At 64.6% G+C, this 55,927-nt stretch carries 52 protein-coding genes and 1 tRNA gene (1 of these 53 cut by a window edge); 26 read left to right on the top strand and 27 right to left on the bottom strand.

Annotated elements, in window-relative coordinates; genetic code table 11:
* Together AC1Q5P_RS16175 and AC1Q5P_RS16170 are read left to right on the top strand one after the other, a co-directional pair.
* Positions 1-762: the 3' portion of an LOG family protein gene (locus AC1Q5P_RS16175; RefSeq protein WP_492519487.1), read on the top strand. It extends 117 nt beyond the left edge of the window; only the last 762 of its 879 coding nucleotides appear in the window; the start codon falls outside the window, past its left edge; it ends in the stop codon at positions 760-762.
* A gap of 3 nt (positions 763-765) precedes the next feature.
* Positions 766-1,281: a GNAT family N-acetyltransferase gene (locus AC1Q5P_RS16170; protein ID WP_193827510.1), complete on the top strand. Its 516-nt coding sequence runs from the start codon at positions 766-768 to the stop codon at positions 1,279-1,281.
* On the opposite strand, the gene thiD is transcribed toward AC1Q5P_RS16170, so the two are convergent.
* The 3 genes from thiD to glmM are packed head-to-tail and all read right to left on the bottom strand — an operon-like array spanning position 1,266 to position 3,570.
* The gene (gene thiD / locus AC1Q5P_RS16165) at positions 1,266-2,012 is read right to left on the bottom strand and encodes a bifunctional hydroxymethylpyrimidine kinase/phosphomethylpyrimidine kinase (protein ID WP_193827511.1); all 747 of its coding nucleotides are present in this window, start codon (positions 2,010-2,012) and stop codon (positions 1,266-1,268) included. The two genes, AC1Q5P_RS16170 and thiD, sit on opposite strands and share 16 nt — an antisense overlap.
* On the bottom strand, positions 2,009-2,233 hold the full coding sequence (locus tag AC1Q5P_RS16160; protein ID WP_039337056.1) for a DUF1272 domain-containing protein: 225 nt from the start codon (positions 2,231-2,233) through the stop codon (positions 2,009-2,011). The genes thiD and AC1Q5P_RS16160 overlap by 4 nt, the downstream gene beginning before the upstream one ends.
* Positions 2,233-3,570 carry a phosphoglucosamine mutase gene (gene glmM, locus AC1Q5P_RS16155; protein WP_039337058.1) on the bottom strand — a complete coding sequence of 446 codons (1,338 nt, stop codon included), beginning with the start codon at positions 3,568-3,570 and terminating at the stop codon, positions 2,233-2,235. Before glmM ends, AC1Q5P_RS16160 begins: the two co-directional genes overlap by 1 nt.
* A gap of 86 nt (positions 3,571-3,656) precedes the next feature.
* Here glmM and AC1Q5P_RS16150 point away from each other — a divergent pair, with 86 nt between their 5' ends.
* Positions 3,657-4,943 carry a dicarboxylate/amino acid:cation symporter gene (locus AC1Q5P_RS16150; RefSeq protein ID WP_492519486.1) on the top strand — a complete coding sequence of 429 codons (1,287 nt, stop codon included), beginning with the start codon at positions 3,657-3,659 and terminating at the stop codon, positions 4,941-4,943.
* Between the two features lie 115 nt (positions 4,944-5,058).
* A complete protein-coding gene (locus AC1Q5P_RS16145) occupies positions 5,059-5,673 on the top strand; it encodes a superoxide dismutase (protein WP_062344330.1) in 615 nt (204 codons plus the stop codon).
* Here AC1Q5P_RS16145 and AC1Q5P_RS16140 read toward each other — a convergent pair.
* The 4 genes from AC1Q5P_RS16140 to AC1Q5P_RS16125 form a co-directional block, all read right to left on the bottom strand.
* Positions 5,661-6,812 (bottom strand): AI-2E family transporter, encoded by a 1,152-nt coding sequence (locus AC1Q5P_RS16140; RefSeq protein WP_492519485.1) that lies wholly within the window; start codon positions 6,810-6,812, stop codon positions 5,661-5,663. The genes AC1Q5P_RS16145 and AC1Q5P_RS16140 overlap by 13 nt on opposite strands.
* Positions 6,813-6,954: 142 nt before the next feature.
* The gene (locus AC1Q5P_RS16135; RefSeq protein WP_492519484.1) at positions 6,955-7,590 is read right to left on the bottom strand and encodes a sigma-70 family RNA polymerase sigma factor; all 636 of its coding nucleotides are present in this window, start codon (positions 7,588-7,590) and stop codon (positions 6,955-6,957) included.
* Positions 7,583-7,852 carry a NepR family anti-sigma factor gene (locus tag AC1Q5P_RS16130; RefSeq protein ID WP_156135854.1) on the bottom strand — a complete coding sequence of 90 codons (270 nt, stop codon included), beginning with the start codon at positions 7,850-7,852 and terminating at the stop codon, positions 7,583-7,585. The genes AC1Q5P_RS16135 and AC1Q5P_RS16130 overlap by 8 nt, the downstream gene beginning before the upstream one ends.
* A gap of 13 nt (positions 7,853-7,865) precedes the next feature.
* The gene (locus AC1Q5P_RS16125) at positions 7,866-8,156 is read right to left on the bottom strand and encodes a hypothetical protein (RefSeq protein ID WP_197423700.1); all 291 of its coding nucleotides are present in this window, start codon (positions 8,154-8,156) and stop codon (positions 7,866-7,868) included.
* On the opposite strand from AC1Q5P_RS16125, the gene AC1Q5P_RS16120 reads away from it, so the two are divergent.
* The gene (locus AC1Q5P_RS16120; protein WP_492519483.1) at positions 8,140-9,720 is read left to right on the top strand and encodes a CHASE domain-containing protein; all 1,581 of its coding nucleotides are present in this window, start codon (positions 8,140-8,142) and stop codon (positions 9,718-9,720) included. The two genes, AC1Q5P_RS16125 and AC1Q5P_RS16120, sit on opposite strands and share 17 nt — an antisense overlap.
* 38 nt (positions 9,721-9,758) lie before the next feature.
* On the opposite strand, the gene AC1Q5P_RS16115 is transcribed toward AC1Q5P_RS16120, so the two are convergent.
* Positions 9,759-10,553 carry a response regulator gene (locus AC1Q5P_RS16115; protein WP_039337064.1) on the bottom strand — a complete coding sequence of 265 codons (795 nt, stop codon included), beginning with the start codon at positions 10,551-10,553 and terminating at the stop codon, positions 9,759-9,761.
* An 86-nt stretch (positions 10,554-10,639) separates the two neighbouring features.
* Entirely contained in the window at positions 10,640-11,041 is a 402-nt protein-coding gene (locus AC1Q5P_RS16110; protein ID WP_193827516.1) for a response regulator, read from the bottom strand.
* 168 nt (positions 11,042-11,209) lie between these two features.
* Between AC1Q5P_RS16110 and AC1Q5P_RS16105 the strand changes: the two genes are divergently transcribed.
* A complete protein-coding gene (locus tag AC1Q5P_RS16105; RefSeq protein ID WP_492478113.1) occupies positions 11,210-11,947 on the top strand; it encodes a Crp/Fnr family transcriptional regulator in 738 nt (245 codons plus the stop codon).
* Between the two features lie 237 nt (positions 11,948-12,184).
* Here the strand turns inward: AC1Q5P_RS16105 and AC1Q5P_RS16100 are convergent, their stop codons facing one another.
* Positions 12,185-12,640 (bottom strand): response regulator, encoded by a 456-nt coding sequence (locus AC1Q5P_RS16100; RefSeq protein ID WP_062344339.1) that lies wholly within the window; start codon positions 12,638-12,640, stop codon positions 12,185-12,187.
* Between the two features lie 108 nt (positions 12,641-12,748).
* Positions 12,749-13,909, bottom strand: a complete 1,161-nt coding sequence (locus AC1Q5P_RS16095; protein ID WP_492519482.1) for an N-acetyltransferase — start codon at positions 13,907-13,909, stop codon at positions 12,749-12,751.
* A 166-nt stretch (positions 13,910-14,075) separates the two neighbouring features.
* Between AC1Q5P_RS16095 and AC1Q5P_RS16090 the strand changes: the two genes are divergently transcribed.
* Positions 14,076-15,179 carry a fatty acid desaturase family protein gene (locus AC1Q5P_RS16090; protein WP_492477274.1) on the top strand — a complete coding sequence of 368 codons (1,104 nt, stop codon included), beginning with the start codon at positions 14,076-14,078 and terminating at the stop codon, positions 15,177-15,179.
* A 19-nt stretch (positions 15,180-15,198) separates the two neighbouring features.
* Here the strand turns inward: AC1Q5P_RS16090 and AC1Q5P_RS16085 are convergent, their stop codons facing one another.
* Genes AC1Q5P_RS16085 through lptF form a run of 3 tightly spaced genes read right to left on the bottom strand, consistent with a single transcriptional unit; the run spans position 15,199 to position 18,091 of the window.
* Positions 15,199-15,708 (bottom strand): rhodanese family protein, encoded by a 510-nt coding sequence (locus tag AC1Q5P_RS16085; RefSeq protein ID WP_039337275.1) that lies wholly within the window; start codon positions 15,706-15,708, stop codon positions 15,199-15,201.
* Between the two features lie 51 nt (positions 15,709-15,759).
* Positions 15,760-16,860, bottom strand: coding sequence for an LPS export ABC transporter permease LptG (lptG, locus tag AC1Q5P_RS16080; RefSeq protein ID WP_039337276.1), 1,101 nt, complete (start codon positions 16,858-16,860; stop codon positions 15,760-15,762).
* A complete protein-coding gene (lptF, locus tag AC1Q5P_RS16075) occupies positions 16,850-18,091 on the bottom strand; it encodes an LPS export ABC transporter permease LptF (RefSeq protein WP_492519493.1) in 1,242 nt (413 codons plus the stop codon). Before lptF ends, lptG begins: the two co-directional genes overlap by 11 nt.
* 228 nt (positions 18,092-18,319) lie before the next feature.
* Here lptF and AC1Q5P_RS16070 point away from each other — a divergent pair, with 228 nt between their 5' ends.
* Complete coding sequence (locus AC1Q5P_RS16070; protein ID WP_039337068.1) at positions 18,320-18,763, top strand: hypothetical protein; 444 nt, start codon at positions 18,320-18,322, stop codon at positions 18,761-18,763.
* 43 nt (positions 18,764-18,806) lie between these two features.
* Here the strand turns inward: AC1Q5P_RS16070 and clpS are convergent, their stop codons facing one another.
* The 3 genes from clpS to AC1Q5P_RS16055 form a co-directional block, all read right to left on the bottom strand.
* Positions 18,807-19,187: an ATP-dependent Clp protease adapter ClpS gene (gene clpS / locus AC1Q5P_RS16065; RefSeq protein ID WP_230487749.1), complete on the bottom strand. Its 381-nt coding sequence runs from the start codon at positions 19,185-19,187 to the stop codon at positions 18,807-18,809.
* Positions 19,188-19,375: 188 nt separating this feature from the next.
* Positions 19,376-20,239, bottom strand: coding sequence for a phasin family protein (locus AC1Q5P_RS16060; RefSeq protein ID WP_039337069.1), 864 nt, complete (start codon positions 20,237-20,239; stop codon positions 19,376-19,378).
* A gap of 148 nt (positions 20,240-20,387) precedes the next feature.
* Positions 20,388-22,268, bottom strand: coding sequence for a PHA/PHB synthase family protein (locus AC1Q5P_RS16055; RefSeq protein WP_492519481.1), 1,881 nt, complete (start codon positions 22,266-22,268; stop codon positions 20,388-20,390).
* Positions 22,269-22,462: 194 nt separating this feature from the next.
* Between AC1Q5P_RS16055 and AC1Q5P_RS16050 the strand changes: the two genes are divergently transcribed.
* From AC1Q5P_RS16050 to AC1Q5P_RS16035, 4 genes are all read left to right on the top strand, one after another.
* Positions 22,463-23,662 (top strand): LL-diaminopimelate aminotransferase, encoded by a 1,200-nt coding sequence (locus AC1Q5P_RS16050; RefSeq protein WP_062344363.1) that lies wholly within the window; start codon positions 22,463-22,465, stop codon positions 23,660-23,662.
* 139 nt (positions 23,663-23,801) lie between these two features.
* Complete coding sequence (locus tag AC1Q5P_RS16045) at positions 23,802-24,620, top strand: crotonase/enoyl-CoA hydratase family protein (protein WP_062344351.1); 819 nt, start codon at positions 23,802-23,804, stop codon at positions 24,618-24,620.
* A 21-nt stretch (positions 24,621-24,641) separates the two neighbouring features.
* Positions 24,642-26,030, top strand: coding sequence for an RNB domain-containing ribonuclease (locus AC1Q5P_RS16040; protein WP_492519480.1), 1,389 nt, complete (start codon positions 24,642-24,644; stop codon positions 26,028-26,030).
* A 75-nt stretch (positions 26,031-26,105) separates the two neighbouring features.
* Positions 26,106-26,179: transfer RNA gene (locus AC1Q5P_RS16035), tRNA-Cys, on the top strand.
* A gap of 23 nt (positions 26,180-26,202) precedes the next feature.
* On the opposite strand, the gene AC1Q5P_RS16030 is transcribed toward AC1Q5P_RS16035, so the two are convergent.
* The 6 genes from AC1Q5P_RS16030 to AC1Q5P_RS16005 all read right to left on the bottom strand — a co-directional run bounded on the left by AC1Q5P_RS16030 (position 26,203) and on the right by AC1Q5P_RS16005 (position 36,010).
* Positions 26,203-26,790, bottom strand: a complete 588-nt coding sequence (locus AC1Q5P_RS16030; RefSeq protein WP_492519479.1) for a hypothetical protein — start codon at positions 26,788-26,790, stop codon at positions 26,203-26,205.
* Positions 26,787-28,133 (bottom strand): sensor histidine kinase, encoded by a 1,347-nt coding sequence (locus tag AC1Q5P_RS16025; RefSeq protein ID WP_193827525.1) that lies wholly within the window; start codon positions 28,131-28,133, stop codon positions 26,787-26,789. Before AC1Q5P_RS16025 ends, AC1Q5P_RS16030 begins: the two co-directional genes overlap by 4 nt.
* Entirely contained in the window at positions 28,130-28,816 is a 687-nt protein-coding gene (locus tag AC1Q5P_RS16020) for a response regulator transcription factor (protein ID WP_062344365.1), read from the bottom strand. The genes AC1Q5P_RS16025 and AC1Q5P_RS16020 overlap by 4 nt, the downstream gene beginning before the upstream one ends.
* A 99-nt stretch (positions 28,817-28,915) precedes the next feature.
* A complete protein-coding gene (locus AC1Q5P_RS16015; RefSeq protein WP_492519478.1) occupies positions 28,916-29,761 on the bottom strand; it encodes an SH3 domain-containing protein in 846 nt (281 codons plus the stop codon).
* Between the two features lie 175 nt (positions 29,762-29,936).
* On the bottom strand, positions 29,937-34,703 hold the full coding sequence (locus tag AC1Q5P_RS16010; RefSeq protein WP_492519477.1) for a hypothetical protein: 4,767 nt from the start codon (positions 34,701-34,703) through the stop codon (positions 29,937-29,939).
* 17 nt (positions 34,704-34,720) lie between these two features.
* Complete coding sequence (locus tag AC1Q5P_RS16005; RefSeq protein WP_492519476.1) at positions 34,721-36,010, bottom strand: tetratricopeptide repeat protein; 1,290 nt, start codon at positions 36,008-36,010, stop codon at positions 34,721-34,723.
* A gap of 156 nt (positions 36,011-36,166) precedes the next feature.
* On the opposite strand from AC1Q5P_RS16005, the gene AC1Q5P_RS16000 reads away from it, so the two are divergent.
* Together AC1Q5P_RS16000 and AC1Q5P_RS15995 are read left to right on the top strand one after the other, a co-directional pair.
* Entirely contained in the window at positions 36,167-37,078 is a 912-nt protein-coding gene (locus AC1Q5P_RS16000) for a LysR family transcriptional regulator (protein ID WP_492519475.1), read from the top strand.
* Between the two features lie 86 nt (positions 37,079-37,164).
* The gene (locus AC1Q5P_RS15995; protein WP_492519474.1) at positions 37,165-38,490 is read left to right on the top strand and encodes a family 1 glycosylhydrolase; all 1,326 of its coding nucleotides are present in this window, start codon (positions 37,165-37,167) and stop codon (positions 38,488-38,490) included.
* A gap of 71 nt (positions 38,491-38,561) precedes the next feature.
* Here the strand turns inward: AC1Q5P_RS15995 and AC1Q5P_RS15990 are convergent, their stop codons facing one another.
* Positions 38,562-41,738, bottom strand: coding sequence for a beta strand repeat-containing protein (locus AC1Q5P_RS15990; RefSeq protein ID WP_492519473.1), 3,177 nt, complete (start codon positions 41,736-41,738; stop codon positions 38,562-38,564).
* A 306-nt stretch (positions 41,739-42,044) separates the two neighbouring features.
* On the opposite strand from AC1Q5P_RS15990, the gene AC1Q5P_RS15985 reads away from it, so the two are divergent.
* Genes AC1Q5P_RS15985 through AC1Q5P_RS15975 form a run of 3 tightly spaced genes read left to right on the top strand, consistent with a single transcriptional unit; the run spans position 42,045 to position 43,984 of the window.
* Entirely contained in the window at positions 42,045-42,692 is a 648-nt protein-coding gene (locus tag AC1Q5P_RS15985) for an RNA polymerase sigma factor (protein WP_082013464.1), read from the top strand.
* Complete coding sequence (locus AC1Q5P_RS15980) at positions 42,692-43,459, top strand: hypothetical protein (protein WP_492519472.1); 768 nt, start codon at positions 42,692-42,694, stop codon at positions 43,457-43,459. Before AC1Q5P_RS15985 ends, AC1Q5P_RS15980 begins: the two co-directional genes overlap by 1 nt.
* 33 nt (positions 43,460-43,492) lie before the next feature.
* On the top strand, positions 43,493-43,984 hold the full coding sequence (locus AC1Q5P_RS15975; protein ID WP_039337149.1) for an asparaginase domain-containing protein: 492 nt from the start codon (positions 43,493-43,495) through the stop codon (positions 43,982-43,984).
* 22 nt (positions 43,985-44,006) lie between these two features.
* Here AC1Q5P_RS15975 and AC1Q5P_RS15970 read toward each other — a convergent pair whose 3' ends face one another.
* Positions 44,007-45,710: a class I adenylate-forming enzyme family protein gene (locus AC1Q5P_RS15970; RefSeq protein ID WP_492519471.1), complete on the bottom strand. Its 1,704-nt coding sequence runs from the start codon at positions 45,708-45,710 to the stop codon at positions 44,007-44,009.
* Positions 45,711-45,889: 179 nt separating this feature from the next.
* Between AC1Q5P_RS15970 and lgt the strand changes: the two genes are divergently transcribed.
* From lgt to AC1Q5P_RS15945, 5 genes are all read left to right on the top strand, one after another.
* Positions 45,890-46,777 carry a prolipoprotein diacylglyceryl transferase gene (gene lgt / locus AC1Q5P_RS15965; protein WP_427468026.1) on the top strand — a complete coding sequence of 296 codons (888 nt, stop codon included), beginning with the start codon at positions 45,890-45,892 and terminating at the stop codon, positions 46,775-46,777.
* Complete coding sequence (locus AC1Q5P_RS15960; RefSeq protein ID WP_492519470.1) at positions 46,774-47,820, top strand: class I SAM-dependent methyltransferase; 1,047 nt, start codon at positions 46,774-46,776, stop codon at positions 47,818-47,820. The genes lgt and AC1Q5P_RS15960 overlap by 4 nt, the downstream gene beginning before the upstream one ends.
* Before the next feature lie 287 nt (positions 47,821-48,107).
* Complete coding sequence (gene petA, locus AC1Q5P_RS15955; RefSeq protein ID WP_039337156.1) at positions 48,108-48,671, top strand: ubiquinol-cytochrome c reductase iron-sulfur subunit; 564 nt, start codon at positions 48,108-48,110, stop codon at positions 48,669-48,671.
* An 11-nt stretch (positions 48,672-48,682) separates the two neighbouring features.
* Positions 48,683-49,975: a cytochrome b gene (locus tag AC1Q5P_RS15950; protein ID WP_193827535.1), complete on the top strand. Its 1,293-nt coding sequence runs from the start codon at positions 48,683-48,685 to the stop codon at positions 49,973-49,975.
* 32 nt (positions 49,976-50,007) lie between these two features.
* On the top strand, positions 50,008-50,829 hold the full coding sequence (locus tag AC1Q5P_RS15945) for a cytochrome c1 (protein ID WP_492519469.1): 822 nt from the start codon (positions 50,008-50,010) through the stop codon (positions 50,827-50,829).
* 63 nt (positions 50,830-50,892) lie between these two features.
* Here the strand turns inward: AC1Q5P_RS15945 and AC1Q5P_RS15940 are convergent, their stop codons facing one another.
* A complete protein-coding gene (locus tag AC1Q5P_RS15940) occupies positions 50,893-51,774 on the bottom strand; it encodes a LysR family transcriptional regulator (protein WP_492519468.1) in 882 nt (293 codons plus the stop codon).
* Between the two features lie 94 nt (positions 51,775-51,868).
* Here AC1Q5P_RS15940 and AC1Q5P_RS15935 point away from each other — a divergent pair, with 94 nt between their 5' ends.
* Genes AC1Q5P_RS15935 through AC1Q5P_RS15920 form a run of 4 tightly spaced genes read left to right on the top strand, consistent with a single transcriptional unit; the run spans position 51,869 to position 54,823 of the window.
* Positions 51,869-52,579, top strand: coding sequence for a CoA transferase subunit A (locus AC1Q5P_RS15935; RefSeq protein WP_039337164.1), 711 nt, complete (start codon positions 51,869-51,871; stop codon positions 52,577-52,579).
* A complete protein-coding gene (locus AC1Q5P_RS15930) occupies positions 52,576-53,439 on the top strand; it encodes a hypothetical protein (protein ID WP_039337166.1) in 864 nt (287 codons plus the stop codon). The genes AC1Q5P_RS15935 and AC1Q5P_RS15930 overlap by 4 nt, the downstream gene beginning before the upstream one ends.
* Positions 53,440-53,463: 24 nt before the next feature.
* The gene (locus AC1Q5P_RS15925) at positions 53,464-54,123 is read left to right on the top strand and encodes a CoA transferase subunit B (RefSeq protein ID WP_492519467.1); all 660 of its coding nucleotides are present in this window, start codon (positions 53,464-53,466) and stop codon (positions 54,121-54,123) included.
* Between the two features lie 16 nt (positions 54,124-54,139).
* Positions 54,140-54,823: a glutathione S-transferase family protein gene (locus tag AC1Q5P_RS15920; RefSeq protein WP_062347572.1), complete on the top strand. Its 684-nt coding sequence runs from the start codon at positions 54,140-54,142 to the stop codon at positions 54,821-54,823.
* A 168-nt stretch (positions 54,824-54,991) separates the two neighbouring features.
* On the opposite strand, the gene AC1Q5P_RS15915 is transcribed toward AC1Q5P_RS15920, so the two are convergent.
* Positions 54,992-55,867, bottom strand: a complete 876-nt coding sequence (locus tag AC1Q5P_RS15915) for an energy transducer TonB (RefSeq protein ID WP_492519466.1) — start codon at positions 55,865-55,867, stop codon at positions 54,992-54,994.
* Positions 55,868-55,927: the final 60 nt, after the last annotated feature.

The raw sequence follows: 55,927 nt of genomic DNA, 5'->3' as shown, positions 1-55,927 counted from the left end.
TACCGGCTGGCCTTCCGTGACACCGACTTCCTCCTGCGCGAGGAATTGCGACCGGTGCGGTTCCAGCTGGAACTGCTCAAGACCGAGATGCTGCTCGACGAAGCGGACATCGGATCGACGCTGGTTGTCTATGGGTCTGCGCGCATTCCTTCGCCCGACATGGCCGAAGCGGCGCTGGCGACGGCGACCACGCCCGAGCGCAAGGCGGTGATCGAGAGCCTTGTTGCCAAGGCCAAGTACTACGAAGAAGCGCGTAAGCTGGCCTTCACCGCCAGCAAGTGCGGGCTGGTGGAAGACGGCAAGCGCCAGTTCGTGATCTGCTCGGGCGGCGGGCCATCGATCATGGAAGCGGCCAATCGCGGGGCGCACGATGCTGGCGCCGAATCGATCGGGCTGAACATCGTCCTGCCGCACGAGCAGGCACCGAACAGCTATGTCACGCCGCACCTCTCGTTCCAGTTCCACTACTTCGCGCTGCGGAAGATGCACTTCCTGCTGCGGGCGCGGGCGGTGGCGGTGTTCCCGGGAGGCTTCGGCACTTTCGATGAGTTCTTCGAACTGCTGACCCTGATCCAGACCGGCAAGATGAAGCCGATTCCGATCCTGCTGTTCGGCGGTGATTACTGGAACCGCGTGGTGAACTTCCGTGCGCTTGCCGAGGAAGGCGTGATCAACTTCGAGGACCTGGAGCTGTTCATTCCGGTGGAGACAGCCGAGGAAGCCTGGGACCACATCGTCAAGTTCTACGATCTGGACTGCTGACCGATGATCCGGACCGCGCGGCTGCTGTTGCGACCCGTGCGCCCGCAGGAGGACCTTGCGGCGATGCACGCGATCATGCGGCAGCCGCGTGCCATGGCCTACTGGTCCACACCGCCGCACGACAGCGAGGCCGTGACAGCGGAATGGCTTGGCAACATGGCGGACATCCCTGACCTGGAGGGTGAGGATTTCATCGTCGAGCATCAGGGCCGCGTCATCGGCAAGGCGGGATTCTACCGCTTCCCCGACCTCGGCTACATGTTCGACCCGGACGTCTGGGGGCAGGGCTTCGCACGTGAGGCGGTGGGCATGGTGATCGCGCGCGGGTTTACCGTCCATCACCTGCCGCGCATCCTTGCCGACGTCGATCCGCGCAACAAGGCTTCCATCCGGCTGCTTGAACGGCTCGGTTTTGCCGAGACACACCGCGCGGCGCGGACGTGGCTGGTCGGCGAGGAGTGGTGCGACAGCGTCTACTTCGCGCTAACGCGCGAGGATTGGGATCAGCGCACCGCCTGATGGCCGAGCGGGCCGTGGCCAGCGCCGAAGCCGGGCGCGGCCAGCAGGGCAGCGCGGACGAATTCTCTGGCGTCTTCCACCGCCTCTTCGAGCGACGCGCCGCTGACGAGCAGCGTGGCGATGGCGCTCGACATCGTGCAGCCGGTGCCGTGGGTGTGGCGCGTTTCGATGCGGGGTGCGGTCCAGACGCGCTCGGACTGCCCTGGAATGACCAGGCGGTCGATCACTTCGGGACCGTCGGCGTCCCCGCCCTTGGCGATATAGGCAATGCCCCGCCCCTGCATCGCGGCATCGCCACCAAGCGCTGCGAGCTCAGGTACGTTCGGCGTTGTCAGCGTGGCGAGCGCCATCAGTCGTTCGAAGGCAGCAATTGTAGCTGCGTCAGCGAGCGCTGCACCGCTGGTGGAGATCATCACCGGGTCAAACACGATGGGCACGGACAGGCATTCGAGCCGGTCTGCTACCACGGTCGCAATCTGGGGTGAGCCGAGCATGCCGATCTTCACCGCATCTACGCCCAGATCGTTGAGGCAGGCGTCGATCTGCGCGGCGACCATGGCGGGATCGACCGGGAGGACGGCATGGACGCCGGTGGTGTCCTGCGCGGTCAGGGCGCAGATCGCGGTCATCGCATAGCCGCCAAGCATGGTGATCGTCTTGATATCGGCCTGGATGCCGGCGCCGCCGCCGGAATCCGAGCCTGCGATCGACAGGACGCGGGGTGGCCTCATCCCTTGAACTTGCGCTCCGTTGATGGCGGGTGCTTGGCGTGGAGCGCCTTCGCCCGCGTCGGGCGGTCCATAAGTTCACCGCCGCAGTTGGGGCAGCGATCGTCGAGCTCTTCGGCGCATTCGGCGCACCACGTGCATTCGAACGAGCAGATGAAGGCGCCGGGGGCTTCGGCCGGAAGATCCGCGCCGCAGCGTTCGCAATCGGGGCGCATTTCCAGCATCAGGCAGCCTTCCTGACGGCATCGCAGATCTGGTCGACCACAGCCTCGACTTCGCCGGCGTCGTCACCCTCGGCCATCACGCGAATGACCGGTTCGGTGCCGGATGGACGGATGACGAGGCGGCCCTTGCCGATCAGGCGCGCCTCGGCATCAGCGATCGCCTGCTTCACCGTCTTGTCGTCCAACGGCTTGCCGCCAGCAAAGCGCACGTTCTTCAGCAATTGCGGGACCGGGTCGAACTGATGCAGCAGCTCGCTGGCCGGCTTGCCGCTTTCCACCAGCGCGGCCAGCACCTGCAGGGCCGCGACCGTGCCGTCACCAGTGGTGGCGTGATCGGTCAGGATCATGTGGCCGGACTGCTCGCCACCGACATTGAACCCGCCTTCGCGCATGCGTTCGAGCACGTAGCGGTCCCCCACTGCGGTGCGTTCGAGTGTCAGGCCCTTGCCATTGAGGCAGCGTTCGAGGCCGAGGTTGGACATGACAGTGGCCACCACGCCGCCGCCGCGCAGCTCTCCACGCGCGGCAAGCTGGGTGCCGATCAGTGCCATGATCTGGTCGCCGTCGACCGTCTGGCTTTTCTCGTCGACCACGATCAGGCGATCGGCGTCGCCGTCGAGGGCAATGCCGATATCGGCCCGCACTTCGCGAACCTTGGCCTTGATCGCATCAAGATGGGTGGAGCCGACCCCGGCATTGATGTTCTTGCCGTTGGGCTCGACGCCCATGGCGATGACTTCCGCGCCCAGTTCCCACAGCGCCGAGGGCGTGACGTGGTAGGCTGCGCCGTTTGCGCAATCGATCACGATGCGCAGGCCATCGAGCCGCACGTTGTCAGGCAAGCTGGCCTTGACCGCATGGATATAGCGGCCGCGCGCATCCTCGATACGACGGGCGCGCCCGACTTGCGTGGCGTCGGCGAGGGCAAGATCCTGGGCCAGCATGGCTTCGATGCTGAGTTCAGCATCGTCCGAAAGCTTGAAGCCGTCCGGCCCGAACAGCTTGATGCCGTTGTCCTCGAAAGGGTTGTGGCTGGCCGAGATCATCACGCCAAGGTCCGCCCGCATCGAGCGGGTGAGCATGGCGACCGCGGGCGTCGGCATCGGTCCGAGCAGGACGACATCCATGCCAACCGAAGTGAACCCGGCGACCATCGCGCTTTCCATCATGTAGCCGGACAGGCGCGTGTCCTTGCCGATCACGACGCGATGGCGGTGGTCGCCGCGCTGGAAGTAAGTGCCTGCCGCCTGCCCGACCTTCATTGCGGTCGCGGCGGTCATCACTCCGGCGTTGGTCCGGCCCCGGATGCCATCGGTGCCGAAGAACTTGCGTGCCATGAAACGGCGTTTCCCTCTTTTTCGTGCGCCCGATCCCGGGCGGCATGCGTTGCCTTGCCGTGCAACCTAGCTAGAGTTGTCTCAAGATGACCTTACCGCCTTCTGAAAATTCGTCCATCACGCAACCGCCGATCCCGACGATCCGCGCAGGCTGGATCTTTGCCGCGCTTGTCGGAGGGCTTGCGTTGGGCCTTTCCCTGGCGTTTCTTGACCCGGCGCTGCTTGATCCCGTGCTGGTCGTGGCACAACCTGTCGGTACGCTGTGGCTGAACGCCTTACGCGCTACGATCGTGCCGCTCGTGGTTTCGCTGCTGTTCACCGGCATCGCACAGACGGTGGCCGCAGCGCGTGCGGGGGCGCTGGCAAGACGGGCGTTGCTGTTCTTCTTCGCGATCTTGGCCGGCGGAAGTGCAATGGCGGGACTGCTGATCCCGGCGATCCTTTCCGTTTTCCCGATGCCGACCGCCGCTGCAGCAGCCTTGCGGGCCAGCGTCGCGCAGATTCACGACAAGGCGACCGTGCCCGGCTTTGGCGCCTTCCTGCAATCGCTGGTGCCCACCAACGTGCTGCAATCGGCTGCCACGGACCAGATCCTGCCAGTCATCCTGTTTACCGCCGTGTTCGGCCTTGCCGCCACGCGCCTTGCCGAAACGCAACGGCGGTCGCTCGCGACATTCTTCGAGGGCGTCGCCAATGCGATGCTGGTGGTGATCGGCTGGGTGCTTCTGGCCGCTCCCCTCGGCGTGTTCTGCCTCAGCCTTTCGGTTGCGGCGCAGAGCGGGACTTCGGCCATCGGCGCGCTGGCGCACTACGTTGTGGTAGTGACGTCGGCCGGCACCGTGATCTTCCTTATGGCCTATGCCGTTGCCGTGTTCGGCGCGCGTCTGCGGCTGGGCGAGTTCGCCCGCGCTGTGTTGCCGGCGCAGGCTCTGGCACTTTCGACGCAGTCCTCACTGGCAACGCTTCCCGCAATGCTGACGGTCTGCCGCAAGCTGGGCGTTCGGGACCAGACTTCAGACCTTGTGATGCCACTTGCCGTGGCGCTGTTCCGCGCGACCGGTCCGGCGATGAACTTCGCTGTCGCCATCTACGTTGCGCATTGGTTCGGCATGCCGATCACGCCTTCGATGCTGGTTGCGGGCTTCGTGGTGGCAACGCTGACGACACTGGGCGCGGTCAGCCTGCCCGGCGCAATCAGCTTCGTGACCTCGATCGGCCCCATCTCCATCGCGATGGGCATTCCGGTGGAGCCACTCGCCATCCTGGTTGCCGTGGAAGTCCTGCCCGACCTCATGCGCACGCTCGGCAACGTGACGATGGACGTCGCGGTGACGGCGGCGGTCGACCGCGCACACGGTGAACCTGCGCGATAAGTGCAACTGCTGTTTCGATAATTTCAACGACCTTGGGGCGGGACGACTTCGCAACCAACGACTACCTCGCGCGTTGGTCTGCGACGCAGATTTCCAAGCAAGGACGTTGACTATCATGGCGATTACACTTCCCCCGCTTCCCTATGCCGATACCGCACTCGAGCCGAGCATCTCGGCGGCGACGCTGCAGACGCACCACGGCAAGCATCACAAGGCCTACGTCGACAAGACCAATGCCGCGATCGAGGGCACGGACCTGGCGGACAAGAGCCTCGAGGAAGTCGTCGCCGCTGCCGAGGCAAAGGGCGACAAGGGCCTGTTCAACAATGCTGCGCAGAGCTGGAACCACGCCTTCTACTGGAATAGCCTGACACCGACCTCCTCCGAGCCGACCGGCGATCTTGCTGCAGCGATCGAAGGCAGCTTCGGCTCGCTCGACCGCCTGCGCGAGGAACTGGCGTCACAGGGCGCGGCACACTTTGCCTCGGGCTGGGTCTGGCTCGTGGCCCGCGGCGACAAGCTGGCTGTCGAACAGACGCATGACGCGGCGACCTTTGCCACCGGCGATGCCAAGCCGCTGCTGGTCATCGACCTGTGGGAGCACGCCTACTATCTCGACCACAAGAACCTGCGCCCCGAATATCTCAAGGCGGTGATCGAGAAGCATCTGAACTGGGAGTTTGCCGCCGAGAACCTCGGCCGCGATGGCACCTGGACCTATCCGGCCTGATTCACATCCGCTTGCCCGTCCTCGTCGATACCGGCGAGGCGGGCAGGTTCGAAAAGAGCCTCGCCAAACAGGAAGCCGACGAGGTTCGGCCTGCCGATATGATCGAGCAGCGCGGCGATGGTCAGCAGGATCGGGACCGAAAGCAGTGCGCCGAGCACGCCCCAGATCCACGAAAAGTAGCTGATCGACAGCAGGATCGCGACGGGATTGAGGGTGAAGCGCGCGCCGAGGATCGACGGGGTCAGCACATTCGATTCGATAGCGTGGAGCACCAGGTAGGCAAGAACCGGCACCAGACCCACCGCCACGCTGCTGGCCGTGCCGAGTCCCACCAGTGCCAGCAGTCCCATCATCACCAGTGGTCCCAGGTAGGGCAGAAAATTGAGCACGAAGGCAAGGCCGCCCCACATGACCGGCGCGGCGAGGCCAAAGCCCCATGCTCCCAGCGCCACGACGACGCCGACGCCGAAGTTCACCTGTGCCACGGTAAGCATGTAGCTCGCGACACGCTCCTGCACATCGCGCAGGACCCGTGCGAGGCGGACCGAGGCGTTGAAGGAATGGCGATCCAGCAGGATGCGTCGCTTCATGCGAATGCGCGATTCGATCATGAAGAAGGTCATCAGCAGGGTAAGCAGGGTTTCCAGGATCACGCTCGGCGTGGCAAAGGCAACCTGTTCGATCACTGACGGACTGGCGACAACCACTTCGCGTGTGGCCGAATGCCCGGTGATCCGGGCAAGCTGCCGGTTCACATCGGCGATCCATGAAAGGTTTCCGCGAAGCTCGGCAAACCGTCCGGCAACCTGCCGGGCCAGGGCCGGGACCTGATCCACCATCACGAACGCGGGCTGCAGGATCAGCAGTAGCGCCATCAACACGACTGCGATCAGCGCGCAGATCGCGATGAAGGATGCCAGCATGTTTGGCAGGCCCAGACGGGTCAGTCGGTCGGCAAGCGGCGACATGACGATCGTGAAGATCATCGCCGTCACCGGAGGGAGAAAGACCACCGACCCGATGGAGAGCACGAACGGCAAGGCAAGGAACAGCCCCAGCCCCAGCAAAAGGACAATGGCCGATTGCAGCCGTGCACGACGATCCGCCGGATCGTCGACGTCCAGCGGTCTTTCCAGCATTTCTGACGGCTGTTGATTCACGCAAACGGGCCTGACGGAGGTTTCAGTGTTCCATCCACCGTTGTCAGGCGCTGATCAATAGCCTTGGCAGGAGGCCGCGTGAATTTGCAGGGGAGTGTTGCTGCTCCGACAGAGCAGTCCGTCAGGACTGGCTGCCGGCGTGTACGGTATGATCGAGTTCGCTCATGATTGCCGAGTGGGCCACCGCATCATCAGTGCTGCGGCGCGGGATTTGCCCATTCTCGATCATTTGCGACAGTGCTGCTCGGGCGCGACCAACGCGGCTCTTGATTGTACCCACGGCACAACCGCAAATCTGGGCGGCTTCCTCGTAACTGAAGCCGCCTGCGCCCACCAGCAGCAATGCCTCGCGCCGTTCGGGCGGAAGCGTGAGCAAGGCACGGTGCATGTCCGAAAGGTGCATGGGCCCCTCCTGCGCGGCGGGGGCGACCAGAATCCGTTCAGCTACGGTTTCATCATAGTCGGCGCGGAAGCGGTTCCGGCGCATGTCGGTCAGGTAGGCATTGCGAAGGATCACGAAAGTCCATGCACGCATCGAGGTGCCGGGCTCGAACCGCTCCTGCGCGGCCCAGGCCTTGAGCAGCGTTTCCTGTACCAGGTCGTCAGCCAGATCCGGCCTGCCGCAAAGACCGCGAGCAAACGCGCGAAGGTGAGGGATGACGCCGGTCAGTTCGCGTTTGAACGTGACCGGATCGCTGGCGGGGCGAGGCGTCTTGTCGATGTCAGCGCCGGCAGCCTTTGGAGCAGCTTCAGCCATTGGACGGATCGTCCAGCTTGTTCAGCAGATCGGCAAAGGTGTCTGGCAGAGGTTCATCGAGTACGGAATCGTAAAGGCGCTTGAGCCCATCTGCCCATTCGGGCGGGCGCGGTTTTCCGCCTTTGCGGCGCTGCTGACCCGGATTCATTGGTTGTTCTTTCGACATTCGCTCTGTCAACGCCTCCCCCTCCAGGGATAAATCCAAAGTGTGACCGCAACGGCGCGGCAGATGCGCATTTCTGAATGCATCGCGCCCGTCCACTGAATTGCTTTCATCAGAAAGCGATCAAGGTAAACGGCAAAGCACGCGACGCGAGGTTTTGATGTGGAACGATATTGGCTCCTGTCGGTTCCCGACCTGATGCTTGCAGCGAAATTTTCGCTTCGCGGGCGTTTGGCTGTATCGGGGGAAGCGGGTTTTTTGGTGAAACCTGCAATGGAAGGGACAACGGGCGCGCGATGGAGAAATTGCTTGCCCAGAAAAAGCTGACGCCCAGATGGTACGAGCGCTTTCCCCGCGCCCTGCCCGTCGGTATTTTTGGCCTTACCATGGCAGTCACGGTCATCAGCGTCGCAGCCATCGAAACTGCCGAAGATCGTCGCCAAACCGCCACCACGGCGCAACTTGCCCAGTCCGTCGCGTCCGGTCTGGAGCGGCGGTCCAACGCCAATGCCGCCTATCTGCGTTCAAGTGCAGCGTTGTTCGCGACACAGCAGATGGTCGAGGCACCGCTGTTCCGTACCTTTATCCGCCAACTGCATCTTGATGGCCGATATGTCGGATCCGATGGGATCGGCTGGGCGATGAAGGTTAACAGCGCCGATATACCGACGGTTGAAGCAATCATGCAGAACGGAGGGGTGAGCGATTTTGCGATCAGGCCCAAGCCCGATGCCGAACGTCCGTTCGTAGTCCCGGTGATGTTCCTCGAGCCCGATACCGCGCGCAATCGACGTGCGATCGGATTCGACATGTTTTCCGAAGCGGCGCGCCGCGCGGCGATGAAATCGGCCGAGCGGACCGGCCAGCCCACGGCGTCGGGTGCTGTGGTGCTGCAGCAGGAAGGCAAGGAGACGCGCAAGCCGGGGTTCCTCGTCTACATGCCGGTGTATACCCTGAACACCGATCCCAACCCCCGCACGCTGCGCGGATACGTCTACTCTCCCTACAATGCGCAGCGCTTCCTGGAATCTTCTGTCGATGCCAGCCACCTCGGGGGTGCGGGCGTGCGACTCTTTGATGAAGATGCATCCGGCAGGACGCTCATGGCGGAAGTCGCCCCGAGCGGAGCCTCCGGACGGATCATCCGTCAGGCGCTCGACATCGCCGGGCATCGCTTCGTTCTGGAGATCGAGGCACCGACAACCCCGATGCTTTCGATAATGTCGGTCATGTCGCTGCTGTTCGGCCTGCTCGTTGCAACTTTGCTTCTGGTCCTCGCCCGTCTGCTGACCCAGCAGGCCGTGGAAGACCGCATCGCCCTGGCCTGGTTCGAGCAGCAGTCCTCGATCCGCAACTCGTTGACGCGCGAACTCAACCACCGCGTGAAGAACACTTTGGCCAACGTGCTTTCGATCATCTCGCTGACGCGTCGCCGTGCGACGAGCCTGCCGGAATTTGCCGACAGCCTGGAAATGCGCATTCGCGCGCTGTCGGCAACTCACGATTTGCTGACGCAGTCCGATTGGGGAACGACGCCGGTCATGGCTGTCGTAAGGGCCGAACTCGCGCCCTATGCGCAAGATGCCCAACGCCATCTCGTTATCTCAGGCCCTGACGTGGAACTCGCGCCGAACGATGCCTTGTCGCTGGGGCTGGCCATCCACGAACTGGCCACAAACGCGGCAAAGTACGGGGCGTTAAGTGTCGAGACCGGGCAAGTGTCGGTCACATGGGATATGGCCGGCGAGAGCCTGGCGCGCATCGAATGGGTCGAGCGGGGAGGCCCTGCGATCGACACCACCGTTCGCCGCAAGCGCGGTTTCGGCACAGAACTGGTAGAGAAGATCGTTGCGCACGAATTGCGCAATCCGGTCGACCTGAAGTTCGAGGCCGAAGGCGTCCGCTGCAGCCTGCTCATTCCGGTCAGACGGCGCGGCGATTTCGCCATACGACAAGGGCGCGGCTGACACCGCGCCCTTGGCTTGGTCACTCGGCCAAAAGCCTTTCAGAGCGGACGACTTGATCCGAAGAACAGCGCCTGGCTGATCGCGGTGCGCACGGTCTGCTCCTGGAAGGGCTTGGTGATGAGGTAGGTCGGCTCCGGCCGATCGCCGGTAAGCAGGCGCTCGGGATAGGCGGTAATGAAAATGACCGGCACGGACCCGATGCGCAGGATGTCGTCCACGGCGTCAAGGCCCGAGCTGCCATCGGCCAACTGGATGTCGGCAAGCACCAGGCCGGGCTGTTCGCGCTGGACGATCTCCAGCGCCTGGGTGCGTGTAGCCGCCATGCCGCAGACATCGTGGCCGAGCGAGCGGACGAGGTCCTCGAGCTGCATCGAGATGAGCGGCTCGTCCTCGATGATGAGAACCGACGTGGCAGATTCGCGGTCGATCTCGGCAACGGCATCCTGAACGAGCAGTTCGACATCAGCCGGCTCGCGACCCATGATGAAGGCTGCTTCCTCGATGCTGAAGTCTTCCAGCGTGGTCAGCAGCAAGGCCTGGCGATTGGCGGGCGTCATGGCCGCAAGCCGTTCCTGCGCAGCGGCTTCATGATCTCCGAGCAAGCCGCTCGACCGGTCCACCGTGTCGACATAGGCCGTCGACCACACCCGATTGAACGCATGATAGAGCTGCGGACGCCCTTCGCCGATCATCGCACGCAGGGAGTCGTCAGCAAGCGCCGCTTCCAGAGTTGCGCGCACGAACGAATCGCCCGCGCTCTGGCTTCCCGTCAATGCGCGCGCGTAGCGGCGCAGATAAGGGAGTTGATTGGCAACCTTGGCACCCAGAGTCATTCGCACCCCTTCCCGGATAGTAACGTGCGATCAAACGCACCATAACGTCATCCGGTTCCCGATCGGGAACAAGAGGAAAAATGCGCTTACCCCGCCCGCGATGCGGGCAGCGTCTGCAATGTGGTAACGACCCAATCGGCAAGAAGGTCCGGCGAAGTGGGTTTGCGGAACTGGATGGCAAATCCGTGGCTTTCCGGCACCGATCCGGAATCCAGCCCGGAAGTGATGGCCACTGCGCAGCCCGCTTCATACAGGCGCGATGCAAGTTCCAGCGAGTTGCCGTCGGGAAGCTGCAGATCCAGCAAGGCGACTGCCGGCAGGCCTCTCGCCACAAGGTCCGTTGCCGCTTCAATGGTGGAGGCAACAGCCACCGTAAGTCCGCGTTCCATCAAGGAATCTTCGATGGCCATGGCGACGAGAAGGCTGTCTTCGACAACGAGGACAAGATCCTGACCGTGTCTGACGGCAGCTTCGTTTTTCGGTTCCATCCGGGAACCCTAAGGCACATCACGGGAACAAACCCTGTCTTTTGACATAGCAGGTCCGGCGGACTGATGATGAAAGGCTTGGGTATGGGCAGGGACGATGCAGACTACGGCGCCGGGCGGGAAGTCGGCGCAATGGTGCAGGATCAAGGTGGAGGAGGGGGGTACTTGATGCTGAACGGAGGACAGCCGTGCCTGGCGTGCCCGCTGGCTGATTGCGAGGCTTTGCATCAGCCCCCGGCAGATGTCCGCCAGTGGATTGCCGCGTTCCGCCACGGTGAAATGCGCTTCACCCGGGGCGAGCAGGTTTTTGCACAGGGGACGCGGCCGACGTTCCTCTATACCGTGCTCTCGGGGGTCCTCATGCGGACACGCCTGCTTGAGGATGGCCGGCGCCAGATCATCAATTTCATGTTCCCGGGTGACTTTCTCGGGCTGCAGGCGGCGCTCGATGCGGAAATGAGCCACACTGTCGAGGCGCTGACCAATGCCACCTTGTGCACTTTCGTACGCGAGAAGTTCTTCGATCTGGTTGCCCAGCAGCCAAGACTGTCGTTTGACCTGACCTGGCTTGCGGCCCACGAGGAAGCGGCGCTGGAGGAACACCTCGTCTCGCTCGGCCAGCGCAACGCGCGCGAGCGGATGGCAGCTCTGGCCGTGTTTCTCGTCCAGCGCGGCATCGATACAGGAATTGCGCCGGGCGGTGTCCTTACGCTGACGGTTACGCAGGGGCAGATTGCAGATATGCTGGGGCTGTCGCTGGTGCATACCAACCGCACCTTGCAGACTCTCAGGCGCATGGGGCTGGTCGACTGGACCCTTTCGACCATCAGCGTTCCCGATATTGCCGCGGCAAAAGCCTACGCAAAGATCGATGGCAGCACATTTTCTTCGCGGCCTTATATCTAAGCGTTGATTTAAAAGGATAAAAATTTTTCGAGAGCTTGGAACCGCCTTCAGGGACGCTCGTTTAGGGTATGTCACCGCCGAGACCCCCCCTCCCGTCCAAGCGGCTGGTGATACGATCCCGAAAGGTCCCCGATGGAAACGTCGGGGACCTTTTTTTGGTTGATCGGCCCCGGCTGCGCTCCCCGCGCGGCTGGGGCTTTCGTTTCCGAGGGTTGGGAGGAATTCGCTCAACCGGACTTATTGGCCAGCAAGGGCGCTCCGAATACGGCCCAGAATGCCACGTGGCCGTTCCTGCTGTATCAAGGATACCAGTGCGGCAGTGCTGAAGGGCTTGGGCAGGACGCGGCCAAGCCCTGCGGCTGTATCGGGGATGGCTTCAGGCGTCGCGGTGGTGAAGATGATCAGCGGCGAGTTCTCGCCCAGTTGAATGGCCAGTTCTGCCAAGGCCCAGCCATCGCCCCTGTCTGCAAGGTGCACGTCGAGGACCAGGATCGATGGAACGTACTGTTCGAGCTGCGCCATTGCCTCCGCAACGCTGGCGCAAGTCGTTACCGGTGCTGCACCCGCTTCGCCAAGAGCGTCGGCGATGTCCATGGCAACCAGGCCATCGTCTTCCACAACCAGAGCAGGACCAAGCGCACGGCCAGACTTTCGTCGCGCCGTCTTCTTGTTGTCCTGTGTCGTAGTCGGCACCGTCTGTCGCACCCTGATCTGACCTGTCTCGATGAACGCGGGCAGCCAAGCAGCGTTCCACCGCCCGTCCCGCCCGCCATGTTGACGGGCGCGAACAGGCCGGCAGGCTCAGACTAGAGGCTTGTCGTAAATCACGTAAGTCTTGTTGACGTGGCTGTCGATCGCTTCGGCGATGGCGTTCATCCCCTGATTGTCGTCGAGAATCCAGCCGATCTCCCCGCGCGAGGCGCCGTAGTCGCGCACCGAGTTGAGGCGGATCGCCTCGATCATCATGAAGGCCAACTGGCTTGCCAGGCGCGAGGCCTGGAGGCGCTTGCGCACACCCATCAGCGGCACGCGCATGGTGCGCACCCGCGGCTTGCGCAGCCACAGCAGCAGCTTGGCCCAGTTGAACGGGAACAGCTTTCCGCCCATCGGCTTCAGCACTTCGTTGAGATCGGGCAGTGTCATCATGAAGGCCACCGGCTCGCCCTCGTACTCGGCGATCATGATCAGGTCTTCGCGCACGATCGGCTTGAACTTCTTGCCGGCATACTTGATCTCGGTGTCGGTAAACGGGACAAAGCCCCAGTTGTCCGACCAGGCATCGTTGAGGATGTCGAGGATCAGCGCGGCTTCTGCATCGAACTTCGACTTGTCGACATTGCGGATGCGGATCTTGGCGTTCTTCTCGCCCGATTGGACAATGCGCTGGATCAGCGGCGGGAAGCCCTTGGTGATGTCGAGCTCGTAGGTGTTCAGCGTCTTGGCCGGCTGGTAGCCCAAGGCCTTGATATAATCGTCATAGCGCTGCGGCTGGTGGCCCATCATCACTGTCGGTGGATGATCAAAGCCCATGGTCAACTGGCCCGGCTCTTCCCAGATCGACATCGACAAGGGCGCAAGCACGCGGGTCATGCCCTTTTCGCGCAGCCAGCCTTCAGCGCGGCCGATCAGTGCCTGCGCGACGGCCTCGTCCTCGGCCTCGAGCAGGCCCCAGTTCCCCGTGCCCGGCCCCATGCCCTGCCTGGGATCCATGGCGATCGCCAGATGATCGATGTGGGCGGAGATACGACCCACAACAGCGCTGCCCCGGCGAGCAAGGAACAGTTGCACGTCGGCATGTTCGAAGAACGGGTTCTTGCCGGGCGTGATCAGCTCTTCGGCTTCCATCCGCAGTGGCGGTACCCAGTTGGGGTCACTGGCATTGAGGCGATACGCAAGGTCGACGAAGGCCTTTCGGTCAGCCTTGCCGGAAACCGGTGTGATGATTACTTCGCCTTGAGCCACGATCTTGCCTTTGTTTGCGGATATGGGGTCGTTGCCGATGGGACTGCGGTCCCGACCGGCGCATTGTCAAGCCGCAGGGCGCGGTGTGGGGACGCCCAGAGGCTATTGCTTGGTGCAAAAAAGCCGGCCTGAGCCGGTAGATACGGGTCATACTGGAATTTGTGGCATGATTGCGACCGATACGCTTGAAACTCCCCGCGACGTGGCTCCTGCCGGTGCCGAAGCTGCCAAGCTTCCCCGCGGCCTGGCAGGCACGCCTGACGACAAGGAAATGCTCCGCTCCGCCGTCGAATTGACGCGCGACATCGCGACCGCGCGGCCCGAGATCTACTGGCCCGACATGCTGGGCTCTGCAGCCCTTGGTTACGCCGCGCTGGCCGGCGCGATCCTCATCGGCAATCCGCTCGTCGCCGCGCTGTCCGGAGTGGTCGCGGCGCTCGCGCTCTACCGGGCCCTTCTGTTCATCCACGAACTCACCCACATCCACAAGAACGCGCTGCCAGGCTTCCGCTTTGCGTGGAACCTGCTGGTCGGCATCCCGATGCTGACGCCCTCGCTGATGTACGAAGGTGTCCACACGCTGCACCATGCGCGCACGCGCTATGGCACGGTCGAAGACCCTGAGTACCTGCCGCTCGCGCTGATGAAACCGTGGTCGCTGCCGCTGTTCGCGCTGGTTGCCCTGCTGCTGCCGATCGGTCTGCTGATCCGCTCGGCAATCCTCGTGCCGCTGGGGGCGGTCATCCCGCCACTGCGCCGCCTGGTGTGGGAGCGTGCCTCTGCGCTATCGATTAACCCGGAATTCCGCCGCCGTCCGCCCGAAGGCGAATTTGCGCGCATGGTGTTCTGGCAGGAACTGGGTGCATCGGCCTGGGCGCTGTTCGTGTTGTGGTGGAGCGCGACGCATTCTTGGCGTCCGCTGCTTATCGGCATTGCAGTGATCTCGCTGACCGCGCTGCTCAACCAGATCCGTACGCTGGTGGCGCATCTGTGGGAGAACGAGGGCGAGGCCATGACCGTGACCGGCCAGTACCTCGATTCCGTCAACGTACCCCCGCCCGCCTGGCTGGCGCCGCTGTGGGCGCCGGTTGGTCTGCGCTACCACGCGCTGCACCACTTGCTGCCCTCGATGCCCTATCACTCGCTGGCCGAAGCGCACCGCCGGATCGTGGCGCACCTCGGCACTGGCTCGACGTATGAGAAAGGCAATTACAACGGCCTGCTGCCGCTCGTCGGCAGGCTGGCGCGCAGCACGATGATGCCGCGCTGAGTGGAAAGGCCACGCTGCCTCAGGCGGCGCGGCGGTTCCACGGCATCAGGCCCAGCAGCCTGGCCATGCCGCACCAGCCGGTTGCCCCGGCCATGAACAGGCCCGCACCGACGAATGCCGAAAGCGCGACGAAGCCCTGCGCCACGGTGAGCGAAAGCGCCACGCCGGCAAGGATCAGCAGCCCTGCGATCATCTGGACCTGCCGCATGATCTCGAGTGGCGCCTTGGCATCGGTCTTCACCGGCAGGCCGGCCGAGCGCCAGCCGTCAATGCCCCCTTCCAGAAGGTAGCCGGGACAGTCGGACACGGCGGCGAGCCGATCGGCGTTGGCAGCGGTGCGCATGCCCGAACGGCAATGCCAGATCACCGCAGGATGGCCGGATACCGGCTCCAGCGCCGACAGCGGCATGTTGGCCGCGCCCGGAATGCTCTGCCGGCGATGTTCGTCGGCGTCGCGGATGTCGATGAGCCGGGCGCCCTCGTCGAGCAGCGCCTTGGCTTGTGCAGGGGTGATGGTTGGAAGCGTCATGGCCTCCATATATTAGATATTACGAAAATTAGCAATATCTAATTTTAAGGTCTATTCCTCGGTCCGGATCAGCACCGTCTCGCCGATGAGGAAGAACAGGACGAAAGGTGCCCAGGCGGCCAGCAGCGGCGGGTAAGCGCCGAAATTGCCCATGGCCAAGGCCGCGTTGTCGAATACGAAGTAGGCGAAGCCCAGCGCCATGCCGATCACCGCGCGCACGAAGAGGTGTCCTGATCGCGCCAGGCCAAATGCTGCCACGGCACCGAGAAGAGGCATGAGCAGCGCTGAAAGCGGCCCAGAAAGCTTGTGCCACCACTTGCCATCAAGCTCGGTGGTGCGAAAGCCTGCCTCTCGGATGGCGGCGAGCGAACCCGATAGCTGGGTCAACGATTCCGCGTCGGCATCGACCCGGCTGATCGTGACCTGGACCGGTTCCACCGTCTTGGCAAAGACCTCGTCGCGGCCGATCGACGTCTTTCGGGCAGATTGTACATCGAACACAACAGGATCGCGGAATTTCCAGCCCGGATTGGCATAGGCCGCCGAGGGCGAAGTGACGATTTCGGTCACCATCCCGGTGGGGTCGCGGCGATACCAGCTGACTCCATCCATCCGCATCGACTTGCCTTCGCCGGCAACCGAGCGGGCGAACAGGATGTTCGGTCCGTCCTGCAGCCAGACGTTGGATTTGATCGCCGATTCCTGCGGGATCGGCCCATATTCCACGTTCTGCCAGGCTTTGAGCGTAGCAGTCGACCGTGTGACGATGCGTTCGTTGAAGCCGAAGGTCACCGCGGAGGTGACCGCCGCAACGAGAAACAGTGGTGCCAGCACCTGATGCGCGGAAAGGCCCGCCGCCTTCATCGCGATGACCTCGCTGTTCTGGTTCAGCGTCATCAGCGTGATGATCGTGGCCAGCAGCACCGAATAGGGCAGGAACCGGCTTATGAGTTGCGGCATGCGCAAGGACACATACGTCAGCAGCTCGCCCTGTCCGTTTCCGGGCGCTGCCAGCACCTTGCCGCTCTCGCTCAACAGGTCGAGCATTTGCAGGACCAGTACCAGCATCAGCAGCACGGCAACAATGCGCACCGCAAACATCTTCGCGATGTATTTCGCCAGAGTGCGCGACGGGAAGAATTCAAGCTGCATGGGCGGCATCTTCCTCGACAAGGGCAGGCTCATCGCGCAGCCGCTTGCGCTCGAACAGCTTGCGGATCAAACGCGAAACCTTGGCAAAGCCGGTTTCGAGGGCACCGATTGGCTGGCCACCGGGAACGTAGGCGATCTTCCAGTACATCCACAGGATCAGGGCTGAAAAGACCACGAACGGCCCCCAAAGGGCGAGCACTGGGTCGATCCGGCCAAGGCTGGCCACGTCCTGCCCGTACTGGTTGACCTTGTGATAGGCGACCACGAGCACGATCGACAGGAATACGCCCAGTGCCGAAGTCGACCGCTTGGGCGGAACCGCCAGCGCTACTGCCAGAAGCGGCAGCAGGAACATCATCACGACCTCGACCAGCCGATAATTCAGGCTGGCCTTCGACTGATTGCGAATCTCTTCGGAATAACGGTCGTTCCAGCCGATCTGCAGCAACTCGGGGAGAAAATACTCGCGGTCGGCATCGCCGCGCTGGCGGAACTGCTCGATCCTCGGCAGGTCGATCGGCAGATCGTGGCTGGCAAAGGTCAGCACGCGCGGCGAGGCAATGCCCGGTCCGTCCTGCACGATCTGACCGTCGGTCAGGCGCAGGATCACCGTGTCCGGGCTTTCCTTGTTCGCAAAGAAGCGTCCCTCTCGCGCCGAGATCACCATGACCTGCCCATTCGAGGTCTGCAGGCGGGCAAAAATGCCGCGCAGGTCACGGCCTTCGTCGCGGCTCGAATCGACGCGCAAGGCGGTGCGGTCCTGCAACGAATTGAACTCGCCGACCTTGATCGACGCGCCTAGTGCGCCCGAGCGCAGCTCGAACTGGAGCTGTTCGTAGTAATAGCGCGATAGCGGCTGGAGATAGCTGACGATCAGCAGGTTCAGCGCCGCAAGCCCGATCGCGAACATGTAGGGCACGCGCAGCAGGCGGGTATAGGACAACCCGACCGCACGCATCACGTCGAGTTCGGAACTCATCGCCAGCTTGCGGAAAGCGAACAGGATGCCGAGCATCAGGCCGAGCGGGATGGCAAGGCTGGCATATTCCGGCAGCAGGTTCGCCAGCATCTTGAACACGACACTGACCGGTCCGCCCTCTGTCGCCACGAAGTCGAACAGCTTCAGCATCTTGTCGAGGATGAGCAGAGACGCGGCGAGGACGAACACCGACAGCATCGGCACGAATACGAGCCGGGCAATGTAGCGATCGGTGGCGGTAAGGAACTTCACGTGGCGGGTGCTGGCGTCTTTTCGTGGATCGATATTCGGCGGGGCCTGGGCCTTGCCCGAGTGGCTGCCGACAGGTGAACCAGCCATGAGCTTTTACGGACTAGCGCTTCGCACGGCTTCGTGGAAGGGAAAACCGGCGCGACTTTCGCAAGTCATAACGAAAGTTATGGAATTGCCTCGCTGAAAGTCATAGAAATAATGCCAGTGCCAGTGAGGGAAAGTTCGAAGATGTCGCATGAGCAAACCGGTAGTGCGTGGTTCGCAGGCTTTGCCGGCGGTCAACCCGATCCGGAAAGGTTGAGCGCGCTGGCGCGCTGGTGCGAGCAACTCGCCCCCACCGAACAGCGCAAGGGATTCGAGCGGGTTCTTCTCGAGATTGCTTCGCCGCACACCGAGGAAGAAGGCGGACGCCTGAATGCCGCGTTCGACTGGATCGGAGTCCTTGCTGATTCCGGCGCGTTCGAATCGGCCGCGGTGGCGCTGATCCCGCGTGATGCCATCTTCACTGGCGGGCGCCTCAAGGACGGTTCGTTCGTCGCGCAGGTGATTCTCGATGGCGGCGTCGGCGCGCATTCGCGTGAGGCCCAGAGCCTGGCCATGGCTTGGATCGCGGCGCTGCTGCGTGCGTTCGCCCGCCAGGCTGTGGAAACCGGAGCCTTGACGGCACACTGACGGCCTTCGCGATCTGGCGCTTTGCGTCAGGTCAGCGGTGGCTTTACGCCTTTTCCAGCGTGCATTGCAGCGGATGCTGGTTCTGCCGGGCGAAGTCCATCACCTGGTTCACCTTTGTCTCGGCGATCTCGTAGGGATAGACGCCGCAAACACCCACGCCGCGCTGATGGACGTGGAGCATCACACGCGTTGCCTGTTCCAGATCCATGTGGAAGAAGCGCTTCAGGACCATCACCACGAATTCCATCGGGGTGTAATCATCGTTCAGCATCAGCACCTTGAACTGGCTGGGCTTCTTCGGCTTGGCGCGGGTCTTGGTAGCGATGCCGACCTGATCGTCTCCGCCCGGACCACGTGTGTCGTCACCCTCTGCACAGCGCAGCGGAACGGACAGGTCCGGTTGATCGAAAGGTTCGGCTCTCATGATGCCTCGAATATCGCACTCACCGGCCCGCTTCACAAGGGGCACGAAGGGGATGGTGGCATGAGGATGGCGAATTGTTGCGCTGATACGACAGCACGACAGCATCAGAACGGCAAAAGGGCCGGCGGGAGAACCCGACCGGCCCTTTATCTTGTGGCTGGCAGCGCGGTTGACGCTGCCGGTCAGGCTCAGGCGGCCTTCTTGATCTTTTCGACCGCGAGGCTGACGCGGGTCGAGATCGGCTGGAAGGCCTCGTTCGCGAGCTTCAGCATGGCTTCGCTGTTCTTCGAGCTGGCGGCAACCGCAGCGTCGAAGTTCTTGCGGAGCAGGGCTGACTGCTTCTCGAAGAATTCGGTAGGCGACTTGACCGTGGTCAGTTCCTTGACGTCAGCGGTCATCGCTTCGAAGACCGACTTGGTCTCGGCAACATAACCCTTGGTCATTTCCTGAAGGCCCGAAGCCAGGATCTTGGTCGATTCGACCACGGCTTCGACGTTACCCTTGGCAAACTCGCCGGCGTCGCCAAAGGCGGCCTTGGCCTTGTCCTGAGCGTCCTTGAATGCAGCGGTCATCTTTTCGGTCATTTCGGTGGTGGTAGCCATTGCGAACAGTTCCTTTCTGGGCGCCGCATTCTTGAGGGCGGCGCTTGTTTTCTTCACGCTTGGAATGGCGGTGAAAGGACGCTTGGCTGCGGGCTTCACCGCGGCCGTCGGAGCGGCCACCACGGGTGGCTTGGCCGGACGGGCCTTGGGGGCAGGCTTGGGAGCCTGACGAACGGGCTTCGCCTTTGCGACCTGGGGCTTGCGTGCCTTCGGTGCAACCAGCTCTGCCACGGCAGGTGCTTCGACCGGAGCAGCTTCAGCATCCACGACCGGCTTGGCAGCGGGCTTGGCCTTGCGCGGCCGCGAAGCCTTGGGCTTCTCGGCGGCAACCGGCTCGACAACTTCGATCTCGGCAGTTCCGGCGACGGCTTCGGGCGCGTCGGCCAGCGCGACGGGCACGTCCACCACGGGGGCGGAGGTTTCCGGGCTTTCCTTCGTTTCTTCAACCATCCTGGCGACTCCTGCTTGCGCACGGGACGGGTTGAACCGTCTCTTGCTGCACTGCACAAAATAGGAGTCGACCGCAAAATGTCAAGAAAATTGTGCGGTGCACAAATTCCGTATTGGACCAATTACCAATGCCGCGCGCCGTTAACGCTCAGCGGCTGCGGACATAGCGTCCCGGCGCATCCTCGATAACCCGGTCGCCCTTGCCACCCGGAATGCGCTTGCCCTTGGCGGCCACGCGCTTGGGTGCCTGTTCGGCCATCCACTCGATCCAGTCCGGCCACCAGCTGCCCTTGGTCTCCGTGGCGCCGGCCACGAACTCCTCCAAGCTCGCTGGATCATGGGGATTGAGCCAATACTGGTACTTGCCCGCTTCCGGCGGGTTCACCACCCCGGCAATGTGTCCCGAACCGGCCAGCACGAACTTCCATTTTCCAGACAGATGGCGCGTCAGTTTCCACACGCTGTTCGGCGGCGCAATATGATCCTCGCGGCCCGCCTGGATATAGCATGGCGTTGCAATGCGGCGCAGATCGACCGGCGTATCATCGACCACCATTGCATCCGGAATGATCAGGCGGTTGTCGCGATAGAGGTCGCAAAGATAGGCCTGATGCCACCGCGAGGGCAGGTTGGTCGTATCTCCGTTCCAGTGCAGCAGATCGAACGCCGGATAGTCCTCGCCCAGCAGGTAGTTGTTGACGACGTAGTTCCAGATCAGGTCCGTGCCGCGCAGCGCGTTGAACGTGGCCGCCATGTAGCGCCCATCGAGGTACCCGTCGGTGGACAGGCTTTGCAGCATCTTCAACTGCCCGTCGTCGATAAAGTTCTTGAGATCGCCTGCGTCCTCGAAATCGACCTGCGCGGTAAAGAACGTGGCGCTGGCAACCTTGTCGGCCTCGTCCCTGCGCGCCAGCACGGCCAGCGTCGCCGCCAGCGTGGTGCCGGCCACGCAATAGCCGATGGTGTGGACCGCCGGAACCTTGAGCCGCTCGCGCACATGATCGATAGCCTCGATCTGGGCGCGAACGTAATCGTCCCACATCACATCGGCCATGGAAGCATCGGCCGACTTCCAGGACACCACGAACACCGTCAGCCCCTGCGCCACGGCCCAGCGGATGAAGCTCTTCTGCGGGTTGAGGTCGAGAATGTAGAAGCGGTTGATCCACGGCGGGAAGATCAGAAGTGGCGTCTCGAACACCTCGTCGGTCGTCGGCGTGTATTGAATAAGTTGGAACAGCGGCGTTTCATGCACCACCTTGCCGGGCGTAACCGCGATGTTGCGGCCCAGTTCGAACGCATCGGGATCGGTGTGGGTGAGCTGCCCCTTGCGCAAGTCGTCGAGCAGGTGTTCGACACCCTTGACCAGGTTCTCGCCCTTGGTCTCCATCGTCCGCTCGATCACCACCGGATTGGTCAGCGGAAAGTTGGCCGGCGAAAGCGCATCGGTCACCACCTTGGTGGCAAAGCGCAACTGCTCCTTGCGCTCGGGGCTCAGCCCTTGGGCTTCGTCGGCCATCTGCTGCAGCTTTTCCGACAGGAGCAGATAGGTCTGGTGGATCAGCGCGAAAGCGGGCTGTTCGTGCCAGCGCTTGTCCTTGAACCGCCGGTCCTGCCGCGGCAGCTGAGGGGGCGCGGCATTGCCGGTTCCGGCCGAGACGAACTGTCCCATGACCGAGGACCACAGCGCCACGCTTTCGTTCCACAGCTTCGCCTGTGTTTCCGCGTGCGCGATGGGCAATTGCCCGGCCATGGCCATGAACGTCTGCGTCCACTTGCCGATGTCGCCCAGCCGGCCGAGCATCGGTTCGACCTGACCGGCTTGCTCGGCGCTGAAATCGAGCCACATCTTCTGCAGCTTGGCAGCGGACATCGCCCAGTGCTGAAGATCGGCCGGATCGGTCGTAACGGCTTCGGCGCCGGGCACCAACGGCGCGAACATCGCGCGCATCGCTTCGCCCTGCTGGCGGAACAGGTCTTCGAACACGACTGAATCCGCTGGCGAATCACCCAGGTTCTTGTTCGTCATCTTCCGTTCCCTGCCGTTACGTCATGGCGTTGTCTCAGCAGTCTATACACGCCGTGTGACAGCTTGTTAGCCTGCAGATGCATCCGCCGATCACGATCATGCTTCCATCGACAGCAAGGTTTCCACAACTGGGCAATTGGCGTAAGGGCTGCGCTGCGGCGATCCTGCCGCGCCTTTTCGACGAGTATTCAACCGTGGATGAAGAATTCTACCGCATGAAGCGCCTGCCGCCCTACGTCATTGCCGAAGTCAACGGCATGCGGGCCGCCGCGCGCGCCGCCGGTAGGGACATCATCGACCTCGGCATGGGCAACCCCGATCTTCCCCCGCCCGACCACGTGATCGAGAAGCTGTGCGAAGTGGCGCGCAAGCCCGACGCCCATGGCTATTCGGCCTCGTCCGGCATTCCGGGCGTGCGCAAGGCGCAGGCCAACTACTACGGCCGCCGCTTCAACGTCGATCTCGACCCCGAGACTGAAGTGGTGATGACGATGGGCTCGAAGGAGGGCCTCGCCAGCCTTGCCACCGCCATCACCGCGCCCGGCGATGTCGTGCTCGCGCCGAACCCGAGCTATCCGATCCACACCTTCGGCTTCATCATTGCCGGGGCCACCATCCGGTCCGTGCCGACCACGCCGGACGAGCGCTATTGGGATTCGCTCGATCGCGCGATGAAGTACTCGGTGCCGCGCCCCTCGATCCTGATCGTCAACTACCCGTCGAACCCGACGGCCGAGACGGTCGACCTTGCCTTCTATGAACGCCTCGTCGCCTGGGCGAAGGAAAACAAGGTCTGGATCCTGTCCGATCTCGCCTATTCCGAGCTCTATTACGACGGCAATCCGACCCGCTCGATCCTCGAAGTGCCGGGCGCAAAGGACGTGGCGGTGGAGTTCACCTCGATGTCCAAGACCTTCTCGATGGCCGGCTGGCGCGTGGGCTTTGCCGTGGGCAACGCACGCCTGATCGCTGCGCTCAAGCGGGTGAAGTCCTACCTCGATTATGGCGCCTTCACGCCGATCCAGGCCGCGACTTGCGCCGCGCTGAACGGGCCGCAGGACATCGTCGTCAAGAATCGCGAGCTTTATCAGAAACGCCGGGACGTGATGGTCGAAGCCTTTGGCCGCGCCGGGTGGGAAATTCCCAGCCCCAAGGCCTCGATGTTCGCCTGGGCCCCGCTGCCGCCTGCGCTCAAGCATCTCGGCAGCCTCGAATTCTCGAAGCAACTGCTCACCCACGCCGAAGTCGCGGTCGCCCCGGGCGTCGGCTACGGCGAGGATGGCGAGGGCTTCGTGCGCATCGCCATGGTCGAGAACGAACAGCGCCTCCGCCAGGCCGCGCGCAACATCAAGCGCTACCTGCAGTCGATGGGCGTCAATTCCTCGGCTGCCTGACGCGCGATTGATCAGGATGACGACGGCCCTCTCCGCCTTTGCGGAGGGGGCCGTTGCCGTTTCGCGCGATCCGTCAAATGAGGAAGCTGGACCGGGAGCGAGCGCTCGGGCACCTTGGCCCCGACGAACCAGAAAACGGATGCCAGCAATGAACTTCCACGACCGCGTCACCGTCACCATCGAGGATCACGTCGCCCACGTGCTGCTTGATCGCGCCGACAAGATGAACGCGCTCGACGATGCCATGTTCGAAGCGATCATCGCAGCCGGGCACCATCTTGGCCATGAGCGCGGCGTGCGCGCGGTGGTGCTTTCTGGCGCAGGTCGATCGTTCTGTGCAGGGCTTGATCTTTCCAGCATGGGCAACACCAGCCGATGGAAGGACGATGGCGAGGGCGGTGGTCTCACTGCCCGTACCCACGGCAACGCCAACCGCGCCCAGCAGGCAGCCATGGTCTGGCGCAAGCTGCCGATGCCGGTGGTCGCGGCTGTCCACGGCGTATGCTTCGGCGGCGGCCTGCAGGTGGCGAGCGGTGCGGACATCCGCTTCATCGCGCCCGATGCGCGGTTGGCGGTGATGGAAGTGAAGTGGGGCCTCGTCCCCGACATGGCCGGATACGCCCTGTGGCGCGGCAATGTGCGCGACGACGTGCTGCGTGAACTGACCTACACCCACCGCGAATTCAGCGGCGAGGAAGCTGTGCAATTCGGCTTTGCCACCCATGTCAGCGCCGACCCGCTGGCCGATGCCATGGCTCTTGCCCGCACGATCGCATCGAAAAGCCCCACTGCCGTGCGCGGCGCCAAGCTGCTGTCCAACCGCACGCCCGACATGACCGTGGACGAAGTGCTGATGGCCGAATCCGTGGCCCAGCACGAGCTGATGTATTCGAAGAATCAGCTGGAAGCCGTGCGCGCGGGCATGGAAAAGCGCGCCGGAGAATTTGTCGATCCGTAACAGCCTGCTAGTCCTTGTGGGATGAAGGCCATCCATGATCCGTCCGGTGCTCTTGCCTCCGGTCTCGCCGCCATCCGCCAGCAGTTCCAGGTGCCCGAAGGCTTCCCGCCCGAAGTCCTCGCTGCGGCCGCACTGGCGGCGGCAAGGACACCGGGGCAAGAGCACGTGGATCGCACCGACGAGCCCTTCGTCACGCTCGATCCGGCAACGTCCACCGATCTTGATCAGGCCTTCCATATCGAAGCATCCGGCAACGACCTGATCCTCCACTACGCCATTGCCGACGTGGCCTGGTTCGTGGTCGATGGCGATCCGGTCGACGCTGAGGCGTGGAAGCGCGGCGAAACGCAGTACCTCCCCGATGGCAAGGCGGGGCTCTACCCGCCTGCCCTGGCCGAACGTGCCGCGAGCCTCCTGCCCGATGGCCCGCGCCCGGCGGTCGTGTTCACTGTTCGCCTTGCGCCTGATGGCCAGGCGCGGCTCGATGCCGCCCGCCGCGCTATGATCCGCAGCCAGGCCAAGCTCGCCTACGACAGCGTCCGCCCTGACCAGCTCCCTGCCGACTTCGCCCGCTTTGCCGAACGCATGACCGCCGCCGAAGCTGCGCGCGGCGCCGCCCGCGTCGATCCGCCGGAGCAGGAAGTCGAAGCGCTCGGGGGTGGACGCTACGCCCTGTCCTTCCGCCCCCTGCTTGCTTCGGAACGGGCCAACGCCACGCTTTCGCTTGCCGCAAACCTCGCCATTGCCGAAGCGTTGCAGCAAGCCGGGACCGGCCTGTTCCGCGTCATGGCAGGCCCGACCGCAGCGGCAATGGCGCGTCTGCGCAGCACGGCGGCGGGCCTTGGCCTCGATTGGCCGGAACATGTCGACCTCAAGGCCCTCGAACGCACGCTCGACCAGCGCAATCCCGACCACGCCGCCTTCATGCTTGCGGTACGGCGGGCAGGCGGCGGCGCTGGCTATGCCCCGTGGATACCCGGCGTCACGCCATGGCACGAAGCCATCTCCGCCACTTACGCCCACGCGACTGCGCCCTTGCGTCGCCTCGCTGACCGCTACGTGATTCGCGCCGTGCTTGCCATCGCCAACGGCAAGCCCGTCGAGCCGGAAGTCGAAGCTGCGTTCCAGCGCCTCCCTGCGGTCATGGCCAAGGCCGAAGCGCTGTCCGGCCAGATCGAACGCGCAGTCATCGACCTTGCCGAGACAGTCATGCTCCAGGGGCGCGAGGGTGAGACCTTCCGCGCCTGCGTGACCGATACGGACGGCGATTCGGCGCGCGTGCAGCTGCTCGACATGCCCGTGGTGGCCCGCGCCCGCATTGCTGGCGCCGCGCCCGGCCAGCGCGTGGACCTCAGCCTTACCGATATCGACAGCAAGCAGCGCCGTCTCCAGTTCGCGCCGGTAAGCTGACCCCTGCACAAGAACCGCTTGCGGCAACGCGATCTTCCGGCTAACCGCGCCGAACCACGCAGCTCCTGCGATCGAGGCCCGATGGCGGAGTGGTTACGCACCGGATTGCAAATCCGTTTACGCCGGTTCGATTCCGGCTCGGGCCTCCACACTTGCCAGGGCTGCCGCTTCTTCAGTCTATCACCAGGTAATAGCCCGCGGCTTTGCTGGACGGATTCGTCAGCACGATCTCGAAGCGTCCGCTGAACAGCGGTGTCCACATGCATTCGCGGGTCCGTGCCTTGGCGGGCGGGCAGACTGGCCTGGCCTCACCGTCCAGTACCGTGAAATCGAGCGCGGCCTGTCCGGGCGTCGCCACGGAAACACGGGCGGATCGTCCCCCATCGAACAACTGCGGCAGACGTACGGTTGCGCCCGGGTTGAGCATGCCCGCCTTGTATGCCGGCCCCAACACGCGCCCGCGATAAGGCGGCGTATCGGGCATCACGGCCCTTGCGCGCCACTTGGCCACCGGATCGGGCTCCCCGGGCATCGCGCGGGCTCCGAAGGAGTCTAGCGCGGCAAGGATCATGCCCAACTTCTGCGGATCGCCCTGCGAACTGTCCGCCTCGGCCAGAAGTGTAGCGACGGCTTCGGTCGACGCTGAGGAATTGGTCAATACCACCCTCACTGGCACCTCACGGTCGGCACTCTGCGTCTTGGCAGCACACCCGCCCAGCGCGGCGACGCAGGCAAGGACAGTCAGGGCAAAGGGTTTCATGGGGCAGGCTCCAGAATGAACTGCGCGCCGCGCGGGGCGTCGCCCAGCCTCAGGACAAGGCCGTGGCGTTCGGCAATGGCGCGTGAAAGGGCAAGGCCGAGGCCGTGGCCGGGTTTGTCGCCGGGCGCGGTCGCACGGGAGAAGCGTTCGAATACCCGGTCGCGCTGGTCGCGCGGAATCCCGGGGCCGTCGTCCTCGACGGTCACGCTTGGCCCCGGACGGAGGATCAGGCGCACACGCCCTCCTTCGGGCACGTACTTGATCGCGTTGTCGAGCAGGTTCGAAAGCAGCCGGGTGATCTGCATGCGCTCGCCCAGCATGGTCACGCCCGGCGCGATTGCGGTTTCCAGCGTCAGCCCGGCATCCTCGGCGCTGCCCTCGTAAAGGTCGGCAAGGCTCTCCGCCAGCGCGCTCATGTCGATCTCGGCAAGCCCTGCCAGATCGCCCCGGCGGCTTTCGGCAGAGGCGATGTCGAGCAGCGAATCAAGCATTGAAAGGATCGCCCGGATGTCCTCGCGCGATTGGCCGATCGGGCCGCCCGCGTTCTCGGGACGAGCCTGCATCGCTGCCCCCAGCCGATTGTCGAGGTGCATCAGCGGCGTCCGCACCTCGTGCGCGACATGCTCTGAAACCTGCTTGTAGGCCTTGAGCAATTGCGCCTGCCGGGCCAGCAGGCGTGCGCCGTGCCCCGCCACCTCGTCGATCTCGTCCCCCCCACGCTGACGGGCGGGAAAGCTCGCGGCGCGTCCGTCAGCCGCCGCGCCCAGTGCGGCGTTCACGGCATCCATGCGGCGGGCAAGATGCCTGGCGGTGATCCACGCAACGAAGGCCACCGCACCGACAATCGCCGCGCCGACCGCCAGGAACGCCGCCGAAAGAACCGCCAGCGCAGAGCGGTCGCGGTCATATTCGCGCGCTGCCAGCAATTGCAGGTCCGGGGCAAGCCTGGCTCCTTGCGCATAGACCTCGGTGCCATCGGCCAGCGTCACGAACCCCTCTTCGGAGCGCGCGGAGTTGATCTGCGGCCAGCGGCGCACGTCGCCCGCCAGCAGCCGCCCCGCACCATCGGCAACCATGTAATGCGAACGCCGCCCTTCAAGACTGACCACGGCCTGCCGGTCGGCCACCCGGCGCAGCAGCTCCTCGCGGCCGGCCGTTGCGTAGATGTCGATCAGGCCGGCGAGGTCGGTCGAGACGGTTGCCGAAAGCGAGGCCCGTGTCTGGCGCTGCACGGTGATCGTGGTGACTGCGAACAGCACGCCCACGGCGATGACCGCGATCAGTATCGAGGCTGTCGTCAGCTGGCCGAAGATCGACCGTGCCCGGACGCGCGCTGGCTTCATTCGCCTCTCGTCAGCCGATAGCCCGCGCCCCAGATCGTCTCGAGCGCAGGCGCGGCAAAGCCGTCCTCGAGCTTGCGGCGCATGCGGCCGATGTTGACGTCGACGACATTGGTCTGGGGATCGAAGTTCATGTTCCATACGTCGCGCAGCAGCATTTCGCGCGTCACCGTTTCGCCCGCGTTTTCCATGAAATAGCGAAACAGCGCGAACTCGCGGGGCGAAAGCGCGATGTGCTTGCCCGAACGGAATGCAGTCCGCGCCTTCACGTGGCATTCGAACGCGCCGTAGATGATCACTGCGCCGTGAACCGCACCCGCTGCGCGGCGGTGCAGCGCGCGCAGCCGCGCTACCAGCTCCTGCGGCTCGTAAGGTTTGGCAAGATAATCGTCGACGCCCGCTTCCAGCCCTTCGATGCGGTTCTCGCTGCGACCCAGCGCCGAAAGCATCAGCACTGGCGTGCCCACCCCGGCTGAACGCAGGCGCGAAACGATGGTCAGGCCGTCGAGATCGGGCAGCATGCGATCAAGGATGATCACGTCGAAGTCCTCGGCCCCGGCGCGCTGCAGGCCTGCCGTGCCGGTCTGCTCCCATGCCATCCGGTCGCCATCGGCCAGCACCAGCTCCTGCACGGCCTGCGCGGCGCGTGGATCGTCTTCCACGTAGAGGATGTTGAGATTGCCCATCTTCGCTGCCCCCGATCCGGCATTTCCCGTGGCCGAACCGTCCGGCGCGATCATTTCACGCCGGACGGTGGCCTTGCAACCCTTCGTTTGGCGGGCGTTTCAGCGCATGTCCTCGACCGAGACCCAGCCCTTGGTGCCGAAGCTGTCCTGGACCTCGATGAACAGACCTTGCCGCTGACCGGTGGGTGTGAGAGCGGTCCCGGCGCGCACGGTGCGAAGCGTTGCGGACTTGAGATCGGCCGCGGTGAACATCCTGGTGTCGATTGCGGCGGTCGCGCTGGCGGGGGCCGCCGGTGCTGGCGCGGCGGCCGGAGCAAGCGAAGCGAGGGCGGGCCCTTGGCCCGACAAGCCGTTGAAAGCCTTGATGAAAGCCTCGATCAGCATCTGCCCGTCCTTGCTTCCGGCATAGGCCGCACCGGTTGCACCGCTGGCCACCGCGCCGATGGTCCCGCCGCCATTTCCGAAGGAAATCGTGGTCTTCTTGACCTCGCCAGAGCCGGAGGCGACGGTCTGGCCATTGGCCGGGCTGATCAGGCGGATGCCGGCGGCGACCACCTTCTTCTTGCCGCCAAACCCGCCGAACATGCCGAGCATCGAGCCGGCGCCCGGAATGCTGCGCATCATTCCGCTTGCAGCGCCCGAGCGGACAAGGCCTTCCATCGCAACGCCCTTAGCCTTTTCAATGGCTTGGTCGACTTCTTCCTTGTCACCGGCGATGACGTTCATCAGGAACGTGGCGGGCTTGCCGCTGGCCGGATCGTGCAGCGAGAAGCAGCCGGATTCTCGGGCCATGGCGGCGATCAGCTCGCGCGGGGAGGACAGGCCGTACTTGGTCCAGCCTTGCGTATCGCCATCCACGAGCGCGATCGAGCCATAGCTCTTGTCGCACTTGGTGAGCGTGACCGGCGGCTCCTTTTCGGTCGCCAGGGCAGCGGTGGAAACCATTGAGAGCACTGCGAAAGTCAAGGTCCTGCGAAGCATCGGTCTTCCCCTAGAAGGGGGGCTGCACCCCCGTGCGGCCCCTTTCCAACTCTCGCGAACTCTGCGGCAACTCCCCCTCAACTCCCACACAACTGTCCCGTCACTCTCGTGACAAATGCGGTCATCTTCGTTGACGTGTTCAGGGTGCCTTCGGTCCGAACGCGATCGCGCCTGCAACATTGCCGGTGGTCGTCTGGACATAGTACCCGACGCCGGCATGCGTCGCCCCGACCCCGGCGAGGAAACCTTCGATCGAGGCCCCGCTGGCACCGGTCAGCGTCATTTGTCCGGTGCCAGCACCGAATGTCGTTCCGCTGGCGCGAAGCGAGATCGAGGGGGTGGCCGTGCCGCCGCTCGTGGCCATGGTGACCGGCTGGCCTGACACCGTCAGTCCGGCCTCGAACCCGACCTTGGCGGTGGAGAAATCGACCGAGAGCTTCGCACTGTCGAGCGTCCCGACGACGGCGTTGGGTGTTGCCGGACGAGTGCTGCCGACGAGGGCGTAGTCGACCTTGCCGGAGGTCGGCGCATTGGTGGCAGGCTTGCCCCAGACCTGGGCGAGGCCGCCTGTTCCGAGCGTGGTGCTGGGCGTTCCGGCAAGGCCGGTGATGTTGCCATTGACCCAGCGCGACCAGGCAACGATTCCGGAGGCATTGCCACCGTCAGTGCCGGTCGCGCCGCTCTGCTCGAAGAAGCCATCAACCTTCGTGAGCCCGCCGTTGCTGTCGGTGGTGACGGGCGTTGCGTTTTCGAAGGTGGAGAAGCGTCCGCCGCCGAGATAGCCGACATACTTGACGATGCCGTCCGGCGCAGCCGCGGGCGTGGTGTTGCCGCTTCCCGTTCCCGCCCCCGCTCCAACCTTGAAGGCTGCCGCGCCGATGATGTTCCTGGCGTTTCCGGCGGTTCTGACGGCGGTGTAGTTCAGGGCAAGCTTGTCGGTGCTGCCGGCCCAGTTGCCGAAGGCGGCAAGGTAGCAGACGTTGCCATTGCACGAACCAGAGTGGTCGTCGCCGGGGACGACGAAGCTGAAGCTCTGATTGGAGAAGACATTGAAGTTGCTGGTCGACTGGGTGATGTCGGCAAGGCCGCCGGTCGTGGTGAAATCGAAGGTATAGGCGCCGCCGCCAGCCCCGCCGGTCGGCATCACGATCCTCGCCTCCATCGCGATCTTGGGCAGGGCGAGGCCGAAGTTGACCTTGAAGCTGCCGGTAAAGGTGCCGGGCGCGCCCGAGCCATCGACCCATGTCGGCTTGGTGGCGGCGAGGAGGTCGTAGGCGATCGTCCCGGTTGTCGGCACCGCAAAGCCGGTCGGCGTGGCGCGGGTCAGCATGTAGTGGAAACCCTGATCTGCCGTCAGGGTAAAGGGAGTTGCGCCGGTGTTCGTGCCATCGGACCAGCGACCGACAAGCACATCGGCATCCCCGGCGACGTCGCTGATCGTCATGGTGCCTGGCGTGCGGGCGAAGTTGCCGGCGCGGGTGTAGCTGGTGAGTCCGCCATTGCTATCGAGCGTGTAGGACAGGGCATCGAAACCCTGCTCGCTGCCCGCCAGCAGGGTGCTGCTCGACAGGCGCAGGGTGGTTATGAAGTTTATGCGCGGGGACGTGCCGTTGAAGCCGCCGGTATAGCCAGTCAGCACATTCGATGCAGGAGCCTTTCCGAGATAGGCGAGCGTCGTTCCGGTCTGTCCGAAAACGGCGACGCCGTTGATCTGGGTGGAGCCGGGCAGGGACCTGTCCGACAGGCTGTAGGCAAAACCGGCATAAGCGGCGTTCTGGCCGAACAGGTTTCCGTTGAGCGTGGTGCCACAGGCCGAGACGCACCCGCCGCCGGAAGTGGAGGTGGTGGCAAGGTTCGCGTTGGTGCCGACGAAGGCGCGGTCCGTGCCGATCAGCAAACCGCCATTGGTCGGATCGGCGGCGCCGCCTGCGGTTTGGACATGCCAGCTGCGGCTCCCCGCGACTACATCCATGGCCACGCCGATCTTGGGCGCGGCGCCGAAGCTTACCGCGAGGCTGCCGGTGAATGTCCCGACTTCGCCTTCTGCCGCCCCGTAGTCAGTCGGTGCGGTGCCGCCGACGAGCCGATAGTCGACTTTCCCGCTGGCCGGGATCGTGGCCGATGGCGTGCCGACGATGAGGTGGTTGTTGAAGTTCACCGCATTGTTCGAGGTGTCCGACAAGTAGCGGGTCCAGGCGACGTCGTCGCCGAAGCGGCCGTATTCCTTGGCGACGTTGACCGGGTTTGCCGCGTAGTTGAAATCGAGCGGACGGCCGTTCTGCGAAAACTGCAGGCGGTTGATCTTCCCCTCGGCAGTAATGTCGGCAGTGACGGGCGAGGTGATCAGCGTGGCTTCGGCGCTGGTGTTGTAGCCGACCTTGGCTGCGCTGGTGCCGGGCAGACCGGAAAACTGGTCGGGGTTGCCGCCATCCGCGAGGTAGACATAGTAGCTCTGGATGAAGGCCAGCGTCGCCCCGTCGAACAGGGCAGCCAGCACGCCGGCGTCGGTCAGCGCCTTGAGGTAGGCGAGAATCTGCGCCTGCGTAAGTGCCGTGTATTCCGAAGGCTTTCCGCCGCCTGCGAGGAAAGCGTAGTACGCTTCGAGCGCGGTGACATACGTCGCGTAGACAGGCAGCGCCGTGTAGCCATCGGGCGTGCCGCCGCCTGCAAGGAAGGCGTAGTAGGCGGTGAGAAATTCCGCCTGCGTGCCGAGCAACGTGGCAAGCTTGCCGCTGTCGATCAGCGCCTTGATGTACTGCTGCAGCAAGGCGAGGTCGGCCCCGGTATAGGCGCTCGGCACGCCGCCCGCCTGCAGGTAGGCGACATAGGCCGAAAGCGCATCGGCAAAGGCTTCGTAGTTCGGCGGGGTGGGCAGGCCGGTATAGAGGTCCGGGTTTCCACCATTGGCGAGATAGGCGAAGAACGCCGAATAGAAGCTGGCGAGTTGGCCAAGGAACGCCTCGTTCGCGTCCACTGCCGAAAGCGCGGCGAGATACTGGCGGATCTCGTCCTGCGTCAGTGCGGTGTAGGCAGACGGCAGCCCGCCGTTCTGCAGGAATTCGTAATAGGCCTGGAGCGCCGTGGCGTAGCCGGTGAAGACGTTGAACGGCAGGCCCTGCCAGCCATCGATCGTCCCGCCACCGGTCAGGTAGGCCAGGTACTGGGCATAGAACGTGGCCTGTGCGCCGAGGAACCGGTCAAGCGCGCCAGCAGCGGTAAGGGCATCGAGGTACTGACGCAGCACGGCGGGATCGAGCGCGGTATAGGCCGAGGGCACGCCACCCGCCGCGAGATAGGCCTGATAGCTGCTGAGTGCGGATGCATAACCGGCAAAGACATTGGCGGGCAGGCCCTGCCAGCCGTCGATTGTGCCGCCCTGCTTCAGGTAGGCGAGATACTGCGCGTAGAACGTCGCCTGTGCGCCGAGGACCTGTTCGAACAGGCCCGTGGCCTGCAGGGTTTCGAGATACTGGCGCAGTGCGGCAGGATCGGCGGCGCCGTACTGGCTCGGCAACTGGCCGCTCTGGAGGTAGGCGAAGTAGGCGGTCAGCGCGGTCTGGTACTGGTGGATAAAGGCGGTGCCGCCATTGGCGAGATAGGCCTGCAACAGCGCGCGGTCGGTTTCGGCAAGGCGCACAAGCAGGCCGGAATCGTTGAGGAAGCCGATATAGGCGTTGAGCGTCGCCTGGGTCGCGCCTGCAAACGCCAGCGGATCGCCGCCGCTGCGCAGATAGGCGAAGTAGGCGCTCGTCAGCGAGGTGTAGCGCGTGACGAACTGGTCGGCATTGCCGCCGCCTAATACGAAGGCGAGATAGGCATCGACCAGCACGCGGTTCTGGCTCGACAGCGCGGCAAAGCCATCGGTGCGCGAGCGGTAGGAGATGAAGGCGTTGATGTCTGCCAGCGAAGTGCCGCTGAACGAGGACGGCGCCGCGCCCGAACGGACGAAGTCGAGGAACTGCACCATCAGCCCGGCATAGACGGTGAGGAACTGCGCCTGGGTCTGGCCGCTGGCGAGGTAGTTCAGGTAAGCGCGGATCACGTCGGCCTGGGCCTGGTTGAAGGGCTGGCCGCCGTAGAGGCTTTCAAGCCGGGCGGCATAGGCGACGAGAACCGCAAGATCATTCGAAGGGAAAGTTTCGAGGCTGGGGTTGGCCACTGCCGCTTCGATACGCTGGCCTGACGAGACGATATCGCCCGAAGCGCCAGCTGCTGCGAGCGCTTCGCCGAGGACCACGGGCACCCCGTTCTCGGCAGCAGCGGCGGGACCGCCTTCGCTGATCGAGGCGACTTCCGGTTCGGGTGCCGGTGTTGATGCGGGCGCTGGTGCCGGAGTTGGCACGGGCGTCTGTGCCGCAAGCTGCGCTTGCCGCTGCGGGGTCATGCGCGGGGCGGGCGCGACGGGGGCCGATGTGGCAAGGCGCGGGTGGCCGTTGGCCACTTCCCATGCCTGCCCGGCGTTGAAGCGCCGCTCCTCGCGCCCGTTGGCAATGCTGGCAAGGCCGGTCAGAACGCGGCCCGTGGCCATCGTCTTGCCGCTGGCGTCGGTGGCAACCGAGAAGCTGCCCGACGAGCCTGCGCCCGCAATCTTGCCCGTTCCCTGACCGCCGAGGCGGACGAGTGTTTCGCTCATGCCCGCGCCGGTCACGGTGACGTTGCCCTTGAACAGATCGACCGAGCCATCGGGGCGCAGCCGGAATTCCGCACCTTCGACGAACGAGAGCATCGCGCCGCTGGACAGGCGGATCTGGGTGATGCCGGACTCTTGGGTCACGCGCTCGCCACGCAGGGCGGCGGCGGCAAGGTCGGCATTGTCGGCAAAGACCATCTCTTGCGCGTGGGCGCGGGTGGCGAGTGCGAGGCTGGAGGCTCCGATCAGGAGGGCGGTGAGGGCTGAGGCTTTCATGGGGCTGGTCTCCCGGATCAGAATTCGAAGCGCGCGCCGGCCTGCACGGTCCAGCGTTCGTGATCGTAGAGGGCGATGTTCGACCAGTTGCGCGACCAGGCGGCCTTGGGCTGGAGGAACAGGCGCGGCAGGATGGCGAACTTGACGGCAGCGGTCACGTCGACGCGCTCGTCATGGCGCTTGCGCATGAACAGCAGATCGGCGCGGTCATAGCGGCGCAAGTCGAAGGCCACGCCACCGACCACCGCGACCTTGGGCGCGATCTGGATCTCGGCACCGGCGCTGGCTCCGGCGAACGTGTTGGATCCGGCATCGCCGGCCTGCGCGCGGGTTTCCTCGTGCCCGCCGATCAGGTTGACGGAGAACTGGCGGGCGGCGAGGCCGAGGCCCACGGCGAAGCGGTCAGCATCGCGCAAGGGGTCGCGGTCGTAATCGAAGCGGGTGTACTGCACCGAGGCGGACAGTGCCTTTCCGCCGCTCAGCATGTGGGTGTACTGGCCGATCGCGCCATAGGCGGTGCGGAAGCCCTTGTGGCCGAGCCAGTACTTCTGCACCTGCCCCGAAAGCGAGGCGACATCGCGGTTGGCGAACGTGTGGGCAAAGCCTGCCGTCCCGGTGAGGCTGGCCTGATCGAAGGCGGCAGAGTCCAGATTGTCGCGGAAGTTGCCGAGGAGCGAGCCGAACACGCGGTCCTGCCGACTTATCGCGCTGACGCCCGAGATGCCGCCTGAGATGTCGTAGAACTTGTCCTTCTGGGCGCGGGCGTTGTTGCCCAGGGTGCCGGGGCCAAGCGCGGCAAACAGCGGGATGGTGATCGAGGTGAGCTGGGTGGCGGAGTTGATGTTGCTGTCGTGCCCGAAAGCGCTTTCCGCGAAGCCCGAAAGGTCGGAGCCGCCGCCCTTGATCTGCCTGTCGAACTGGCGGACGAAGCCGGTGAAGCGCTGGCGGACCGGGTCGGGGATGGTCGGATCGTCGACCACGGTGGCGAACTGGCTGCGGGCGGTGTCTATGTCACCGGCCAGGGCATAGGCGCGGGCGAGTTCGGCGCGGGCCGGGGCATTGTCGGGCTGGCGGGCAAGCACCCGCTGCAGGGCGACGATGGCTTCGCCATAGTGCCCGGCGTCCGACGCTGCCAGACCGAGGGCGTAGTCGAACGCCGGGTCTCCGGCCTTCTGGCGCTCCTGCGCGGCAAGCGCAGCATAGCGGGCTTCGGCTTCGTTCGCCTGGCCGAACGCGGGCATTGGCAGCGCGGCCGCCACGGCCATGGCGCAGGCCGTCGCCTGCAGGAAAAGGTGCTTGGTCGCCATCGTACCCCTCGCGACTGGATGATGGCATTCCAGCTATCGCGGGGGGTGCGCGATGTCCGATGACAATGATCGTCACGGGGGTGACAAGGCCCGTAGGGTAGATCCCTGAGGCTTATCACATAGACACAGGCTATGCTTGCAGGCTAAGCCAGAGTCATGAGCAAGCCCCCTTCGCGCCTCCGCCTTGATCCCCGTGCTGTCGCCACGTTCTGGCGGGTGTGCGAGACCGGATCGATCAGTGGCGCGGCGCGGGCGCTGAATATCTCGCAGCCGTCAGTTTCGAACACGATCTCGCTGCTGGAGCAGCGGCTGGGGGTGACGCTGTTCGTGCGGTCGCGAAGCGGTATCGTGCTGACGCGCGAGGGCGAAGCACTGCGCGAGCGGGCCGAGGCGATGGTGCGGCTGCTGGAGACGGCGGCAGTCGAGGTGGACCACGCCGCGCGCAATGTGGCCGGCCCTTTGCGGATCGGCGGGACGCCCGGTGCGCTGGTCAGCCTGTTGCCGCAGGCAGTGGCGCGGCTGGAGGAGCGCGTCGGTCCCTTCGCGCTGAGCGTGATCGAGCGGCCCGATCCGCAACTGACCGATCTTCTGCGCAAGGGTTCGCTCGACCTTGCCTTCGTGACGACCGAGATCGAAGCCTGTTCGCCGGATCTGGTTGAAGTGACGGCCTCGCGCGATTCCTTTGCCCTGATCGTGGGGCGGCGGCACGATGCCTTGGGCGACAGTGTTTCGCTGCGCGAGGTGGCCGACTTGCCGTGGGTCCTGCCCGAGGCGCAAGGCGCGTTCCGGCGCCAGGTCGATGCGCTGTTCCTGGCTGCCGGTGTGGCCGTGCCGCAGAACGTGATCCGCTGCGATTCACTGCTGACGACCAAGGCCATCGTCCGCCATAGCGACCGCGTGACGATCCTGCCGCGTACGGTAGCGGCGGCAGAGCTGACCATCGGCGTGTTGCGGGCCATTGCGATCGGCGAGGCGACCTTCGAGCGCAGCGTGGGCGTGCGCTATCTGGCGGAGCGGGGACTGCCGCCGCTGGGGCGGGCGATGCTGGATGTCCTCGCCGAGGCATAGGCTGGGCCGATAACGGGGCGATAATCGGTTATTTTACCTGATGGCTTGCGCGGCGTAGGCCGGGCGGCAAAGCCTTGGGAGAAACCATGATCGATCGCCGTTCCCTTCTCGCCGGGGGCGTTGCTGCCCTTGCTGCAAGCGGTGCCTCGCTGTCTGCGAAGGCCACCCGCAAACCGGCCCCCAGCCCACGCTTTCCCGAGGGTTTCCTATGGGGCGCATCGACCGCGCCGCACCAGATCGAGGGTAACAATACCACGTCAGACCTGTGGTATCTCGAACACCAGCAGCCCACCGTCTTTGCCGAGCCTTCGGGCGATGCGGCCAACAGTTTCCTGTTGTGGGAGCGTGACCTCGACCTGGCCAAGTCGATCGGGCTCAACACCTATCGTTTCGGGGTGGAATGGGCGCGGATCGAGCCGGTCAAGGGGCGGTTCAGCACGGGCATGCTGGGGCACTATCGGCGGATCGTCGAAGGCTGCCGGGCGCGGGGACTCGCACCGGTCGTCACCTACAGCCACTTCAGCGCGCCCCTGTGGTTCAGCGCGCAAGGCGGCTGGACCAACCCCGAAAGCGCCGAGCTGTTCGCCCGCTACTGCACCCGCGTGACGCAGGCGATGGGCGAGCAGATGCACAGTGCGATCACGCTGAATGAGCCCAACATCTTGTTGCTGCTCAAGCCCATGCTTCCAAAGCCGGTGTGGGACATCCAGAAGCTGACGCTCGATACGGCGGCCAAGCGGCTCGGCGTGGAAAAAATGGTTTGCGGCAACGTGGCGGCTTATGAAGACCTGCCGGCACTGCAGGTCGGTCTGCTGGCCGCGCACAAGGCGGGCCGCGCGGCGATCAAGGCGGTGCGGCCGGACCTTCCGGTCGGCGTATCGCTGGCGATGCTGGACGATCAGGCGGTGGGCAAGAACTCAATCCGCGATCGCATGCGTAGCGAGCTTTACGGGTCGTGGCTTGAAGTGGCCAGGGCCGACGACTTCATCGGCGTGCAGAACTACGAGCGCGCCTTGTGGGGCGACAAGGGCAGGCTTCCTCCGCCCGAAGGCGGCATGCGCAATTTTTCAGGTACGGAAGTCTGGCCACCGTCACTGGCGGGCGCCGTGCGGTATGCCCATGCGGCGACGGGCGTGCCGGTGCTGGTCTCCGAGCACGGCGTCGGCATTGATGACGACGCGGTGCGCGCCGCGTTCATTCCGCCTTCGCTCGCGGGCCTCAAGCAGGCGATCGACGATGGCGTGCCGGTGATCGGTTACTGCCACTGGTCGCTGGTCGACAATTTCGAGTGGATCTTCGGCTACCGGCCCAAGTTCGGTCTCGCCAGCTATGACCCGGTGACGTTCGAGCGGAAGGCCAAGCCGAGCGCTGGCGTGCTGGGGGCGATCGCCAGGGCGAACGCGCTGGTTTGAAACGAAAGAGGTCCGAAACGAAGCGGGCGGCAGTTTGTCCTGCCGCCCGCCCCTTTTCGATGTCGCTTCGATCAGAACGCGATGCTGAGCGAGGCGCGGATCGAGTAATCGACGCCGCCCTGGATCTGTTCGGCACCGCCGGCCAGCTGCCAGGTGTAGTCCATGCCGCCCATCAGCAGGCGCGCTTCGGACGTCCAGCCTGACTTCATGCGGTCGGCCACCAGGCGGAACTGGTCGCCGTCCTCGAAGTTCGCCACCGTATCGCCGAGCGTTCCGGCGAGCCGTGCGCGGTAGCCGCCTTCCAGCTCAAGCGTGAGCGGGCGCTCGTCGCGGTTGACCTCGCCCGCGCTCCATGCGGCAGTGAGGCTTCCGGTGCCGGTCAGCAGGTCCGAGGTGCGCTTGGCGACGGACAGCGCGATCTGTTCGCTGCCGGTCTCGGTGTAGCCCTTTTCGCTCAGGCGGTAGTAATCGAACTTGGCCATCGGCTTGAGCGAGAGGTTGCCGCCGAGATCGGCACGGTAGGACACGCCGCCCTGGCCGCCTACGGTCCAGCCCTTCCACCGGCCATTGGCGGTGTACGTAAGAGCAGAGCCATTGACGGCGCCGGTGAACTGCCGCGTCGAATTCAGCGAGACACGGCCGCCCGAGGCCTTGGCAAAGGCGTAGAACGGACCGGAAGCGAGACGCCAGAACAGGCCAAGCTCGTAGTTGCTCGCATCGGTCTTCTGGTAGTCCGAGGTGGTGATGTCGCCCTTGGTATAAAGGAACGACAGGCCGAGATAGCCCGCGCCGATATCGCGCTCCAGCCCGGCCGACAGGCCCCAGCCCTTGACCTCGAACGCCGCCGTGCCGGTCTGGTCCTTGGTCCCGCGGAAGTAGACCGGTTCGAACCAGCCGCCGACTTCGCTGATGCCGAAGATCGAGCTGTCGTCCATCAGGTGGCGCGATGCGATCCGGCCCGAACGGGTGACGAAATCGAACACGCCACCGGCATAGTCGGGCAGGAGCTGATTGAACTGGCCCTGCAGCGCGGCAGCATCCTCCACTTGCAGGAAACTGCTGCCAAGGTTGGCCACGGCCGTGCCCTGCTTGTAGATCGCATCATAGGCGGCGGCCTGCGGCGCGGTCAGGCCAAGCTGCGCCGCGGTCTTGCGCGTCACGGCCAGCACCAGGGTCTCGCCGACGCGGTTGATCGCGCCGTTGAACAGGACCGGCAGCTGGGTGTTGGTTGCATCGAACACCGGCGCACCGGTCAGCGTGTCTGCCTTGAGGAAAGTGTAGTTGCCGACCGCCTTGTCGAGCGAAGTGATCGTGGCGGTGACCTTCGAGCCGGTGGCGAAGGTCGCGGTGTTGACGTCGATCAGGGAGGAGGTGCCCGTGCTGCCGTCGATATAGACGTTGAGCGCACCGCCCGAGTTCACGGTGAGGCTGTCAAATGAGAGGGTCGCCGCGCTGCTTGCGCCGAACCTGCCGCCGTTGACCGTGACGTCCAGTTGGCCAGCATTGGCAAGGGTACCCGAGAAGATCGAGGTCCCTCCAAGGGTGAGCGTTCCCGCGTTTCCGCCAATGTCCAGCTTGCCGATGAAGAAGGCGGTGTCACCCATCGTCATCGTGGCCGTGCCCGCGCCGAAATCGATGTTGCCGACATAGCCGCTGTCGCCCGAAAGCAGGACCGAATCGTTGCCCGCGCCGAGGAAGCTGTTGCCGAAGATCCGGCCCGAAGCCACGTCGAGCACGTCATTGCCGCTGCCGGTGTGGATGTTGCCGGTGATCGAGGTGTAGATCGTCGGGTTGGCGGAGTTGTAGCCGCTGGCGGCCTTCTCGGCGTCCTGCGCCTTCTTGTCGATCGCGTTGAGGTACTGCTTGATCGTCACGCCGCTGGTGTTGGCGGTCAGGTCGATCGCGCGCAGGTCATCGCCGCTTGTCCCCGAAACCGAGATGAACCCGGTGTTGTCGAGGCTGGTCAGCGTGCCCGACTTGTCCTGGATGGCATAGGCAGTGCCTTCGCCCGGCGAGGACAGCGTGGCCTTGATCGTGCCGCTGTTCGACAGGCTGGGCACGGTCGAGCCTTCGTTGATCAGGATGGCGACTGCCTTCTGGTCGACCGTCGTCGCGCTGACCGTGCCCGAGACGCCGATGCCGTTGGCCATGGTCACCGTGCCACCTTTGCCGCCGATCACGACCGCATAGGCATCGGTATTGCTGTAGACGGCATTGGCCGTGACGTTGCCGTCGAGCGCGAGCGAGAACTCGCCGTCGCGACCCTTGACCTTGCCGATCACGATGTCGCTCGCCGCGCCAACGAGGATGCCGGGGCTGTTGCCGACCGAGTTGATCGTGCCGGTGACTTCGGAGGCATCGGCCACGCCGTCGTTGTCCTCGTCGGTCTTGGTGCTGTCGAGGTCATAGGGGGCCGCGTCGAGCAGGATGCCGCCCGCGACGCTGCCGCCGATCTCCACTGCGGCCTTGCCGGTGCGCAAGTCGGTGCGGGAAAGCGTCTTCGTGGTGCCGGCGTCATTGGTGTAGGACGAGCTTTGCGAGATCGCGCCCTGTATGCGCACCGCGCCGCCGACATTGCCGCCAACGACAAGGCCCTGCGCGCCCGCGCCGACCACGGCAACGGTGCCTTCGACCGTCACGTTGCCCGACACGCCCCTGGTGCCGATGCCGACGCTGTTGTCGCCCAGTACCTTGATCGTGCCGGTATTGGAAACGCTGCCGGTGAGGTCAGACTTGGCGACCATGCCGCCCGAATTGAGGCCTTCGACGGTGATCGTGCCGGTGTTCTTGAGCGTTGCCGTGGTCGTCGCGCCTGCGCCGACCAGAATGCCATAGCGGTTGCTGGCCGAAGCGATCGGGCCATCGACGGTGCCGTTGTTGTCGGTATCGGCGCCGTTGAAGCTTTCGGTCACGGTTATCGTGCCGCCGTTGGTCACCGTGGTGTTGCGCCCGGCCTCGACGGTGATTCCGGTGTCGCCGTCCTTGCCGCCGGTGTTGGTGATGGTGCCGCCCGATGCGACGGTGGCGGTGTTGTTCGAATCGACCGTGACCGCGGTGCCGCCCGAGCCCAGCGTGATGGTGCCGCCACTGGCGACGGTGACGTTCCCGGCGGTCGAGGTCTTGAGCGGCGCGGTGGTGCTGGTGCTGACGGTGGTGTCGGCATGGGCCGCCTGAGGCGCCATGAGGACGAGAGCCAGAGAGGCTCCAGTCAGCGTCGACAGAATGGTTGTGCTGTGAAGACGGTCCATAAACCCCTCATGAATTCCGATAAAGATGGCCCGCGCCGGGGTGCGGTCGGCGCGGGCCGAGTGCCGGATGGCGAGGCAGGCCCCGCTGTCCGATCGACAGGTCGGAGGACTTGTGGCCGCAAAGCCGGTTGCCTCCGCGGGACCTAACGGAGCGCGCCGGCCAACCCTTCGCCGGGGCGTGCAAATAATTGCGACGAACCGTGTCTTAAGTTCCCGTAAATCTGTTGTTCACTTGGGAACTGGCAGGCAGGGTACGTGGAATCCCCTGCGCTTGGGCCGGGGATTGGTGCGAAACGGCGGGTATCCTTGACCTTCTACGGCGATCTGCGCTCGGAAGCGGTGTCGGCTGAGGACAGCCCGATTCCCGCTGCGGATCCGATCCATCGCGAGGCGCTGGATGACGCGGCCCTCATGCGCGAGGTTGCGCGCGGGTCGGTCGACGCCTTCACGCTGCTGGTCGATCGCCATTCGCCCGCGCTCTATCGCGTGGCCATGCGCATGCTGTCCGATGCGGCCGAGGCCGAGGACGTGCTGCAGGACTGCTTTGCCCGCCTGTGGCAGAACGCCCCGCGCTGGACGCCGACCGGCGCTGGCCTTGTCGGCTGGCTGCACCGCGTGACGATGAACCTGTGCTTCGATCGCAAGCGCCGCTTCCGCGTGGTTACGGTCGAGGCGTTGCCCGATCCGGCTGACGAAACGCCTCTCGCCGATCGCCGAATCGAGGCCGACCAGGCATCCCGGGCGGTGGCAGCCGCGCTGGCGGACTTGCCAGAGCGTTATCGCGCAGCATTGGTCCTTTGTTATTACGAAGGTTTTTCCAACGCCCTTGCAGCCGAGGTGCTTGATCTCAATATCAAGGCGATGGAATCGCTGCTGTTCAGGGCCCGCAGGCAGATGCGCACGCTGTTGGAAGCGCGCGACGTCGGTTGTGCCGATCTCGAGGCCCACGCGTGATGGCGCGCGAGGTTCCCGTCTCCCCCGCGAAGGCCAGCGCGGCGCTTGATGCGATGCTGAACAAGGCGCCGCGTCCTGCAATGCCGCCGGGGCTTGCGGCGCGGATCGTGGCACAGGCTACGGCGTTGCCGCAGCTTCCCGCCGAAGCCGCACCCCTTGCAGAGCCGTCGACGCCGCGCGAAACGGCGCAGGTGATTCCATTCACTGGCGCTGAAGCTCGCCCCGCTCGGGTGGCTGCGCCTTCGCGCGTGCGGTTTGCCGTGGGCGGCCTTGCCGCTGCTGCGGCAGCTATTGCCGCCGTCGTGCTGCTTGGCCAGCCAGCGCACAACCCGGTTCAACCGGGCGGGCCAGCCACGGTGATGGCGCGGCAGCAACCCGCAGCCCAGCCCTCCGCAATCGCGGTGCCTGCGGCAGAAACTCCGGTGCAATTGGCGCAAGTCCCCCTGCCTCCGGCGGCGCGCGGAAGCGGTGCGGCGGCTGAAAAGAGGCCGGATGCACAGGAGTCGGTCCCGGTAGCGCCGCCCGTGGCAGTGCCCGAAGCGCAGCTTGCGTCGACCCCGGCGCAGCCCTCGCGCGAGACTGCCGGGCCTACTTCCGACCCTTCGCCCCGCCCGGCATTGCCGCGCGGTTTGATGGGACCGCCGGCACCGCAGCAGGGCTGGGGCTTTTCGGGCGGGGCGCCGGGCGCAGGCCTTCCGGGCGGGCAGGCGCTGCCCAGCCAGACAACGGGGTCCGCCCCGCCGCCACCTCCCCCGCCGGGCAACTAGCCGCAGCCCTGACGCTGGGCTAAGGGCTTGGCCATGCAACAAGAACCGATCCTCGTGCTGACCACCGGCGGCACCATCGACAAGGCCTATTTCGACGCATTGAGCGAATACCAGATCGTCGAGAGCGGAATCCCGGCGCTGATCGCCGAGGCGCGCGTGGCGCTGCCGTTCCGGGTGATGGAACTGATGCGCAAGGACAGCCTCGAACTGACCGACGCCGACCGCGCGCTTATTGCCGCCGCGGTGCGCGAGGCGCCCGAGCGCCATGTCGTCATTACCCATGGCACGGATACGATGACCGAAACGGCCAAGGCGCTCAGCGACATTGCCGGCAAGACCATCGTGCTGACGGGCGCCCTGTCACCGGCGCGCTTTGCCGAGACCGACGCGCACTTCAATCTCGGCATGGCCTTCGCCACGGCGCAGGTGGCGGCGCCCGGCGTGTGGATCGCGATGAGCGGCCAGGTGTTCGATGGCCTCAAGGTTCGCAAGGACCGCGCGGCCGGCAAGTTCGTGAGCGTCTGACCTCACGAACCTGCCCAGCCGGTCAAACCGTAAGGAATTCCTTGGTATAGCGTTCGCGCAGGGTGCGCTTGTCGACCTTCTCGGTGCCGAGACGTGGGAGCGGTTCCGTCACTTCCCAGAAACGCACCGGGATCTTGAATGGCGCGATGTGCGCCTTGAGGAATTCGCGCAGTTCCTCCTCGGTGGCCGAGCAGTCCTCCTTCGCAAGGTAAACGGCGGCGGGCACTTCGCCGAACTTCTCGTCGGGCAGGCCGAACACACTGGCCTCGGCGATGCAGGGGTGAGCGTAGATCGCGCTTTCCACCTCGATGCACGAGATATTCTCGCCACCGCGAATGATGATGTCCTTCTTGCGGTCGACGATAAACAGGTAGCCTTCCGGATCGAGGTAACCGAGGTCGCCAGTACGGAAGTAGCCATCGGGCATGATCGCTTCGCGTGTGGCCTTCTCGTTGTCCCAATAGCCGAGGAAATTGCAGATCGAGCGGATCGATACCTCGCCAACCTGGCCTTGCGGCAGCGGCTTGCCATCATCGTCGAGGATGGCGAGATCGACCAGCGGGCGCGAGGCCGTGCCGGTGCTGCCGGGCTTGGCGAGGTAGTTCTCGTTCAGGTTGCCGCAGCCGACGCCATTGGTCTCGGTCAGGCCATAGCCCAGCAACGGGAAGGCATGGGGCAGTGCCTTGCGGATGCGGTCGACGTGCTCGACCGGGCGCGGCGCGCCACCGGCGGCGAACGAGACGCAGGTCGAAAGATCGTACTTGTCGCGGTCCGGATGGGTGGCGATCTCGAAGCTCATCAGCGGTACGCCGACGAAGTAGGTCACCTTCTCGCGCTCGATCAGGCGCATTGCCTCCACTGCGTCCCACTTGGGCATCAGTACCAGCTTGCGACCCAGCGCGAAGGACTGGAGGAACACCGGCACTTCGCCGGTCACATGGAACAGCGGCACGTTTACCAGCGTTACCGGCTGCGAACCTTCTGCCGGGCCTTCGCCCCGCGCCGTCAGGATCGCCAGCATCGCCGCCGACTGGCAGACGTAGTTCATCGTGCCCTGCACGACACCGCGGTGATCGGAATAGGCGCCCTTGGCCATGCCGGTGGAGCCCGAGGTGAACAGCACCGTGGCCAGATCGTCTCCGGTAAGGTCGGGCAGGATGGTTTCCATTCCGCCACCGTTTGCGAGCAGCGCGGCAAGGCCCTCTTCGTAAGGGCAATCGTGGCCCATCGGCAGGAGCTGCGCGCCGTGCGCGTGACCTTCGAGCCGGGCGGCACGCGCAGCGTCGGCAATGACGAAGCGGCACTTCACCAGATCGATGCCGTGGGCCAGTTCCTCGCCCTGCCACCAGCCGTTGAGCAGGGTGGCGCAACCGCCTGCCATCAGCACGCCCATGTAGGCGATGACCCAGTTGGCCGAATTGCGTGCCGCCAGCCCGACGCGTTCGCCCTTCTGCAGCTTCAGCCCTTCGACCAGACCACCCGCGACATGGCGCGCCGCCTTGTAGACATCGGCAAAGCTCAGGCGGGTGTCACCATCGACGATGAAGGTCTTCTCACCCTGCGTCGCGCAGAAGTAGGCAAAGTAGGCCGGCAGGTGCGGCGGTGCGGCGGCGATCATCGGCAACTGCTGCCCGAACCGCTCGATGGGGACGGTGTGGAACATGCCACCTTCGGCAGTGAGCGCGCCAAAGGCGCTGTCCATGGCGAGGTCCAGCTCGGTCTTCATGTTACCCTTTCGTCTCCTCACCCTGACGCTGTCTTGTTTCGCGCCTTTTTCGGGTTTGCCTGCAACCTTTTCCCTGTGCCAATACGTTACCTCATCGGGCGCGTTTGACAGCACGAAAACGGGCCAACCAAAACATTCTGTCCTGAAAGTTCTAGGGAGTTCATCTCTTGCTGTCACTAGTGTCAACAGCAACCGCGCTTGCCGTAGCGTCGGCATCCGCAACTGCCGGACATGCGCCGATTCGCTGGGAGGATCTGGGCGTCGGGCCGATCGCGCTCGATCTCGGGTTCTTTGCGCTCAAATGGTATTCGCTGGCCTATCTTGCCGGGATCGTTCTGGGCTACTGGCACCTTTTGAAGATGCTGCGTCAGCCCGGTGCGCCGATGGCGCAGCGCCATGCCGACGACCTGTTCTTCTATGCAACGCTCGGCATCATCCTGGGCGGGCGGCTGGGCTATGCGATCTTCTATGCCCCCGAACTGCTGACGCATCCGGAGAACCTGATCAAGCTGTGGGAAGGCGGGATGAGCTTCCACGGCGGGTTGATCGGCACTGTGCTGGCGATCGCCTGGGTATCCTGGCGCGGCAAGCTCAACTTCGTGCGAGTGTGCGACTACATCTCGGTCTGCGTGCCGTTTGGCCTGCTGTTCGGCCGTCTGGCAAACTTCGCCAATGGCGAACTGTGGGGCCGCGAGGCCGGTCCCGGCGTGCCTTGGGCGATGGTTTTCCCCGGCGGCGGACCGGTCGCCCGTCACCCCAGCCAGCTCTACGAGGCCATCCTGGAAGGACTCGTGCTGGCGATCGTCCTGCTTGTGCTGTTCTGGAAGACCAGGGCACGCTGGCGGCCCGGCCTGCTCGTCGGCACCTTCACGCTGGGCTATGCCCTGTCGCGCTTCACCGTCGAGTTCTTCCGCGAGCCCGATGCCCAGCTGCTGGACCTTGCCATGCAGAGCGGCCTTTCGATGGGGCAGTGGCTGACCGTCCCGATGATGGCCGTGGGTCTGTTCTTCCTGCTGCGCGGCTTGATGCGCCAACCCGTGGCAACGGGCGGAGCGCTTCCGGCGTGAGTGCATCGCTGCTGGAGACCTTCGCCCGCCTGATCGCCAATACCGGTCCGATCAGCGTGGCGCACTACATGGCAGAATCCAACGCGCGCTATTACTCCAGCCGCGATCCTTTCGGAACGGCGGGCGATTTCATCACCGCGCCCGAAATCAGCCAGATGTTCGGCGAACTGATCGGCCTGTGGATGGCCGACATCTGGATTCGCGCCGGGCGGCCCGAGCCGATTCACTATGTCGAGCTTGGGCCGGGGCGCGGCACGCTGGCACGCGATGCGCTGGGCGCGGCGCGCCGCTATGGCCTGACGCCCCGCGTGCATTTCGTGGAGACGAGCACCGCGCTCAAGGCGCTGCAGCTCGAACTCCATCCCGCAGCCTTCTGGCATGCCGACCTGTCGACCTTGCCGACCGACGGCCCCCTGCTGATCATTGCCAACGAGTTCCTCGATGCGCTGCCGGTGCGTCAGCTTGTGCGCACGCCGGCTGGCTGGCGCGAACGCATGGTCGGCATTGCCGACGGGCGCCTGATCCCGGTCGCAGGGACGGCGCCGATGGATGCCGCCGTGCCGCAGGGGCGGCATGAAGCACCGGAAGGCACGATTCTCGAAACATCCCCGGCTTCGACAGCGGTCGTCTACGAAGTGGCGGGCAGGCTGGCCGGGCAGGGCGGCGCCGCGCTGTTCATCGACTATGGCCATGCCGAACCCCGCACCGGCTCCTCGCTCCAGGCGGTGCGCGCGCATCGCAAGGTCGATGTCTTTTCCAATCCGGGCGACGCGGACCTGACCGCGCATGTCGATTTTTCGGCACTGGCTCCGATCGCGCTGTCGCGCGGAGTGCAATGGCTCGGCACGGTCGAACAGGGGCGCTGGCTGCGCGCGCTGGGGATCGATGCGCGGGCAGACGCGCTGGCGGCCTATGCGCCGCCCCATGCCGAGGCAATCCAGGCCGCGCGCGAACGGTTGACTGGCGAAGGGCAGATGGGTGTCCTGTTCAAGGTCATGGGACTCGCAGGGCCGCATTGGCCACAGGGCGCCGGATTCGCCTGAGGCGCCAACCGCGCCCCACCCATTGTCGCAAGCTTGAAATCGCCCGGAAATACAGGGCCTGATAAGGGCTGTTTCCCGCACCAAAATGCCTGTTGGCAAAGCCGTGGCTTTGCGTCTATCAGGCGCGCCAAGTGGGGGCCGGGGCCGTGCATTTGCGCGTGCCCGGTTCCCGTGCGGTTCCGGTGTTCATGTGGTTAGCCCCATGGGCAATTTCCAGAGCCGTTCCAAAGGGGCAAGTTGGACCGTGCGCGATCCGCGTGCGCGGCGGCAGCAGGCAGGGAATTTCAATGGCTGAACAGGCAAGCATCGACACTTCGGCACAGGCCGAAGAAGGCGTGCGCCGGCGCGATTTCATCAATATCGCGGCGGTGAGTTTTGCGGGGGTTGGCGGCGCTGCCGTGCTGGTCCCGCTGGTAAGTCAGATGGCGCCGTCGGCGGACGTCCTGGCGCAGAGCTCGACCGAAATAGACATTTCGGCGATCCAGCCGGGCCAGGCGATCAAGGCGGTGTTCCGCAAGCAGCCGGTGTTCATCCGCAACCTGACGCCGGAAGAAGTCTCTGCCGCCGACAAGGTGGATGCATCCTCGCTGCGCGATCCGCAGACGCTGGAAGAGCGCACCAAGGAAGGCAAGACCAACTGGCTCATCACCATGGGCGTCTGCACCCACCTCGGCTGCGTGCCGCTGGGCGCGGGCGAAGGTGAAGTGAAGGGCGAGTTTGGCGGCTATTTCTGCCCGTGCCACGGTTCGCACTATGATACCGCCGCACGCATCCGCAAGGGTCCGGCACCGAAGAACCTCGAGGTGCCCGAATATGCATTCATCTCCGACACTGTCGTGAAGATCGGCTGAGGACAGGCAACATGAGCTTTCCCTGGGCAAACGAATACAAGCCGGCCAATGGCCTGACGCAGTGGCTTGACGAGAAGCTGCCGCTGCCCCGCTTCGTCTACAACGCAGTCGGCGCTGGTTATCCGGTTCCGCGCAACCTGAACTACATGTGGAACTTCGGCGTTCTCGCCGGCTTCTGCCTCGTGCTTCAGATCGTGACCGGCGTCATCCTCGCGATGCACTATGCCGCGAACGCTGGCGTTGCCTTCGACAGCGTCGAGCACATCATGCGCGACGTGAACTGGGGCTGGATGCTGCGCTACGCGCACGCCAACGGCGCTTCGGCGTTCTTCGTCGTCGTCTATCTCCACATCTTCCGCGGCTTCTTCTACTCCTCGTACAAGGCCCCGCGCGAGATGATCTGGCTGCTCGGCGTCGTCATCTTCCTGCTGATGATGGCAACGGCGTTCATGGGCTACGTGCTGCCCTGGGGCCAGATGTCGTTCTGGGGTGCCAAGGTCATCACCGGCCTGTTCGGCGCGATCCCGGTCGTCGGCGAACCGCTGCAGGTGTGGCTGCTGGGCGGCTATGCGCCCGACAACGCTGCGCTCAACCGCTTCTTCAGCCTGCACTTCCTGCTGCCCTTCGTGATCGCGGGTGTCATCATCCTGCACATCTGGGCGTTGCACATCCCCGGCTCGTCGAACCCGACCGGCGTCGAAGTGAAGAGCGAAAGCGACACCGTTCCGTTCCACCCGTACTACACGGCGAAGGACGGCTTCGGTCTGGGCGTGTTCCTGCTGATCTACTGCGCTGTGCTGTTCTTCGCACCGAACGCGCTGGGTCACCCGGACAACTACATCCCGGCAAACCCGCTTTCGACGCCTGCGCACATCGTTCCGGAATGGTACTTCTGGCCGTTCTACGCGATCCTGCGCGCCTTCACCTATGACTTCTTCTTCATTCCGGCGAAGCTCATGGGCGTGCTGGCGATGTTCGGCGCGATCCTGGTGTGGTTCTTCCTGCCCTGGCTGGATACCTCGCCGGTGCGTTCGGGCCACTACCGTCCGCTGTTCCGCAAGTTCTTCTGGTTCGGCCTGATCCCGACCATGGCCGTGCTGTTCTACTGCGGTGGCGCTCCGGCCGAAGAGCCCTACGTGATGCTCAGCCAGCTGGCATCGCTGTACTACTTCGCGCACTTCCTCATCATCCTGCCGATCGTCTCGTCGATCGAGAAGCCGGAACCGCTTCCGTTCTCGATCACCGAAGCCGTGCTCGGCAAGGATGAGAGCGCAGTGCTCAACGCCAACCCCGCGGCCGCCTGAGCCGGTACGAAGCGCAAGAGAAAGAGAACCCCATGGTCCGTCTTTTTGGCCCCCTAGTCGGCCTCTTCTTCGCCGTCGCACTGCTCTGGTCGTTCGGCAATGGCGCCTACTCGGCGATCTCGGAACCCGCTGCCCCCACGGCAGAGCACGAGTTCCACCTGCACCCCAAGGACGTGAAGTTCGCGTCCGACGGTGCCTTCGGCAAGTTCGACAAGCAGCAGCTGCAGCGCGGCTTCCAGGTCTACAAGGAAGTCTGCGCCACCTGTCACTCGCTCAAGCACGTCGCCTTCCGTGACCTCGCCGCCCTCGGCTACTCGGAAGCCGAAGTGAAGGCGATCGCCAAGGAGTGGGGCACCAAGCAGCCCACCTTCGACGCGAAGACCGGTGAGCGCGCAGAGCGTGACAACATCCCGTCGGACTACTTCCCGACCGTGTACTACGCCGGCCAGGGCAGCCCGCCGGATCTGTCGCTGATCACCAAGGCCCGTCACAACGGTGGCGCCTACGTCGCCTCGCTGCTGACCGGTTATCAGGAACAGCCTGCCGAGCTGCTCAAGAAGTTCCCGGATGCCAAGACTCCGGATGGACTGTACTACAACCCGTACTTTGCCAACCTGAACCTCTCGATGCCAGCGCCGCTGACCGGCGAGGGTCAGGTGACCTATTCGGATGGCACCAAGGCAACCGTCGACCAGATGGCTCAGGACGTCTCGGCCTTCCTGATCTGGTCCGCCGAACCCAAGCTGGACAAGCGCAAGCAGACCGGCTGGGCCGTCCTTGGCTTCCTGCTGGTCGCCACGGTTCTGGCATACCTTGCCAAGAAGAACGTCTGGGCCGACAAGAAGGGCGAATAAGCCTTTTAAGGCCTAACAGGCGAAACGAACGAGGCCACCGGAAACGGTGGCCTTTTTCGTGTGTCAGTCGGGCGTGCCATCGATCCTCAGCTCGCTCGCCCGCCGGAACAGTTCCAGCACCAGCGGATCGCTCTCGGTGTTGCGGATGGCCACTTCGAAGCGGATCTTGCGGGCGGGAGGCGGCAGAACCTCGGCCAGTATGCCCGCCTCCAGCAGTGGCCGCACCATCGGCTCGGGCAGCACTGCCGCGCCGCCGCCGCCGGTAACGATATCGATCAACGTGCGCACGTTGTTGCAGGTGCCGATCGAGCGCGGCGTGACGCGGTTGGCTTCGAGCGTCTCCATCGTCACGCCGTGCAGCGGCGAGAGATCCGGAATCGACCACACCGGCAAGGCATTGGCAAAGCCGCCCGCCGCTGCCGTCCGCGCGCTCGCTGCCCAGACGAGACCGACTGAACCGATAGGCGTGGTCCGAATGCCCGGGCTCGCAACGGGCCCGGCGAGAAAGGCCAGATCTATTGTCCCGCCAAGCAGTTGCTGGAACATGCGCGCGGTCAGGTCCAGCTCCAGTTCCAGCGTCACCCCAGGCAGGTCTCGCTCGATTGCATGGACGAAGCCCGGCAGGCACGATGCTGCGGCAATCTCGCCTGAACCGATCCGCACGACACCGCTGGCGCCCTCGAAGCCGGACGCCGTCAGCAGCGCCTTTTCGAACCCTGCCCACAGCGGCTCGCACTCCTGCACCAGCCGCCGCCCGCGCGCGGTCAACACCATGTTGCGCCCCTCCCGGCGGAAGATCGCGATGCCCAACTGCTCCTCGATCTCGCGCACGCGGGCGGATATGGCGGGCTGCGTGGTGTTCAGCCTTTCGGCCGCAGCGCGAAAGGTGCCAAGCCGCGCGATCCACAGCAGCGTTTCCAGGTGGTAGATCGCAATCCGTTTCATTGATCAGAGACTGTTATCGATTGTGATAAAAAACAATCGCTCTTTTCAATTTGTATCCTGTGCTAGCACCTCAGGCGAAAAGGAGAGTCTGCCGATGTCGAAGAAGCTCTATGCCGATGCCACTGCTGCGCTCGATGGCCTGTTGCGCGATGGCCTGCTGATTGCTTGCGGCGGTTTCGGTCTTTGCGGCATTCCAGAGCGCTTGCTCGATGCCGTGCGCGATTCGGGCGTCAAGGACCTCACCTTCGCCTCGAACAATGCCGGAATCGACAACGAGGGCATCGGCAAGCTGCTGCGCACGCGGCAGGTCAGGAAGATGATCTCCAGCTATGTCGGCGAGAACAAGGAGTTCGAACGGCAGTACCTCTCGGGCGAACTCGAAGTCGAATTCTGCCCCCAAGGCACTCTGGCAGAGCGCATGCGCGCTGGCGGCGCCGGCATTCCCGGCTTCTACACCAAGACCGGCGTCGGCACGCTCGTTGCCGAGGGCAAGGAAACCAAGATTTTTGACGGACAGGAATATGTCCTCGAACGCGGCATTTTCGCCGACATCGCGCTGGTCAAGGCGTGGAAGGCAGACGAGACTGGCAACGTCGTGTTCCGCAAGACTGCACGCAACTTCAACGTGCCCGCTGCCACCTGCGGCAAGGTCTGCGTGGTCGAGGTCGAGGAAGTCGTGCCCGCAGGCTCGCTTGACCCGGACAGCATTCACCTTCCCGGCGTCTATGTGCAGCGCATGATCGTCGGCGCGCCTTACGACAAGAAGATCGAGTTCCGCACCGTGCGCGAGCGGGAGGCCGCGTGATCCGTCGCGCGCTGCCCCTGCTGGCGGCGCTGGCGGCAACGCAGCTTTCGGGCTGCGTCGCTGCCGCCATCGCGCCGCTGGCAGCAACCGGTGCGCTGGGGGCCAAGGCTGCCAAGGGAAAGGGCGGCGGCGAAGCCTCTGCCACGACGCCACGCCCCGAAGTCTCGATTGGCCAAGGGGTTTCCGCTGTTCCGCCGCTGCTGGCTCCGGCCGTTGCCGAGGCCGAGCCTGCCCCACCAATTCCGGTTCAGCCCCCTGCTGCTCAGCCCGCAGGGATGGCAGGCGCTCTGGCCGACAGCGCAGATCCCTATGCGGCGATGGCCGCCTATGTGCTGGCACAGGCGGAGGCCGGCAGGACTGGCAAGGTCCGCAAATCGGCGTTGCTCGACCAGCGCAGTCTGGTCGAGGTTCCCCGGATGCGAGCCTGCGCCGACCAGCGCAGCGCCGTGCTGATCGATCTCGATCCCGGCACGGGCACCTTCGATCTGGACGATCCGCCTGCGCCGGAACCAGGGCTTGCCAATCATCTCCGGCGCATTCGCGGCACCGGTACGGCAGTGGTCTGGGTCGCCTCATTGCCGCAGACGCAGTCCAAGCGGCTTGGCACGACGCTCAAGGCGACCGGGTTGGACCCGCTCGGCATCGACAAGGTGATGCTCCTCTCAGGAGCCGAAACGCGCAAGCAGCAACTGCTTGACCGAGCCGACGCGGAGTGGTGCGTCCTGGCCATCGTGGGTGATCGCAAGGCCGATTTCGACGAGGTTTTCGATTATCTGCGCAATCCCGACGGTCCGGTCGGCATCGCGCTCGAACAATTCATCGGCGCAGGCTGGTTCCTGGCGCCGCCCCCCATCAAGTGATCCGACACGAAAGAGCTTAGACCGATGACCACGCATGACGGGCTGAAGACCGGCTGGACCCGCGACGAGATGGCAGCGCGCGCAGCGCGCGAACTGCAGGACGGATTCTACGTGAACCTCGGCATCGGCATCCCGACGCTGGTGGCCAACCACGTGCCAGCCGGCATGACCGTGACCTTGCAGTCCGAAAACGGCATGCTCGGCATCGGCCCCTTCCCCTACGCGGGGGAAGAGGACGCCGACCTGATCAACGCCGGCAAGCAGACCATCAGCGAGCTGCCGCACTCGGCCTATTTCGACAGTGCGCAGTCCTTCGCGATGATCCGCGGCGGCAAGATCGACCTGACCGTGCTGGGTGCGATGGAAGTGGCCGAAAATGGCGACATCGCCAACTGGATGATCCCGGGCAAGATGATCAAGGGCATGGGCGGCGCGATGGATCTCGTCGCAGGCGTCAAGAAGATCATCGTGGTCATGGAACACTGCGCCAAGAACGGCGACCCCAAGTTCATCCCCGCCTGCACCCTGCCACTTACCGGCAAGGGCGTGGTCGACATGATCGTCACCGACCTTGCGGTTTTCCACCGGCCCGACCACAATTCCCCATTCAAGCTGATCGAATGCGCGCCGGGCGTATCGGCCGAGGAGGTCCGCGCCCGCACGACGGCGCATTACGTCGAATGACAAGAGGAGTGTCCCGGTGAGCTATGTCCTGATCACGGCGAACCGGAATTATTCGAGCTGGTCATTGCGACCATGGGTGCTGATGAAGGCGCTCGGCATTGCCTTCACCGATCGGGTCGAGCCTTTCACCAAGCCCTCAAACTACGATGAGTTTCGTGCCTTCTCGCCTACCGGGCAGGTGCCGGTCCTGCTCGATGGCGCGCGGACCGTGTGGGATTCGCTGGGCATCGCGCTCTACCTGGCCGAGCGGCACGACGGCGTCTGGCCCGCCGATGAAGCGGCGCGCGCCTTCGCCATTTGCGCCGTGGCCGAAATGCACGGCGGCTTCTCGGCGCTGCGCAACGACTGCACGATGAATGTCGGGGTGCGGGTCACGCCTCGCCCGATGCGGCCTGCCCTCGTGCGTGACGTGGCGCGGGTGCGCGAGATCTTCGAGGAAGGGCTGGAGCGCTTTGGCGGCCCATGGCTCGCCGGCTCCGCCTTCACCGCGCTGGATGCCTTCTTCGCCCCCGTCGCCTTTCGCATCCGCACCTATGGCCTCGATGTCGGGCAAGGACAGGCCTGGGTCGATCACATGCTCGACCACCCGGCAATGCGGCAGTGGGAAGCGGAGGCACTGGACGAAGCGTGGCGCGAGGAAGGCCACGAGGCCGAGCTGGCCGAATGTGGCGAGATCATCGCGGACTATCGCAGGGCCTGACAGGCCACAGCTACCTTCCCACGAGTCAATTGCGCAAAAAGAAAGGCCGGTCCGAAGACCAGCCTTGGAAAGTTTGGGAGAGGATGCCTGAAAGGCCTCTCCTATGTGCGATTCCGAGCCCGATTCTGCAAGTGCGAAGGACGGATTTGCAGTTGCATGGCATGCAACTCAGTCGGCGACAATCCATCTCACCGTGTTGACGTGATAGCTGGGCACAGCGGTGCCCGACCGGTCCCTCGCAGGCTCGAAGCGGGCGCGCTTCATCAGCAGCTCGCACGTGAGCTCCTTGAACTCGGGCGATTGGGTGGCGACCTGAATCCGGCAGAGCGTCGGCGTCCCGCTTGCGTCGATCATCAGCCTGAAGCTGACGAGGGCCTGCTCGTTCTTGCGCAGCGCCTTCTTCGGATAGTCGGACGACTTCAGCCATTTGCTTGGAGACGTCAGAGGAGCAGGAAGGCTGGCGAGATTCTGTTGCTGGACCGGATCAAGCCCCCACAGCTTGACGAGATCCGCGGTGCAGGTCCTCATTCCAGCCAGTGCCGAAGTCATCGTTCCCAGTCTGAAGGTCAGGTCCTCCGACTTTCTCCTGATCCGCAACTCGCGAATTTTCGCAACTTCGGCTGCAGTCGCAGGCGGATGGGCCCCTTCAGAATCGCGGTTGAGCAAGTCGAGCGGCCCGAGCACCACGACCGGCTCGCCCGCCGTATTCGTGCCTCGCATCAGACCCACCTGCTTCTGCAGAGCCAGCTCCGGGCCGAAACCCATGTCGGCATCGCTGCCGGTCTTTCCCAGCCGCTCCGTGCCCTTCCCTGCCAAGGTTATGTGGTAGACGTCGCCCGGCGCGAACTGGTCGAGCATGACCATGATCTTGTCGCCCTCGGCACCGAACTCCCGGCCGAGGCGGCAGCTGTCATCGGCATAGTGCACGATCCATGCAGTGCGAGAGGACAGCATTTCGGGCGTGGAGGCGAGCAGCGGCCGCGGGATCGCTGCCATCGCGAAGATGGCGGCATACGTGCCCAGCGTCCGGGAAGTCTTGTTCATGTACATTAGCTTAGTCACGAACAAGAGAAACAGAAAGCCCCGCTCTCGCAAGTGGGGCTA

The sequence above is a fragment of the Novosphingobium sp. GW835-FHT14H07 genome (genome assembly GCF_058793515.1).
This window is presented reverse-complemented; position numbering and strand designations above follow the sequence as displayed.

Coding starts and splice junctions, on each gene's coding strand:
- lptG (WP_039337276.1), bottom strand. CDS start 16,860: ATGCAGCTTGAATTCTTCCCGTCGCGCACTCTGGCGAAATACATCGCG.
- AC1Q5P_RS16025 (WP_193827525.1), bottom strand. CDS start 28,133: ATGAAGCCAGCGCGCGTCCGGGCACGGTCGATCTTCGGCCAGCTGACG.
- AC1Q5P_RS16060 (WP_039337069.1), bottom strand. CDS start 20,239: ATGGTTGAAGAAACGAAGGAAAGCCCGGAAACCTCCGCCCCCGTGGTG.
- clpS (WP_230487749.1), bottom strand. CDS start 19,187: ATGAGAGCCGAACCTTTCGATCAACCGGACCTGTCCGTTCCGCTGCGC.
- AC1Q5P_RS16120 (WP_492519483.1), top strand. CDS start 8,140: ATGGCAGTCACGGTCATCAGCGTCGCAGCCATCGAAACTGCCGAAGAT.
- AC1Q5P_RS15945 (WP_492519469.1), top strand. CDS start 50,008: ATGGTCCGTCTTTTTGGCCCCCTAGTCGGCCTCTTCTTCGCCGTCGCA.
- AC1Q5P_RS16000 (WP_492519475.1), top strand. CDS start 36,167: ATGAGCAAGCCCCCTTCGCGCCTCCGCCTTGATCCCCGTGCTGTCGCC.
- AC1Q5P_RS15975 (WP_039337149.1), top strand. CDS start 43,493: ATGCAACAAGAACCGATCCTCGTGCTGACCACCGGCGGCACCATCGAC.
- AC1Q5P_RS16105 (WP_492478113.1), top strand. CDS start 11,210: ATGCTGAACGGAGGACAGCCGTGCCTGGCGTGCCCGCTGGCTGATTGC.
- AC1Q5P_RS15935 (WP_039337164.1), top strand. CDS start 51,869: ATGTCGAAGAAGCTCTATGCCGATGCCACTGCTGCGCTCGATGGCCTG.
- AC1Q5P_RS16140 (WP_492519485.1), bottom strand. CDS start 6,812: ATGCTGGAAAGACCGCTGGACGTCGACGATCCGGCGGATCGTCGTGCA.
- AC1Q5P_RS16110 (WP_193827516.1), bottom strand. CDS start 11,041: ATGGAACCGAAAAACGAAGCTGCCGTCAGACACGGTCAGGATCTTGTC.
- AC1Q5P_RS16145 (WP_062344330.1), top strand. CDS start 5,059: ATGGCGATTACACTTCCCCCGCTTCCCTATGCCGATACCGCACTCGAG.
- AC1Q5P_RS16090 (WP_492477274.1), top strand. CDS start 14,076: ATGATTGCGACCGATACGCTTGAAACTCCCCGCGACGTGGCTCCTGCC.
- petA (WP_039337156.1), top strand. CDS start 48,108: ATGGCTGAACAGGCAAGCATCGACACTTCGGCACAGGCCGAAGAAGGC.
- AC1Q5P_RS16005 (WP_492519476.1), bottom strand. CDS start 36,010: ATGGCGACCAAGCACCTTTTCCTGCAGGCGACGGCCTGCGCCATGGCC.
- AC1Q5P_RS16040 (WP_492519480.1), top strand. CDS start 24,642: ATGAAGGCCATCCATGATCCGTCCGGTGCTCTTGCCTCCGGTCTCGCC.
- AC1Q5P_RS15990 (WP_492519473.1), bottom strand. CDS start 41,738: ATGGACCGTCTTCACAGCACAACCATTCTGTCGACGCTGACTGGAGCC.
- AC1Q5P_RS15970 (WP_492519471.1), bottom strand. CDS start 45,710: ATGAAGACCGAGCTGGACCTCGCCATGGACAGCGCCTTTGGCGCGCTC.
- AC1Q5P_RS16030 (WP_492519479.1), bottom strand. CDS start 26,790: ATGAAACCCTTTGCCCTGACTGTCCTTGCCTGCGTCGCCGCGCTGGGC.
- AC1Q5P_RS16015 (WP_492519478.1), bottom strand. CDS start 29,761: ATGGTTTCCACCGCTGCCCTGGCGACCGAAAAGGAGCCGCCGGTCACG.
- thiD (WP_193827511.1), bottom strand. CDS start 2,012: ATGAGGCCACCCCGCGTCCTGTCGATCGCAGGCTCGGATTCCGGCGGC.
- AC1Q5P_RS16170 (WP_193827510.1), top strand. CDS start 766: ATGATCCGGACCGCGCGGCTGCTGTTGCGACCCGTGCGCCCGCAGGAG.
- AC1Q5P_RS15980 (WP_492519472.1), top strand. CDS start 42,692: ATGGCGCGCGAGGTTCCCGTCTCCCCCGCGAAGGCCAGCGCGGCGCTT.
- AC1Q5P_RS16070 (WP_039337068.1), top strand. CDS start 18,320: ATGTCGCATGAGCAAACCGGTAGTGCGTGGTTCGCAGGCTTTGCCGGC.
- AC1Q5P_RS16150 (WP_492519486.1), top strand. CDS start 3,657: ATGACCTTACCGCCTTCTGAAAATTCGTCCATCACGCAACCGCCGATC.
- AC1Q5P_RS15995 (WP_492519474.1), top strand. CDS start 37,165: ATGATCGATCGCCGTTCCCTTCTCGCCGGGGGCGTTGCTGCCCTTGCT.
- AC1Q5P_RS16125 (WP_197423700.1), bottom strand. CDS start 8,156: ATGACCGTGACTGCCATGGTAAGGCCAAAAATACCGACGGGCAGGGCG.
- AC1Q5P_RS16135 (WP_492519484.1), bottom strand. CDS start 7,590: ATGGCTGAAGCTGCTCCAAAGGCTGCCGGCGCTGACATCGACAAGACG.
- AC1Q5P_RS15940 (WP_492519468.1), bottom strand. CDS start 51,774: ATGAAACGGATTGCGATCTACCACCTGGAAACGCTGCTGTGGATCGCG.
- glmM (WP_039337058.1), bottom strand. CDS start 3,570: ATGGCACGCAAGTTCTTCGGCACCGATGGCATCCGGGGCCGGACCAAC.
- AC1Q5P_RS16085 (WP_039337275.1), bottom strand. CDS start 15,708: ATGACGCTTCCAACCATCACCCCTGCACAAGCCAAGGCGCTGCTCGAC.
- AC1Q5P_RS16160 (WP_039337056.1), bottom strand. CDS start 2,233: ATGCTGGAAATGCGCCCCGATTGCGAACGCTGCGGCGCGGATCTTCCG.
- AC1Q5P_RS16055 (WP_492519481.1), bottom strand. CDS start 22,268: ATGACGAACAAGAACCTGGGTGATTCGCCAGCGGATTCAGTCGTGTTC.
- AC1Q5P_RS15950 (WP_193827535.1), top strand. CDS start 48,683: ATGAGCTTTCCCTGGGCAAACGAATACAAGCCGGCCAATGGCCTGACG.
- AC1Q5P_RS15915 (WP_492519466.1), bottom strand. CDS start 55,867: ATGAACAAGACTTCCCGGACGCTGGGCACGTATGCCGCCATCTTCGCG.
- AC1Q5P_RS16115 (WP_039337064.1), bottom strand. CDS start 10,553: ATGACTCTGGGTGCCAAGGTTGCCAATCAACTCCCTTATCTGCGCCGC.
- AC1Q5P_RS16010 (WP_492519477.1), bottom strand. CDS start 34,703: ATGAAAGCCTCAGCCCTCACCGCCCTCCTGATCGGAGCCTCCAGCCTC.
- AC1Q5P_RS15925 (WP_492519467.1), top strand. CDS start 53,464: ATGACCACGCATGACGGGCTGAAGACCGGCTGGACCCGCGACGAGATG.
- AC1Q5P_RS16045 (WP_062344351.1), top strand. CDS start 23,802: ATGCCAGCAATGAACTTCCACGACCGCGTCACCGTCACCATCGAGGAT.
- AC1Q5P_RS16020 (WP_062344365.1), bottom strand. CDS start 28,816: ATGGGCAATCTCAACATCCTCTACGTGGAAGACGATCCACGCGCCGCG.